The 56,851-nt window shown below is 67.9% G+C and carries 48 protein-coding genes, 8 tRNA genes and 1 pseudogene; 42 read left to right on the top strand and 15 right to left on the bottom strand.

The window, feature by feature from the left end; translation table 11 throughout:
- Positions 1-77: 77 nt before the first annotated feature.
- The 4 genes from GGR71_RS18685 to GGR71_RS18670 all read left to right on the top strand — a co-directional run bounded on the left by GGR71_RS18685 (position 78) and on the right by GGR71_RS18670 (position 4,033).
- Positions 78-989, top strand: a complete 912-nt coding sequence (locus GGR71_RS18685; protein WP_160959301.1) for a LysR family transcriptional regulator — start codon at positions 78-80, stop codon at positions 987-989.
- Between the two features lie 277 nt (positions 990-1,266).
- Positions 1,267-2,364 (top strand): OmpA family protein, encoded by a 1,098-nt coding sequence (locus GGR71_RS18680; protein WP_160959304.1) that lies wholly within the window; start codon positions 1,267-1,269, stop codon positions 2,362-2,364.
- Between the two features lie 288 nt (positions 2,365-2,652).
- Positions 2,653-3,153 carry a hypothetical protein gene (locus GGR71_RS18675; protein ID WP_160959307.1) on the top strand — a complete coding sequence of 167 codons (501 nt, stop codon included), beginning with the start codon at positions 2,653-2,655 and terminating at the stop codon, positions 3,151-3,153.
- Positions 3,154-3,193: 40 nt separating this feature from the next.
- Positions 3,194-4,033: a pseudouridine synthase gene (locus GGR71_RS18670; RefSeq protein ID WP_160959310.1), complete on the top strand. Its 840-nt coding sequence runs from the start codon at positions 3,194-3,196 to the stop codon at positions 4,031-4,033.
- Here the strand turns inward: GGR71_RS18670 and GGR71_RS18665 are convergent.
- Both GGR71_RS18665 and kbl read right to left on the bottom strand, forming a co-directional pair.
- The gene (locus GGR71_RS18665; protein WP_160959312.1) at positions 3,984-4,376 is read right to left on the bottom strand and encodes an HNH endonuclease; all 393 of its coding nucleotides are present in this window, start codon (positions 4,374-4,376) and stop codon (positions 3,984-3,986) included. The two genes, GGR71_RS18670 and GGR71_RS18665, sit on opposite strands and share 50 nt — an antisense overlap.
- A 1-nt stretch (position 4,377) precedes the next feature.
- The gene (gene kbl, locus GGR71_RS18660) at positions 4,378-5,580 is read right to left on the bottom strand and encodes a glycine C-acetyltransferase (protein WP_160959315.1); all 1,203 of its coding nucleotides are present in this window, start codon (positions 5,578-5,580) and stop codon (positions 4,378-4,380) included.
- A 194-nt stretch (positions 5,581-5,774) separates the two neighbouring features.
- Between kbl and GGR71_RS18655 the strand changes: the two genes are divergently transcribed.
- The 5 genes from GGR71_RS18655 (at position 5,775) to GGR71_RS18630 (ending at position 10,908) form a co-directional block, all read left to right on the top strand.
- Positions 5,775-6,797 (top strand): sulfate ABC transporter substrate-binding protein, encoded by a 1,023-nt coding sequence (locus GGR71_RS18655; protein ID WP_160959318.1) that lies wholly within the window; start codon positions 5,775-5,777, stop codon positions 6,795-6,797.
- 4 nt (positions 6,798-6,801) lie between these two features.
- Positions 6,802-7,902, top strand: coding sequence for an ABC transporter permease subunit (locus GGR71_RS21195; protein ID WP_237474325.1), 1,101 nt, complete (start codon positions 6,802-6,804; stop codon positions 7,900-7,902).
- Complete coding sequence (cysW, locus tag GGR71_RS18640; protein WP_160959321.1) at positions 7,902-8,858, top strand: sulfate ABC transporter permease subunit CysW; 957 nt, start codon at positions 7,902-7,904, stop codon at positions 8,856-8,858. Before GGR71_RS21195 ends, cysW begins: the two co-directional genes overlap by 1 nt.
- 7 nt (positions 8,859-8,865) lie before the next feature.
- Positions 8,866-9,906 (top strand): sulfate/molybdate ABC transporter ATP-binding protein, encoded by a 1,041-nt coding sequence (locus tag GGR71_RS18635; RefSeq protein ID WP_160959323.1) that lies wholly within the window; start codon positions 8,866-8,868, stop codon positions 9,904-9,906.
- A gap of 303 nt (positions 9,907-10,209) precedes the next feature.
- A complete protein-coding gene (locus GGR71_RS18630; protein ID WP_160959325.1) occupies positions 10,210-10,908 on the top strand; it encodes a TorF family putative porin in 699 nt (232 codons plus the stop codon).
- 84 nt (positions 10,909-10,992) lie between these two features.
- Here the strand turns inward: GGR71_RS18630 and tdh are convergent, their stop codons facing one another.
- Positions 10,993-12,024, bottom strand: a complete 1,032-nt coding sequence (gene tdh / locus GGR71_RS18625) for an L-threonine 3-dehydrogenase (protein ID WP_026144724.1) — start codon at positions 12,022-12,024, stop codon at positions 10,993-10,995.
- A gap of 151 nt (positions 12,025-12,175) precedes the next feature.
- Between tdh and GGR71_RS18620 the strand changes: the two genes are divergently transcribed.
- The 10 genes from GGR71_RS18620 to GGR71_RS18575 all read left to right on the top strand — a co-directional run bounded on the left by GGR71_RS18620 (position 12,176) and on the right by GGR71_RS18575 (position 23,825).
- A complete protein-coding gene (locus tag GGR71_RS18620; protein WP_160959328.1) occupies positions 12,176-14,338 on the top strand; it encodes a S46 family peptidase in 2,163 nt (720 codons plus the stop codon).
- A gap of 163 nt (positions 14,339-14,501) precedes the next feature.
- On the top strand, positions 14,502-15,146 hold the full coding sequence (locus GGR71_RS18615; protein WP_160959330.1) for a histidine phosphatase family protein: 645 nt from the start codon (positions 14,502-14,504) through the stop codon (positions 15,144-15,146).
- A gap of 403 nt (positions 15,147-15,549) precedes the next feature.
- A complete protein-coding gene (gene folC, locus GGR71_RS18610; RefSeq protein ID WP_160959414.1) occupies positions 15,550-16,818 on the top strand; it encodes a bifunctional tetrahydrofolate synthase/dihydrofolate synthase in 1,269 nt (422 codons plus the stop codon).
- 69 nt (positions 16,819-16,887) lie between these two features.
- A complete protein-coding gene (locus tag GGR71_RS18605; protein ID WP_160959333.1) occupies positions 16,888-17,970 on the top strand; it encodes an SPOR domain-containing protein in 1,083 nt (360 codons plus the stop codon).
- A gap of 95 nt (positions 17,971-18,065) precedes the next feature.
- On the top strand, positions 18,066-18,827 hold the full coding sequence (locus tag GGR71_RS18600) for a CvpA family protein (protein ID WP_160959335.1): 762 nt from the start codon (positions 18,066-18,068) through the stop codon (positions 18,825-18,827).
- 28 nt (positions 18,828-18,855) lie between these two features.
- The gene (purF, locus tag GGR71_RS18595) at positions 18,856-20,322 is read left to right on the top strand and encodes an amidophosphoribosyltransferase (RefSeq protein ID WP_017913998.1); all 1,467 of its coding nucleotides are present in this window, start codon (positions 18,856-18,858) and stop codon (positions 20,320-20,322) included.
- Complete coding sequence (locus GGR71_RS18590) at positions 20,315-20,902, top strand: hypothetical protein (protein ID WP_343160806.1); 588 nt, start codon at positions 20,315-20,317, stop codon at positions 20,900-20,902. The genes purF and GGR71_RS18590 overlap by 8 nt, the downstream gene beginning before the upstream one ends.
- Positions 20,854-21,705, top strand: coding sequence for a ferritin-like domain-containing protein (locus GGR71_RS18585; protein WP_160959417.1), 852 nt, complete (start codon positions 20,854-20,856; stop codon positions 21,703-21,705). The genes GGR71_RS18590 and GGR71_RS18585 overlap by 49 nt, the downstream gene beginning before the upstream one ends.
- Before the next feature lie 233 nt (positions 21,706-21,938).
- Positions 21,939-23,183, top strand: a complete 1,245-nt coding sequence (locus GGR71_RS18580) for a zinc-dependent metalloprotease (protein ID WP_160959337.1) — start codon at positions 21,939-21,941, stop codon at positions 23,181-23,183.
- Positions 23,184-23,324: 141 nt separating this feature from the next.
- Positions 23,325-23,825 (top strand): hypothetical protein, encoded by a 501-nt coding sequence (locus tag GGR71_RS18575; RefSeq protein ID WP_160959340.1) that lies wholly within the window; start codon positions 23,325-23,327, stop codon positions 23,823-23,825.
- A 315-nt stretch (positions 23,826-24,140) separates the two neighbouring features.
- Here the strand turns inward: GGR71_RS18575 and lpxH are convergent, their stop codons facing one another.
- From lpxH to GGR71_RS18535, 8 genes are all read right to left on the bottom strand, one after another.
- Entirely contained in the window at positions 24,141-24,878 is a 738-nt protein-coding gene (gene lpxH / locus GGR71_RS18570) for a UDP-2,3-diacylglucosamine diphosphatase (RefSeq protein ID WP_160959342.1), read from the bottom strand.
- Positions 24,879-25,142: 264 nt separating this feature from the next.
- A complete protein-coding gene (locus tag GGR71_RS18565) occupies positions 25,143-25,667 on the bottom strand; it encodes a phosphatase PAP2 family protein (protein WP_160959345.1) in 525 nt (174 codons plus the stop codon).
- On the bottom strand, positions 25,651-26,784 hold the full coding sequence (locus tag GGR71_RS18560) for a glycosyltransferase family 4 protein (protein ID WP_160959347.1): 1,134 nt from the start codon (positions 26,782-26,784) through the stop codon (positions 25,651-25,653). Before GGR71_RS18560 ends, GGR71_RS18565 begins: the two co-directional genes overlap by 17 nt.
- Positions 26,785-27,198: 414 nt before the next feature.
- The gene (ppx, locus tag GGR71_RS18555) at positions 27,199-28,725 is read right to left on the bottom strand and encodes an exopolyphosphatase (RefSeq protein WP_160959350.1); all 1,527 of its coding nucleotides are present in this window, start codon (positions 28,723-28,725) and stop codon (positions 27,199-27,201) included.
- Between the two features lie 55 nt (positions 28,726-28,780).
- Positions 28,781-30,880, bottom strand: a complete 2,100-nt coding sequence (gene ppk1 / locus GGR71_RS18550; protein WP_160959353.1) for a polyphosphate kinase 1 — start codon at positions 30,878-30,880, stop codon at positions 28,781-28,783.
- Positions 30,881-30,891: 11 nt separating this feature from the next.
- Complete coding sequence (gene phoR / locus GGR71_RS18545; protein WP_160959356.1) at positions 30,892-32,217, bottom strand: phosphate regulon sensor histidine kinase PhoR; 1,326 nt, start codon at positions 32,215-32,217, stop codon at positions 30,892-30,894.
- 64 nt (positions 32,218-32,281) lie between these two features.
- Positions 32,282-32,971, bottom strand: a complete 690-nt coding sequence (phoB, locus tag GGR71_RS18540; RefSeq protein WP_160959358.1) for a phosphate regulon transcriptional regulator PhoB — start codon at positions 32,969-32,971, stop codon at positions 32,282-32,284.
- Positions 32,972-33,054: 83 nt separating this feature from the next.
- Positions 33,055-34,698, bottom strand: coding sequence for a M48 family metalloprotease (locus tag GGR71_RS18535; RefSeq protein WP_160959361.1), 1,644 nt, complete (start codon positions 34,696-34,698; stop codon positions 33,055-33,057).
- Positions 34,699-34,847: 149 nt separating this feature from the next.
- Between GGR71_RS18535 and grxC the strand changes: the two genes are divergently transcribed.
- From grxC to GGR71_RS18520, 3 genes are all read left to right on the top strand, one after another.
- Positions 34,848-35,159, top strand: coding sequence for a glutaredoxin 3 (grxC, locus tag GGR71_RS18530; RefSeq protein WP_160959363.1), 312 nt, complete (start codon positions 34,848-34,850; stop codon positions 35,157-35,159).
- A 74-nt stretch (positions 35,160-35,233) separates the two neighbouring features.
- On the top strand, positions 35,234-35,569 hold the full coding sequence (locus tag GGR71_RS18525) for a carboxymuconolactone decarboxylase family protein (RefSeq protein ID WP_202405028.1): 336 nt from the start codon (positions 35,234-35,236) through the stop codon (positions 35,567-35,569).
- Positions 35,570-35,734: 165 nt separating this feature from the next.
- Positions 35,735-36,742: an isocitrate dehydrogenase gene (locus tag GGR71_RS18520; RefSeq protein WP_048490122.1), complete on the top strand. Its 1,008-nt coding sequence runs from the start codon at positions 35,735-35,737 to the stop codon at positions 36,740-36,742.
- 143 nt (positions 36,743-36,885) lie between these two features.
- Here GGR71_RS18520 and GGR71_RS18515 read toward each other — a convergent pair.
- Positions 36,886-37,685: pseudogene (locus GGR71_RS18515) on the bottom strand (Bax inhibitor-1/YccA family protein).
- A 153-nt stretch (positions 37,686-37,838) separates the two neighbouring features.
- On the opposite strand from GGR71_RS18515, the gene GGR71_RS18510 reads away from it, so the two are divergent.
- The 4 genes from GGR71_RS18510 to GGR71_RS18495 all read left to right on the top strand — a co-directional run bounded on the left by GGR71_RS18510 (position 37,839) and on the right by GGR71_RS18495 (position 38,300).
- Positions 37,839-37,915 (top strand) — tRNA-Pro (locus tag GGR71_RS18510).
- Between the two features lie 44 nt (positions 37,916-37,959).
- Positions 37,960-38,036 (top strand) — tRNA-Arg (locus tag GGR71_RS18505).
- Positions 38,037-38,071: 35 nt separating this feature from the next.
- A tRNA-His gene (locus tag GGR71_RS18500) sits at positions 38,072-38,148 on the top strand.
- Positions 38,149-38,224: 76 nt separating this feature from the next.
- Positions 38,225-38,300: transfer RNA gene (locus GGR71_RS18495), tRNA-Lys, on the top strand.
- A gap of 342 nt (positions 38,301-38,642) precedes the next feature.
- On the opposite strand, the gene GGR71_RS18490 is transcribed toward GGR71_RS18495, so the two are convergent.
- Positions 38,643-39,536, bottom strand: coding sequence for an NAD(P)/FAD-dependent oxidoreductase (locus GGR71_RS18490; protein ID WP_160959369.1), 894 nt, complete (start codon positions 39,534-39,536; stop codon positions 38,643-38,645).
- A 145-nt stretch (positions 39,537-39,681) separates the two neighbouring features.
- Here GGR71_RS18490 and GGR71_RS18485 point away from each other — a divergent pair, with 145 nt between their 5' ends.
- The 13 genes from GGR71_RS18485 (at position 39,682) to GGR71_RS18425 (ending at position 52,235) form a co-directional block, all read left to right on the top strand.
- On the top strand, positions 39,682-40,329 hold the full coding sequence (locus tag GGR71_RS18485) for a TetR/AcrR family transcriptional regulator C-terminal domain-containing protein (RefSeq protein ID WP_160959371.1): 648 nt from the start codon (positions 39,682-39,684) through the stop codon (positions 40,327-40,329).
- A 689-nt stretch (positions 40,330-41,018) separates the two neighbouring features.
- A tRNA-Leu gene (locus GGR71_RS18480) sits at positions 41,019-41,103 on the top strand.
- 213 nt (positions 41,104-41,316) lie between these two features.
- Entirely contained in the window at positions 41,317-42,612 is a 1,296-nt protein-coding gene (gene tig, locus GGR71_RS18475) for a trigger factor (protein WP_160959374.1), read from the top strand.
- A 141-nt stretch (positions 42,613-42,753) separates the two neighbouring features.
- Positions 42,754-43,380 carry an ATP-dependent Clp endopeptidase proteolytic subunit ClpP gene (gene clpP / locus GGR71_RS18470; RefSeq protein WP_010341121.1) on the top strand — a complete coding sequence of 209 codons (627 nt, stop codon included), beginning with the start codon at positions 42,754-42,756 and terminating at the stop codon, positions 43,378-43,380.
- 128 nt (positions 43,381-43,508) lie between these two features.
- A complete protein-coding gene (gene clpX, locus GGR71_RS18465; protein WP_160959376.1) occupies positions 43,509-44,795 on the top strand; it encodes an ATP-dependent Clp protease ATP-binding subunit ClpX in 1,287 nt (428 codons plus the stop codon).
- 178 nt (positions 44,796-44,973) lie between these two features.
- Positions 44,974-47,442 (top strand): endopeptidase La, encoded by a 2,469-nt coding sequence (gene lon / locus GGR71_RS18460; RefSeq protein WP_048490126.1) that lies wholly within the window; start codon positions 44,974-44,976, stop codon positions 47,440-47,442.
- A 183-nt stretch (positions 47,443-47,625) separates the two neighbouring features.
- Positions 47,626-47,943, top strand: a complete 318-nt coding sequence (locus GGR71_RS18455) for an HU family DNA-binding protein (RefSeq protein WP_228135976.1) — start codon at positions 47,626-47,628, stop codon at positions 47,941-47,943.
- Between the two features lie 11 nt (positions 47,944-47,954).
- A tRNA-Val gene (locus GGR71_RS18450) sits at positions 47,955-48,029 on the top strand.
- Between the two features lie 27 nt (positions 48,030-48,056).
- Positions 48,057-48,133 (top strand) — tRNA-Asp (locus GGR71_RS18445).
- 117 nt (positions 48,134-48,250) lie between these two features.
- A tRNA-Asp gene (locus GGR71_RS18440) sits at positions 48,251-48,327 on the top strand.
- Positions 48,328-48,502: 175 nt separating this feature from the next.
- Positions 48,503-50,491, top strand: a complete 1,989-nt coding sequence (locus GGR71_RS18435; RefSeq protein ID WP_160959379.1) for a peptidylprolyl isomerase — start codon at positions 48,503-48,505, stop codon at positions 50,489-50,491.
- Positions 50,492-50,769: 278 nt separating this feature from the next.
- Positions 50,770-51,333: a hypothetical protein gene (locus GGR71_RS18430; RefSeq protein WP_237474326.1), complete on the top strand. Its 564-nt coding sequence runs from the start codon at positions 50,770-50,772 to the stop codon at positions 51,331-51,333.
- The gene (locus GGR71_RS18425; protein WP_160959382.1) at positions 51,333-52,235 is read left to right on the top strand and encodes a hypothetical protein; all 903 of its coding nucleotides are present in this window, start codon (positions 51,333-51,335) and stop codon (positions 52,233-52,235) included. The genes GGR71_RS18430 and GGR71_RS18425 overlap by 1 nt, the downstream gene beginning before the upstream one ends.
- A gap of 556 nt (positions 52,236-52,791) precedes the next feature.
- Here the strand turns inward: GGR71_RS18425 and GGR71_RS18420 are convergent.
- Entirely contained in the window at positions 52,792-54,003 is a 1,212-nt protein-coding gene (locus GGR71_RS18420) for a lytic transglycosylase domain-containing protein (protein ID WP_160959385.1), read from the bottom strand.
- On the bottom strand, positions 54,000-54,767 hold the full coding sequence (gene gloB, locus GGR71_RS18415; protein ID WP_160959388.1) for a hydroxyacylglutathione hydrolase: 768 nt from the start codon (positions 54,765-54,767) through the stop codon (positions 54,000-54,002). Before gloB ends, GGR71_RS18420 begins: the two co-directional genes overlap by 4 nt.
- Positions 54,768-54,779: 12 nt before the next feature.
- Between gloB and GGR71_RS18410 the strand changes: the two genes are divergently transcribed.
- Genes GGR71_RS18410 through dnaQ form a run of 3 tightly spaced genes read left to right on the top strand, consistent with a single transcriptional unit; the run spans position 54,780 to position 56,678 of the window.
- Positions 54,780-55,439: a class I SAM-dependent methyltransferase gene (locus tag GGR71_RS18410; protein WP_184452201.1), complete on the top strand. Its 660-nt coding sequence runs from the start codon at positions 54,780-54,782 to the stop codon at positions 55,437-55,439.
- Positions 55,440-55,452: 13 nt separating this feature from the next.
- Complete coding sequence (gene rnhA, locus GGR71_RS18405) at positions 55,453-55,911, top strand: ribonuclease HI (RefSeq protein WP_160959390.1); 459 nt, start codon at positions 55,453-55,455, stop codon at positions 55,909-55,911.
- Positions 55,912-55,940: 29 nt separating this feature from the next.
- A complete protein-coding gene (gene dnaQ / locus GGR71_RS18400) occupies positions 55,941-56,678 on the top strand; it encodes a DNA polymerase III subunit epsilon (RefSeq protein WP_160959392.1) in 738 nt (245 codons plus the stop codon).
- Positions 56,679-56,851 lie beyond the last annotated feature (173 nt).

The following is a 56,851-nucleotide window of genomic DNA, read 5'->3' as shown; positions in this document are numbered from 1 at the left end:
GAGGACGGCAGCCTAGGCCTGCAGGTTCTCAGCAAAAACAGTAAAAATATTGAACGACTTTCAATGGAATCCACACAATGGACCGGATCGGCGATATCGCCCTGTTCCTGCGCGTGCTCGACCTCGGCTCGATCAGCGCCGCCGCGCGCAGCCTGGATATCTCGGTGGCGGTCGCCAGCCAGCGGCTGCAGCGGCTGGAACGCGCGCTCGGCGTGCGCCTGCTGCACCGGACCACGCGGCGCCTGCACCCGACCCCGGAAGGCCTGCAACTGGCCGAGCAGGGGCGGCCGCTGGTCGAGGACCTGGAGTCGCTGGCCGGTGGCCTGCGCCAAGCCGGCGTCGCTGCCGCCGGCACCTTGCGGGTGACCATGTCGGCGGCGTTCGGGCGCCTCTACGTCTCACCGCTGCTGCCGCGGTTCATGGCGCTGCACCCGCAGGTGCGGTTGAGCGTGCACCTGAGCGACAACGTCGTGGACCTGGTCAGCGAAGGCTTCGACCTGGCGATCCGGATCGGCACGCTGCGCGACTCCAGCCTGGTCGCGCGGCGCCTGGCCGGCAATCGGCGCATGCTCTGCGCCTCGCCCGACTACCTGCGCCGCCACGGTACCCCGGCCACGCCGGCCGACCTGGCCGCGCACGCCTGCCTGCTGCTGACCGGCAGCGACGGTCGGCAGGACACCTGGCGGCTGCAGGGACCCGACGGCGAGATCGCCGTCCGCGTGGCCGGGCCGCTGGAGACCAACTTCGGCGAGGTGCTGCGCGATGCCGCGGTCAACGGCCAGGGTATCGCCCTGCATTCGGAATGGCATGTGGCCGAGGACCTGCGGCAGGGGCGGCTGTGCCAGGTGCTGGCCGACTATCCGCTGACCGAGACCGGCATCTACGCGGTGATGCCGCAGCGCCGGCTGGTGCCGCCGCGGGTACGGGCCTTCGTCGAGTTCATGCAGGACGCGTTGGCCGACCCGCCGCCATGGGCACGGCCGCAGTGAGACCTGGGTCGTCCTGCGGGTCCTTGTCTACGACCGCAAACGGTCACGCGCCTGCCGCATTGCGTGATTTCATCAAGCTGTATAGGGTGTATCCACGGCCTACAAGCGTCTGGCGTTGACTTTCACATGTTACGTGCTCGTTAACGCCATCTTCACTATGCCGCGCATAATGTGCGCGGCGATGGCGTGCGGAAACGGCCGTCTGGATGTGACGAGACATCTGTACTGAACCATGCCTCTACCGGTTTCTATCTCCCCGAAACAAGGAGTTGTATTAATGAACAAGAAAATTCTCACCGCCGCGTTGCTGGGCGGTCTGGCCGTCGCCCAGGCAGCGTCCGCGCAGGAATTCGACGACCGCTGGTACCTGACCGGTTCGGCTGGTTTCAACTTCCAGGACAAGGACCGCACCACCAACGATGCGCCGTTCGTCACCCTGGGCCTGGGCAAGTTCATCAACCCGAACTGGTCGCTGGACGGTGAGCTGAACTATCAGAACCCGAACTTCGACAACAACCAGGATCTGAACTGGAGCCAGTACGGCATCTCGTTCGACCTGCGTCGCCACTTCATCCAGGAAGGCCGCGGCTGGAACCCGTACCTGCTGTTCGGCCTGGGCTACCAGCGCTCGGAAGAAGAGTTCGACACCGGCGGTCCGGTCTCCCCGGGCCAGCGCAAGGACGGCAACTTTGCCGCCAAGGCCGGCGTCGGTCTGCAGACCACCTTCGACAAGCGCGTCGCCGTGCGTGCCGAAGTGGCCTACCGCGCTGACTTCGACGACCAGAGCGTTGCTGCTCCGTCGCAGAACTGGTTCGGCGACGTGCTGGCTTCGGTCGGCGTCGTGATCCCGCTGGGCCCGCCGCCGGCTGCCCCGGTCGCCCCGCCGCCGCCGCCGGCCGCTGCGCCGAGCTGCGCCGACCTGGACGACGATGGTGACGGCGTCAATAACTGCGACGACAAGTGCCCGAACTCCCAGCCTGGCCAGACCATCGGTCCGGACGGCTGCCCGGTGCCGGTGTCGATCGACCTGAAGGGCGTCAACTTCGACTTCAACAAGGCGAACCTGCGTCCGGACGCCGTGGCGATCCTGGGCGAGGCCACCGAGATCCTGAAGCGTTACCCCGACCTGCGCGTCGAGGTTGCCGGTCACACCGACTCGAAGGGTACCGAAGCCTACAACCAGAAGCTGTCCGAGCGCCGCGCCCGCGTCGTGTACGACTACCTGACCAAGAACGGCGTGGACGCTTCGCGTCTGGTCGGTCCGATCGGCTACGGCGAGAGCCGTCCGATTGCCCCGAACACCAACCCGGATGGTTCGGACAATCCGGAAGGCCGTGCGAAGAACCGTCGTACCGAGCTGAACGTCCAGAACTAATCGGACGCTTCCAGTCTCAAGCAAAGCCCGGCCTCGTGCCGGGCTTTGTTTTTGTGGGGGCAGTGAATGGATTCGGTATTGCCGTAGGAGCGGCTTCAGCCGCGACGGGCTTTCCCAGGAACGCCTGTCGCGGCTTAAGCCGCTCTACATGACTGCATTACCAACCGGCCCAAGCTGAATTTTTTCAGCAATCCCAACTATTTAGCGCATGTAGTGCCGGTAACAGTTGAAAGCACGCCGGGGCCTGCCTACACTCGCTCGTCGACTCGCCTGAATGGAAAAAAACCGATGCTGCGTATCGTGACGGCCAGCTTGCTCGCGCTTGCCCTGATTCCTGCGGCCCACGCCGCACCGGATTGCTCCGGCGATCTGCTGCCCAAGCCGCTGGCGCTGCCGGCCACGGTTGCCGCGCCCGTCGCTTCGGAACTGTTCAGCCGCAACGTGCAGCTGGGCATGCCCAGCGGCGTGCTGACCCAGTCCTACAGCAGCGACCAGTCGCTGGACCGCGTGCTGCTGCGGCTGCGCGCCGAAGGCTGCCAGAGCTTGGCCAACGCGACTCCGGGTGCGGTAAAGCCGAACGATCCGGCCGCCTACAAGCCGGCCACCGCCTTCGACAACACGCCGTGGCGGTTCGACATGAGCCAGAACGGCAAGCGCATGACCGCCGAGGAGTTCGACGCCTGGATGAAGGCGCGCGGCGTCCGCGTGGTCAAGGCGCGTCCGGCGCCGGCCCCGGCACCCGCTGCCGCCGCCGAGGCGCCGGCGCCGGCCGACGCCAACAAGCAGTAAGTCCGGCGCGCGGCCGCCTGCGGCCGCGCCGGTTCGCGCCGTGCGAGGGGCCAAGCCGCCGCGTTCCCGCCGTCCGGCGGCGCCCCAGGCGTCGCCCGCGCGTCCGCGCCTACCCGCGCGCGGCGCCACGCCGGCCGCGCCGCGCCACGGCCTGGCACGCACCCTGTCCAAGCTTGGCCTGTGCTCGCGCACTGAGGCCGCGCGCTGGATCGCCGCCGGCCGCGTCGCCGTCGACGGGCGCATCGTCACCGATCCCGAATTCCCGATCCTGCAGGGCCGCCACCGGTTGGCCGTGGATGGCGCGCCGCTGGCCGACACCGCACGCCTATACCTGATGCTCAACAAGCCGCGTGGGCTGGTCACCAGTGCCCAGGACGAACGTGGCCGCGACACCGTGTACCGCTGTTTCGATGGCGCCGGCCTGCCGTGGCTGGCACCCGTGGGGCGCTTGGACAAGGCCAGCGAGGGCCTGTTGCTGTTCAGCAACGATCCGCAGTGGGCGGCGCGGGTCACCGATCCGGGCAGCGGCCCGGACAAGACCTATCACGTGCAGGTGGATACGGTGCCCGACGCGGCGCTGCTGGCACGGATGTGTGCCGGCGTGGTCGACGATGGCGAGCCGCTGCGGGCCAAGCGGGTGCGCCTGCTGCGCCAGGGCGAGCGCCATGCCTGGCTGGAAGTGGTGCTGGACGAAGGCCGCAACCGGCAGATCCGGCGGCTGCTCGCCGCGCTCGGCCTGGACGTGCTGCGGCTGGTGCGGGTGGCGATCGGCGAGCTGGTGCTGGGCGAGTTGGGCAAGGGCGCGTGGCGCGCACTCAGCGCCGCCGAAGTCACGGCGTTGGCGCCGGCGGCGGACGCCAGCGCGCCAGCCGTGCGCTGAGCAAGGCGGCGACGACTTCGCGGGCGCGCGCATCCTGCGGCCCGCGCGCATCGTGGTGGCGCCCCTTGGCGTGATTGCAGCCGGCACAGGCCAGCGCCAGGTTGCGCGCATCGTTGGCATCGTCGCCCACCTGGGCGCACAACGCTGCCGCGGCGCGGCGCCCGAACCAGGCCTGCGGCACCACGTGCTCGAGCGAACAATGGCCCAGCGGCTCGCCGTCGCCGCGCACGTCAAGGCGTCGCCGGCAATGCAGGCAGCGGCTGTGCCAACCGCCGCCTGCAGGCTGCGCCTGCGCGTCGGTCTGCGCCGCCAGCAACAGCCGTTGGCGCAGCGCGGCGCGCATCTCAGGCGGTGATGACGCCCAGTTCGCGGCCGATGCGGGTGAACGCATCGATCGCCCGATCCAGGTGCTCGCGGGTGTGTGCGGCGCTGATCTGGGTGCGGATCCGCGCCTGGCCCTTGGGCACCACCGGGAAGAAGAAGCCGATGGCATAGATGCCTTCCTCCAGCAGCCGTTCGGCGAAGCGTTGCGCCAGCGGCGCGTCGTACAGCATCACCGGGCAGATGGGATGGGTGCCGGGCTTGATGTCGAATCCGGCGGCGGCCATGCGCTCGCGGAAGTAGGCGGTGTTCTCGACCAGGCGCGCGCGCAGGTCGTCGGCGGCGTCGAGCATCGCGAAGGCCTTGATCCCGGCGGCGACCACGTGCGGCGGCAGCGAGTTGGAGAACAGGTAGGGCCGCGAGCGCTGGCGCAGCAGTTCGATCACCTCGCGGCGGCCGGTGGTGAAACCGCCCAGCGCACCGCCCATGGCCTTGCCCAGGGTGCCGGTGACGATGTCGATCTTGTCCAGCACGCCCTTGACCTCGGCCGAGCCGCGGCCGCTGGCGCCGAGGAAGCCGGTGGCATGGCATTCGTCGATGTGCACCAGCGCGTTGTATTTCTTCGCCAGCGCGGTGATCTCGTCCAGCGGGGCGATGAAGCCGTCCATCGAGAACACGCCGTCGCTGGTGATCAGCTTGGTCTTGCAGCCGGCGGCGTCGGCCGCCTGCAGTTGCGCTTCCAGATCGGCCATGTCGCAGTTGGCGTAGCGGAAGCGCTTGGCTTTGCACAGGCGCACGCCGTCGATGATCGAGGCGTGGTTGAGCGCGTCGGAGATGATCGCGTCGTGCTCGCCCAGCAGTGGCTCGAACAGGCCGCCGTTGGCGTCGAAGCAGGCGGCGTAGAGGATGGTGTCCTCGGTGCCGAAGAACGTGGCGATCTGTGCTTCCAGCTGCTTGTGCAGGTCCTGGGTGCCGCAGATGAAGCGCACCGAGGCCATGCCGAAGCCGTGCGTGTCCAGCGCGTCCTTGGCGGCCTGGATCAGCGCCGGATGATCGGCCAGGCCCAGGTAGTTGTTGGCGCAGAAGTTGAGCACGCGGCGGCCGTCGGCGAGGACGATCTCCGCCGCCTGCGGGCCGACGATGATGCGCTCGGACTTGAACAGGCCCTGGGCGCGGATCGCGTCCAGTTCCTCGGCGTAGTGCTGGGTGAGGCGGGAGTCGGTCATGACGGGCACGCGCGGCGGAAAGAAGCGGCGATTTTACCGCGGCGTCCGCGAAGGCCGGGGTCGTCATGCGCAAATGGCATGAGCCGCTGCCGGGAAGTCATTTCACCCGCCGCCTGTCGCTGCGCAGCATGCGTCATGGTCCGCGGCGGGCATCGGCTGCGGCGTCGGTCTGTGTGTCTTTCGGAGAACCGTCCATGTCCAGCCTTCCGCCGCGCCGCTGGCGCCCGCTGCTCGCGCTCGCGCTGTGCGTGTTCGCCGGGGCCGCGGCCGCCGCCGAGACGCAACTGCTCAACGTCTCCTACGATCCCACCCGCGAACTGTATCGGGACTACAACGCCGCCTTCGCCAAACATTGGGCGCAGTTGCATCCCGGCGAGCAGGTTGCGGTGGAGACCTCGCACGGCGGCTCCGGCAAGCAGGCGCGTGCGGTGATCGACGGGGTCGAGGCCGATGTGGTGACGCTGGCGCTGGCCTACGACGTCGATGCGATCGCGGCCAAGAGCAAGCTGATCGATGCGAACTGGGCCACGCGCCTGCCGGACAACAGCGCGCCCTACACCTCGACCATCGTGTTCCTGGTGCGCAAGGGCAATCCGAAGGGGATCAAGGACTGGCCCGACCTGCTGCGCAGCGGCGTGTCGGTGATCACGCCCAATCCCAAGACCTCCGGCGGCGCGCGCTGGAACTACCTGGCCGCCTGGGCCTACGCCGACCACATCTTCAAGGGCGATCGCGAACGCATCCTCGCCTACATGCGCGCGTTGTTCCGTAACGTGCCGGTGCTGGACACCGGCGCGCGCGGCGCCACCACCACCTTCGTCCAGCGCGGCATCGGCGACGTGCTGCTGGCCTGGGAGAACGAGGCCTTCCTGGCGCAGCAGGAACTGGGCCAGGACAAGTTCGAGATCGTGGTGCCGAAGCTGTCGATCCTGGCCGAGCCGTCGGTAGCGCTGGTCGACAAGAACGTGGACAAGCACGGCACCCGCGCGGTGGCCGAGGAATACCTGAAGTACCTGTATTCGCCGGAAGGGCAGAAGATCGCGGCCAGGCACTACTACCGGCCGCGTCATCCCGAATACGCCGACCGCGCCGATCTGGCGCGGCTGCCGAAGGTGCGGCTGGTCACCATCGAGCAGGCGTTCGGGTCCTGGGCCAAGGCGCAGGCCACGCACTTCGACGACGGCGGCCTGTTCGACCAGATCCAGGCGAGCAAGTGACGCGATGGCCGTGACCGCCGCCGCCGTTGCCCGCGCACCGCGCCAGCGCCGGGTGATGCCGGGCCTGGGGCTGAGCCTGGGCATCACCCTGACCTGGCTGGGGCTGGTGGTGCTGATCCCCTTGCTCGCGGTTCTGCTCAAGACCAGCGGACTGGGCTGGGACGGTGTGTGGCGGGTGTGGAGCGAGCCGCGGGTGCTGGCGGCGTTGCGCTTGAGTTTCGGCACCGCGCTGGCCGCGGCCGCGTTCAATGCGGTGATGGGCACCTGGGTGGCCTGGGTGTTCGTGCGCTATCGCTTCCCCGGCAAGCGCCTGTTCGACGCGATGATCGACCTGCCGTTCGCATTGCCGACCGCGGTGGCCGGCATCGCCCTGACCGCGCTGTACGGCAGCAACGGCTGGATCGGACGCTGGCTGGAGCAGCCGGCGCAGGCGCTGGCGGCCAGCCTGCCGGCACTGGCCTGGTGGTGGCCGCGGCTGGCGCTGCTGCTGGCGCTGTCGGCCATCGGCCACGCGCTGTTGCGGCGTAGCCAGGCCGTGTTGCCGGCGCCGCTGCGCGCGCTGCAGCGCCTGCTCGGCACGCTCGCCATGCTCAGCCTGGCCGCGCTGGGCGTCGGCGGCCTGCTGATCGGCTATGCCGGGCTGATGCAGAGCAGCGGCGCGGGCGGGGTCAAGGTCGCCTACACGCCGCTGGGCATCGTGGTGGCGCTGGTGTTCGTGGGGCTGCCGTTCGTGGTGCGGATCGTGCAGCCGGTGCTGGCCGAGGCCGAGCGCGAACTGGAAGAGGCGGCGGCCACGCTCGGCGCCGGGCGCTGGCAGACCGTGCGCCGGGTGCTGCTGCCGACGCTGTGGCCGGCGGTGCTGACCGGATTCGCGCTGGCCTTCGCGCGCGGTGTCGGCGAGTACGGCTCGGTGATCTTCATCGCCGGCAACCTGCCCAACGCCACCGAGATCGCGCCGCTGCTGATCACCATTCGCCTGGAGGAATTCGATTACGGCGGCGCCAGCGCGATCGCCGCGGCGATGCTGCTGTTGTCGCTGCTGTCGTTGCTGCTGGTCAACGCGGCGCAGGCCTGGTTCGCGCGGCGCGGCAGGGCGGTGGCGTGATGGCGTCGGTCGTGTCCGCGTTGGCCGCGCGCGCCCCCGGGCGGGCCGACGATGCGGCCGTGCCTGCGCACGCGCAGGCCTCGGTGGTCGACGAGCCACGTTGGGTGCGGCGGTTGCTGATCGGCGGCGCGCTCGGCTTCCTGCTGGCGTTCCTGCTGCTGCCCTTGCTGCTGGTGTTCACCGAGGCACTGCGCAGCGGTGCCGACGTGTTCTGGCGTGCGATCTCCGATCCGGACGCGTTGGCGGCGATCCGCCTGACCTTGCTGGTCGCGGCGATCGTGGTGCCGTTGAACCTGGTGTTTGGCGTGGCCGCGGCCTGGGCGGTCAGCAAGCACCGTTTCCCTGGCAAGCGCTTGCTGGTAAGCCTGATCGATCTGCCGTTCTCGGTGTCGCCGGTGGTCGCCGGGTTGTTGTTCATCCTGATCTTCGGCCGTAACGGCTGGGCCTGGCCGCTGATCGACGAGGGCGTGCGGTTGCAGTTGCCGCTGCTCGGCGAGGTGTTGCTGCGCCTGCCGCGCATCGTGTTCGCGCTGCCGGGCATCGTGCTGGCGACCACCTTCGTCACCTTCCCGTTCATCGCACGCGAACTGATGCCGCTGATGGAGCAGCAGGGCGACGACGAGGAACTGGCGGCGCTGAGCCTGGGTGCCAGTGGCTGGCAGACCTTCTGCCGGGTCACCCTGCCGAACATCCGCTGGGGCCTGCTGTATGGCGTGCTGCTGTGCAGTGCGCGGGCGATGGGCGAGTTCGGTGCGGTGTCGGTGGTGTCCGGGCACATCCGCGGGCGCACCAATACGCTGCCGCTGCATGTGGAGATCCTCTACAACGAATACGCCTACAGCGCCGCCTTCGCCTGCGCCAGCCTGCTGGCGCTGACCGCGCTGCTGACCCTCGCCGTGAAGTCCTGGCTGCACTGGCGCCATGGCGCGGCGCTGGCCGCCATTCACCGACACTGAGGTTGCCATGAGCATCCGCGTACAGCACCTGGGCAAGCGTTTCGGCGATTTCGCCGCACTCGACGACATCGGCCTGGACATCCGCCAGGGCGAACTGCTGGCGTTGCTGGGGCCGTCCGGCTCCGGCAAGACCACGCTGCTGCGGGTGATCGCGGGACTGGAACATGCCGATCGCGGACGCGTGCTGATCCACGGCGAGGATGCCACCGCGCTATCGGTGCAGGCGCGCCGGGTCGGCTTCGTGTTCCAGCACTACGCGTTGTTCAAGCATATGAGCGTGTACGAGAACATCGCCTTCGGCCTGCGCGTGCGTCGTGAGGCGCGCTGGAGCGAGTCGCGCATTCGCGCGCGGGTGCAGGAATTGCTGGCGCTGGTGCAGTTGCACGACCTGGAGCGGCGCTACCCGGCGCAACTGTCCGGCGGCCAGCGCCAGCGCGTGGCGCTGGCCCGCGCGCTGGCGATCGAGCCGCGCGTGCTGTTGCTCGACGAACCGTTCGGCGCGCTCGACGCGCAGGTCCGCCGCGACCTGCGGCGCTGGCTGCGCGAGCTGCACGAACGTACCGGACTGACCACGGTGTTCGTTACCCACGACCAGGAAGAGGCGCTGGAACTGGCCGACCGCGTGGCGATCCTCAACCGCGGCCGGATCGAACAGATCGGCAGCCCGGCGCAGGTCTACGAGCAGCCGGCCTCGCCCTTCGTCTACGCCTTCGTCGGCGCGGTGAACCGACTGCCGGCGCGTCTGCACGACGGTGCGGTCCAGGTCGGCGGGCTGGCGTTGCCGGCGCCGTCGACGCCGCTGTCCAGTGGTCCGGTCGAGCTGTATGTGCGGCCGGAAGACCTGGCGCCCGGCAGCGACGGCTGGGCCGCGACGGTGCTGTCGATTCAGCGCAGCGGCCCGCGCCTGCGCCTGCGCGCGCAATTGGCGCACGGCCACGATGAAGTGGAAGTGGAACTCCCGGCGGGCGAGGGGGCACCCGACTACGTGCCGGGCCAGCCGCTGCACCTGCACGCACGCCGCTTCGGGATCTTCGCCCGGCCCGACTGAGGTCCATCGTGTCATGCCGCTCGCCCACTGCCGCGCTTGCGCGTCGGTGCCGTCGCCGGCTGTCCGGTCGGTCGCGGTCTGACCGCCAGGGCCGCGCGCCGGAGACCGTTTTTGACGGGCCGGCAGCCGCCGAGGGCGGCCCGCCATGTCCGCCCCTGGCGCGAATCCCCACGTTTTGTGTCTGGACCTGGCATGCGGCAGGTGAAAAGTTGTTGCACTGCACGATCAAAGCAGTTAAAAAACCGTAAAGACATGCGCCTCGTCGCTGTACCCCATCCCTCGTCAACCCTAGGAGAATGACCGGTGAACAAGACCACTCTCGCCCTGGCCGTCGCACTGGCCGCTTCGCCGCTCACCGTCCTGGCTCAGGACGAGCCCGCTTCGCCGGTCACCGGCTCCTACGGCGTGGTCAGCGACTACGTGTTCCGTGGCGTCTCCCAGACCAACAAGGGCCCGGCGTTCCAGGCCGGCCTCACCTACACCTGGCCGTTCGGCCTGTACGTGGGCACCTGGGGCTCCAACGTCGACTTCGGCGCAGGCGATCCGGATTGGGAAGTGGACGGCTTCGTCGGCTACAACGTCGATTTCTCCCCGGACTGGAACTTCGACGTGATGGTCAACCGCTACGGCTATCCGGGCGCCGGCAAGTCGAACTACAACGAACTGATCACCAAGACCAAGTTCCTCAAGACCTACACCCTGACCGTCGCCTACACCGACGACGTGTACAACCTGGACCGGGACAGCTTCTACTACGCGCTGGACGGGAACTGGTCGCTGCCGCAGGGCTTCAGCGTCGGCGCGCACGTCGGCCGCACCACCTACGAAAGCGCGCTGACCGCGTACCAGGACTACACCGACTACAACGTCAGCGTGGGCAAGATGGTCGGTCCGCTGGCGTTGAGCGTGGGCTACTACGACACCGACAACAAGGGCCCGGCGAACTTCACCGAGCGCCTGGCCGGTCACCGTGTGGTGGTCTCGGGCACGATCGCGTTCTGATCGCATCGTCTCGTGAAACGACGAAGGGCGCCGCGAGGCGCCCTTCGTGTTTTCCGGCACCGCCGCGTTGCCGTGGCGCGCGCCTTACCAGCTCAGCACGACCTTGCCGGCCTTGCCTTCTTCCATCAGGTCGAAGCCCTTCTGGAATTCGTCGATGGTCAGCTGATGGGTCAGTACCTTGCCCAGCGGGAAGCCGGACAGCACCAACTGGGTCATCTTGTACCAGGTCTCGTACATCTTGCGGCCGTAGATGCCCTGCACGGTCAGGCCCTTGAAGATGATCTTGTCCCAGTCGGCGCCGGCGCCGCGCGGCATGATGCCGAGCATGGCGATCTTGCCGCCGTGGTACATGCAGTCGAGCATGTCGTTGAAGGCGCGCGGGTTGCCGCTCATCTCCAGGCCCACGTCGAAGCCTTCCATGTGCAGGTCGGCCATCACGTCCTTGAGCGAGGTGTTGGCGACGTTGACCACGCGGGTCGCGCCCATGTCCGCGGCCAGCTTCAGGCGGAAGTCGTTGACGTCGGTGACCACCACGTTGCGCGCGCCGATGTGCTTGCAGATGCCCGCGGCGATGATGCCGATCGGGCCGGCGCCGGTGATCAGCACGTCCTCGCCGATCACGTCGAACTCCAGCGCGCAGTGCGCGGCGTTGCCATAGGGGTCGAAGAACGCGGCCAGCTCGGAGGGGATCTGGTCGGGGATCGGCCACAGGTTCGAGGCCGGCATCACCATGTACTCGGCGAAGGCGCCGTTGACGTTGACGCCGATGCCGACCGTGTTCGGGCACAGGTGCGGACGCCCGCCGCGGCAGTTGCGGCAGTGGCCGCAGACGATGTGGCCTTCGGCCGAGACGCGCTGGCCGACCTCGTAGCCGGTGACCGCCGAGCCGAGCTGGGCGATGCGGCCGACGAATTCGTGGCCGATGGTCAGGCCGGGCTTGATGGTGCGCTGGCTCCACTCGTCCCACAGGTAGATGTGCAGGTCGGTGCCGCAGATCGCGGTCTTTTCCAGCTTGATCAGCACCTCGTTGGGACCGGGCACCGGCACCGGCACCTGTTCCAGCCAGATGCCCTTGGCGGCCTCGCGCTTGACCAGCGCCTTCATTGTTTGCGCCATGTCGGTGCAGATTCGATGGGAAGAGGGCGCGCAGTATAAGCGCCCGGCCCACGCGGCCATGTTGCGGCGCGGTCAGGGTGCCATTGGTCACGGTCCGGTCACTTGATGACAGCCGTTACACTCTAACGTCTGTCATCAAGGAAGCTATTCGATGCGTTCGAATTCGTTGGCTGTCGCCATCGCCGCCGTGGCCGCCCTGTCCGGCGCCTCCTCCGCCGCCCATGCCGGCGAGGGCATGTGGGTCCCGCAGCAGTTGCCGGATATCGCCGGGCCGCTGCAGCAGGCCGGCCTGAAGCTGTCGCCGCAGCAATTGTCCGATCTCACCGGCGACCCGATGGGCGCGGTGGTGTCGCTGGGCGGCTGCACCGCCAGCTTCGTCTCGCCGCAGGGCCTGGTGGTGACCAACCACCACTGCGCCTACGGCGCAATCCAGCTCAACTCGACCCCGCAGAAGAACCTGATCCGCGACGGTTTCAGCGCCGCCAGCCAGGGCGCCGAACTGAGCGCCGGCCCGAACGCACGCATCTATGTGCTCGACCGCATCACCGACGTCACCGCGCAGGCCAAGGCGGCGATGGCCGCCGCCGGCAACGACGCGCTCAAGCGCACGCAGGCGCTGGAGGACTTCGACAAGGCCCAGGTCGCCGCGTGCGAAGCCGACGCCGGCTACCGCTGCGAGCTGTACAGCTTCTCCGGCGGCAACACCTACCGCCTGTTCCGTACCCTGGAAATCCGCGACGTGCGCCTGGCCTACGCGCCGCCGTCGGGCATCGGCAAGTTCGGCGGCGACGTCGACAACTGGATGTGGCCGCGCCACACCGGCGACTTCTCGTTCTACCGCGCCTACGTCGGCAAGGACGGCAAGCCGGCGGCCTATGCCAAGGACAACGTGCCGTACCAGCCCAAGCACTTCCTGAAGTTCGCCGACCAGCCGCTGGGCGCCGGCGATTTCGTCATGGTCGCCGGCTACCCGGGCCGCACCAACCGCTATGCGCTGGCCTCCGAATTCGACGCTACCGCAAGCTGGGGCTATCCCACCGCCGCGCGCCAGTACCGCGACCTGATCGCGCTGGTGGAGCAGGCCGGCAAGCAGAACCCGGACATCCAGGTGAAGTACGCGGCGACCATGGCCAGCTGGAACAACGTCGCCAAGAACTACGAGGGCCAACTGGAAGGCTTCAAGCGCATCGACGCGGCGGCCAAGAAGCACGCCGAGGAAGGCGCGGTGCTGGCCTGGCTCAAGCGCCAGGGCGGCGAGGGCAAGGCGGCGCTGCAGGCGCATGCGCAACTGCTGGCGCTGGGCGAGCAGGCCAAGGCCACCCGCGACCGCGACCTGGTGCTGCGGCAGATGCAGCGCACCGGCGTGCTCGGCAGCGCGGTGACCCTGTATCGCCTGTCGATCGAACGCGCCAAGCCGGACGCCGAACGCGAGCCGGGCTACCAGGACCGCGACCTGCCCGAATTCGAGGGCGCGATGAAGCAGATGGAGCGCCGCTACGTCGCCGCGATGGACAGCCAGCTGCAGCGCTACTGGTTCGACCAGTACCTGAAGCTGCCGAAGGCGCAGCGCCTGCCGGCGCTGGACCAGTGGCTGGCCGGCGCCGACGCGCAGGCCGCCGCCGCGCGCCTGGCCGGTACCCAGTTGGGCAACACCGACGCGCGCCTGAAGTGGCTGCATGCCGACCGCGCCGCGTTCGAGGCCAGCGACGACCCGGCGCTGCGCTATGCGGTGGCGCTGATGCCGACCCTGCTGCAGATCGAGCAGGATCAGAAGCGCCGTGAGGGCGAGGAACTGCTGGCGCGTCCGCGCTACCTGCAGGCCGTGGCCGACTACAAGAAGAGCCAGGGCGAGTTCGTGTATCCGGACGCCAACTCCTCGCTGCGCATCACCTTCGGCAACGTCAAGGGCTACGTGCCCAAGGACGGCGTGGAATACACCCCGTTCACCACGCTGGAAGGCGTGGTCGCCAAGGACACCGGCGTGGAGCCGTTCGACTCGCCCAAGGCGTTGCTCGACGCGGCCAAGGCCAAGCGCTACGGCGGCCTGGAGGACAAGCGGCTGGGCACGGTGCCGGTCAACTTCCTGTCCGACCTGGACATCACCGGCGGCAATTCCGGCTCGCCGGTGATGGACGCGCACGGCAAGGTGGTCGGCCTGGCCTTCGACGGCAACTGGGAGTCGGTGAGTTCGAACTGGGTGTTCGACCCGGCGATGACCCGCATGATCGCCGTCGACTCGCGCTACCTGCACTGGATCATGCAGGAAGTGATGCCGGCGCCGCGGCTGTTGAAGGAGTTGAACCTGGCCAAGTGAGCCGGGCCCGACGGGCGGCGGCCACGGCCGCCGTCCGCGTGTCCGCCCCGGCGCGCCGCGGCGGTACACGGGGATGCAGCGCAGGGTTTCCGGCGACGGAGCGGGTATCATGCCGCTCCGTTTTCGTTTGCGAGACGGGCCCTTCCCCCAAGGAATCCAGCGCATGCGCATTCTGCTCGCCCGCCATGGCGAAACCCCGTGGAACGCCGAAGGCCGTTACCAGGGCCAGATCGACATCCCGCTGTCGCCGGTCGGCGACGTTCAGGCGCAGGCGCTGGGCGCACGCCTGCGCGAGGTGCCGCTGACCCGCGCCGTGGCCTCGCCGCTGGCGCGTGCGCAACGCACCGCACGCTTCGCCCTGGGCACCGAGCGCGAGACGTTGCTGCAGACCGATCCGGACCTGCAGGAAATCGCCCACGGCGAGTGGGAAGGCCTGCTGGCCAGCGAGATCCACGAGAAGGATCCGGCGCGCCTGCGTGCCTGGCGCGAGGAGCCGGACACGGTGCTGATGCCGGGCGGCGAGTCGTTGCGGCAGGTGCTGGAGCGTTCCTGGCGCGGCCTGACCCGCGCCGCCGAGGGCCTGGGCGAGCACGACACGCTGCTGGTGGTCGCCCACGATGCGGTCAACCGGGTGATCCTGTGCCGGGTGCTGGGCCTGCCGATCGCGCGGCTGTGGAGCTTCCGCCAGGCGCCAACCACGCTGAACCTGCTGGAAGGGCCGGACGTGGAGCATCTGGAGGTGGTGCGCTTGAACGATTGCGCGCACCACACGCCGTTCTTCGGCGAGGCGAAGCATCGGGCGCTGTAGGTTTTCCGGTTGTTGCTACGGTCTGCTGAGTCGATGCAAATGCAGGATCAAGTGCTTTCGCGCTTGGCGCGCGAGTCACTTTTCTTTGCTTGTGCAAAGAAAAGTAACCAAAAGAAAGCACACCCGGGCGGCACGCCCTCCGCGCTGCGCGCTCCGGGTGCGCAAGCAGGCCGGACATTTTTCGGCGGCACATCCATGTGCCGTCGAAAAACGGCGCGCATCGTGCGCGCCGCCCCTGCGGGGTTTTCGTCCGGCCTGCTTGCCGTGCCTCACGGGATCCGGAACAGCTAAAGCAACATCAACCGCAAAAGCCAAAGCAAAGCCAAGCAACCGCCAACGCCTAACAACAGCAAAGTGCCGTGCCGCTTCGGTACGCGTGCTGTCGCCGCATCAGTCGAGTTCAATCGCCTCCATGAACACCCTCCCCGAATGGCTCGCCTACATCGAGCGCCAACACCCCCAGGACATCGCCATGGGCCTGGAGCGGGTGCGTGCGGTCGCCGCGCGCATGCGCCTGACCCGGCCGGCCAAGCACGTCATCACCGTCGGCGGCACCAACGGCAAGGGCTCGACCGTCGCCTTCATCGAGGCGATCGCGCGTGCCGCCGGCTGGCGCGTGGGCAGCTACACCTCGCCGCACCTGCTGCGCTACAACGAGCGCGTGCGCATCGACGGCGAAGAGGCCAGCGATGCCGACCTGGTGACCGCCTTCGCGGCAGTGGAGGCCGCGCGCGGCGACACCGCGCTGACCTACTTCGAGTACGGCACGCTGGCGGCGCTGTGGCTGTTCCAGCAGGTCAAGTTGGACCTGGCGGTGCTGGAAGTCGGCCTCGGCGGCCGCCTCGATGCGGTCAACCTGGTCGATGCCGATGTCGCGGTGATCACCACCGTGGACATCGACCACACCGACTGGCTCGGCAACGACCGCGAGGCGATCGGTGCGGAGAAGGCCGGCATCGCGCGGCCGTGGAAGCCGCTGGTGCTGGGCGAGATCGATCCGCCGTCCAGCGTGCTGCGCCGGGCCTACGCGATCGGTGCCAATGCGCTGCGCGCCGGCAGCGACTTCTTCCACGAGCCGATCGACGCCGAGCGCTGGCGCTGGCGCGACGTCGGTACCGAACTGCAGTTGCCGTTGCCGCAGCTGCGCGCGCCGGTGCAGCGCGCCAACGCCGCCACCGCCATCGCCGCGCTGCGCGCGCTGCGCCGGTCGCTGCCGCGCACCGCCTACGCCGAGGGCATCGCCGCCGCGCGCCTGCGCGGGCGCCTGCAGCCGTGCGTGCGCGACGGCGTGGAGGTGCTGGTCGACGTCGGCCACAACCCGCAGGCCGCTCGCGAACTGGCCGCCGCGCTGCAGGCGCAGCCGGTCGCCGGCCGCACCCGCGCGGTGTTCGCGGCGCTGGCCGACAAGGACGTCGTCGGGGTGGTGGAGGCACTGTCCGCGCAGGTCGATGCCTGGCACCTGGCCGGCTTGGGCGGCAACCGCGGCCAGAGCGCTGCGCAACTGCGCGCGCGGCTGGCCGCCACCGCGGCGGCCGAGGCTGCTGTGGCCGAGGGCGTGGTGCAGGCGCTGCAATCGGCATTGGCGCAGGCGCAGCCGGGCGACCGGTTGCTGGTGTTCGGCTCGTTCCATACCGCGGCCGAGGCCTTGCACTGGCTGCATTCAGCCGGCTGATCCCGCCTCCGCGCGGGCCGACCTTATAATCGGCACGGCACTCCGCCACGCCGCCCCCTCAGCCTTTCCGTGGATACCGTCCTGAAACAGCGATTGATTGGCGCCCTCGTCCTGGTAGCGCTCGCCGTGATCTTCCTACCGATGCTGGTGAAGGGGCCTGCGCCCGACAGCGGCGTGGCCAATGTGCCGTTGAAGGCGCCCGACGCGCCGGCCGACGGCCAGTTCGAGACCCGCGAGCTGCCGCTGGTGACCCCGGGCGACGCACCCAGCGGTGGGGCGGTGGGCATGGCCAAAGCGCCGGGTGCCGCATCCGCGCCGGCCGCTGCGCCGGCGCCGGTCCAGAACAACCCCGATGCCGCCGACCTGGCCGACCCGGCCGCCGGCAGCGCCGCGCAGCCGTTGCCGCCGAGCGTGGCCGCCGGCAACTACGCGGTGAACTTCGGCGCCTATGCCACCGCCGCCGATGCCGATGCGGTGATCGCACGGCTCAAGCAGGCGCAGCTGCCGGGCTTCCGCGAGCAGGCTACGATCGGCGGTCGCCAGGCCTGGCGCGTGCGGATCGGGCCGTATGCCGATCGCGCCCAGGCCGAATCCGTGCGTCTGCAGGCGGTCAAGGTCCGCAACGACGTCAACGCCCAGGTGGTGACCCTGGACGCGGCGCCGAGCAACGCGACCCCGACCAGCGCCACGCCGGCCGCCGCCAGCCATGTCGCCGCCGCCGCGCCCGCCGCCCCGGCCAGGACCGAGGCGCTGCCGCCGGAGCCGGCCAAGCCGGTCGCCACCGCCAAGCCGGCGACGCCGCCGGCGCCCAAGCCGGAACCGGCCAAGCCCGAACCCACCAAGCCGGCGGCCACCGCGGCCACCACGGCAGCGGCCAAACCGGCGCCAAGCGTGCCGGCCGCGCCGGCGGCCTCCGGCACAGGCTTTGCCGTGCAACTGGGCGCCTTCGGCAAGGCCGAGGACGCCAATGCCCTGCGCGACAAGGTGCGCGCGGCCGGCTTCAGCGCCTTCGTCGAGCAGGTCCGCACCGACAAGGGCGCGCTGAACCGGGTGCGGGTCGGCCCGGTCGCCAACCGCGCCGATGCCGAGCAGTTGCGTGCCCAAGTGGCGGCCAAGGTCGGCATCAGCGGTATGGTACGTCCACATCCTTGATCGGGCCGCGGCCCATGGAGTAGCACGATGGTCCAGGGAAGGCAGGCGCGACGCGCGATCGGCGCGATGCAGCGGCTCGGCCGCGGGAGGCGCGCATGATCGACATGGTGCTGTTGACGGTGATCCTGGTCTCGGCCCTGCTCGGGGCGCTGCGCGGGTTCGTCGGCATCGTGGTCGGCACGCTGTCCTGGTTCCTGGCCGGCTGGGCCACGTTCCAGTTCGGCGGCAATGCCGGGCGCTGGCTCGCGGACGGGGCGCGGCCGAGCATGAGCTACTACCTGGGCGGCTACGCGCTGACCTTCGTGACGGTGATGGCGGTGGTCGCCATCGTCGGCATGGTGATCCGCACCGCGGTGCGCTCGACCGCGCTGTCGGGCACCGACCGCGCGCTCGGCTTCGGCCTGGGCGCGGCGCGCGGCGGCTTCTTCGCCGCGGTGCTGGCGTTCCTGATGAGCTTCACGCCGCTGACCCGCGAGCCGGACTGGCGCCATTCGATGGTGCTGCCGGTGCTCAGCCCCGGCGTGGGCTGGATGCGCGCGCAGATGCCGGACTGGCGCATGCCGCAGATGCCGCAGTTGAACCTGTCGCAGATGCCGCAACTGAACGTGTCGCAGATGGATTTGGGCAACTTGCCCGCGGCAGGCGATAATGCCGCGCTGGGCAACGCCCTGCAGGCCAGCGGGCTGCAGGAGATGATGTCCAAGGCCCTGGGACGTCCCGGGGTGCGGTCCGCGCAGCCCGGGAGCGATCCGTCGCAACTGATGCCGGCGAACATCGATCCGGCGCAGGCGCGTCCGGCGCAAGCCGACCCGGCACGGGTCGAATCCAACGGCCAGGCACGGCCACCTTCCCAATAGCGGCGTCCCCGCCGCGGAGAGCGTTGACATGTGTGGCATCGTCGGAATCGTCGGCAACCAGAACGTGGCCGGGCAACTCTATGACGGCCTGGCCGTACTGCAGCACCGTGGCCAGGACGCGGCGGGCATCGCCACCGCCGACGGCACCCGCCTGCGCGTGCAGAAGGCCAACGGCCTGGTCCGCGACGTCTTCGACGAGAAGCGCATGGCGGTGCTGGAAGGCCGCGTCGGCATCGCCCATTGCCGCTATCCGACCGCCGGCTCGGAAGGCATGGACGAGGCGCAGCCGTTCTACGTGAATTCGCCGTACGGCATCGCGCTGGCCCACAACGGCAACCTGGTCAATACCGAGGCCTTGCGCCAGCAGGTGTTCGAGGCGGACCGCCGCAACATCAACACCGATTCGGACAGCGAAGTGCTGCTGAACGTGTTCGCCTACGAGCTGGACGCGCAGCGCATGCTGACCCCGGAGGCGGCGATCCGCGCGGTGGCCGGCGTGCACCGCCGCTGCAAGGGCGGCTACGCGGTGGTCAGCGTGGTGCTGGGGCTGGGCCTGGTCGCGTTCCGCGATCCGCACGGCATCCGCCCGCTGGTGCTGGGCAAGCGCGAGAGCGTGGAGGGCGACGAGTACATCGTCGCCTCCGAGTCCTCGGCGCTGGACATCCTCGGCTTCACCCGCGTGCGCGACGTGCGCCCCGGCGAAGCGCTGGTGATCACCGGCCGCGGCGAGCTGTTCTCCGAGGTCTGCGCCTCGCCCACCGACCACACCCCGTGCATCTTCGAGTACGTGTACTTCGCGCGCCCGGACTCGATGATCGACAACGTCTCGGTGCACAAGGCGCGCATGCGCATGGGCATGAAGCTGGGCGAGAAGATCCTGCGCCTGCGCCCGGACCACGACATCGACACCATCATCCCGATCCCGGACACCTCGCGCGATGCCGCGCTGGAGATCTCCAACGTGCTCGGGGTGAAGTACCGCGAGGGCTTCGTCAAGAACCGCTACATCGGCCGCACCTTCATCATGCCGGGGCAGGGCGAGCGGGTGAAGTCGGTGCGCCGCAAGCTCAACCCGATCCACCTGGAATTCCGCAACCGCGTGGTGCTGCTGGTCGACGATTCGATCGTGCGCGGCACCACCAGCCGGCAGATCGTGCAGATGGCGCGCGACGCCGGCGCGCGCAAGGTGTACCTGGCCAGCGCGGCGCCGCCGGTGCGCTATCCCAACATCTACGGCATCGACATGCCGGCCGCCGACGAACTGGTGGCGCATGGCCGCAGCGAGCAGGAGATCCAGGAATTCCTCGGTTGCGACTGGTTGATCTACCAGGACCTGGAAGACCTGGAGACCGCGGTGCGCGAGGGCAACCCGGAACTGAAGGCGTTCGACTCCTCGTGCTTCAACGGCCAGTACACCACCGGCATCGAACCCGGCTATTTCGAGCGGATCATGCAGTTGCGCTCGGACGAGGCCAAGCGCAAGCGCCGTGCCTGAGCCGCGCGGCGGCCGCGCGCGGGCGTGGCGCCTGCGCGCGCTGGCGGGCCTGGCCGCGCTCTGCGGCGGCTGCACTGCTGACGACGCCACGCGGCCGGTGCATTCGCTGGACGATCCGCGCCTGCGCGACGGCAGCGTGCCGGGCGCGCAGCTGACCATGCTGCAGCTGTACATGGATCCGGAGCAGTTGGCGGTGCTGCAGCCGGGCTATCGCGCGCCGCTGGCGATCGCCGGCGCGCAGCGCATCGACAAGGACCTGCTGCTCCTGCGCCTGCGCGCGCAGCGTTCCTCCGCCGACGTGCGCGCCGATGCGCCGCAGTGGGGCTATGCGGTCGATTGCCGCGACGGTGCGGCGCGCCTGCTCGCCGCCGGCATCGGCGTCGACGCCGGCTGGCCGTCGACCGCGCCGCTGGCCAACATTCCCGAACCGCCGGCGGCCGACCGCCGCAGTGCCTTCGCCCTGGCCTGCGCGCATCGCGTGGACTGCGTGTTCAAGGTGCCCGGCAACCGCTGCGAGCAGGCCCAGCGCACCTGGCTGGAACGGCGCCAAGTGGCCGCGCATCCGTCGGCGGCGTCGTGAGCGGCGACCTCTACCATGCCGCGCGCGCCTGCCTGGACGCGGCCGACCCCGACGAGAAGGTCGCGCTGACCCAGCGCCATGCCGCGGCCTGGCGCGATGGCGCGCTGGCGGTGCCGGCCACGGCGCCGGCGCCCGAGCCGATCCGCATGCCGGGACGGCCGCCGCGGCCGTTGCTGGTGCATCCGCGCGAACTGCCGCGGCGCGGCCTCGGCAGTGCCGAAGGCCGTGCGGCTTTCATCCACGCCATCGCCCACATCGAACTCAACGCCATCGACCTGGCCTGGGACGCGGTCTACCGCTTCCGCGGCCTGCCGACGGCGTTCTATGCCGATTGGGTGGCGGTGGCGGACGACGAGTCGCGCCATTTCGTGTTGCTGCGCGACCGTCTGCGCGCGCTGGGCCACGCCTACGGCGATTTCGCCGCGCACAATGGCCTGTGGGAAATGTGCGAGAAGACCGCGCACGACGGCCTGGCGCGAATGGCGTTGGTGCCGCGGGTGCTGGAGGCGCGCGGCCTGGACGTGACCCCGGGCATGATCGCCAAGCTGCGCGCGCTCGGCGACGACGCCACCGCCGGCATCCTGGAGATCATCCTGCGCGAGGAGGTGGCGCACGTGGCCGCCGGCTCACGCTGGTACCGCTGGTACTGCGCGCAGGCCGGGATCGAGCCGCGCGCCCGCTTCGCCGCCCTGCTGCGCGAGTACGCCGGCGGCTACCTGCATGGGCCGTTCAATCTGCAGGCGCGCCTGCTCGCCGGGTTCGACGAGGACGAACTGCTGGCCCTGCAGCAGCAGGCCGGCTGAGGCGCCGTCGCCGACAGGGCGGGGCGTGTGCTGCAACGAAGCGTCTGCGTGGACGGCATGCGCCCGCGTTGCGCAGGTTCTGTGATGCCTATCTCCGAGTGATGCCGCGACGGCATTTGTTGCTTGCGCTGAACGGTGGCTGAGCGGCTAATCGAACTCCCCCGCATGGCCTCCTCCGTTTTCGGCCACGCGCGGGGCGACGTTCGTCCCTACTCACCACCCAGGAGTCCGACATGAAGTCGATGTGCAGCCTGACCGCGATGCTTGCCCTGTGCGTCGCCGGTTCCGCCTCCGCGGCCGGAACGCCCCTGTTCCATAGCAGCCAGTACGTGTCCAAGTCCATTGCCGGCGAGCCCGCGTTGAGCCGCCTGCTGACCAATCCCGCCACCGCCGCGGTGCAGCGGGTCGGCGTGAACGCCGCCGCCGTCACCGCCGGACAGAAGCAACTCGAGCTGGACCTGCTGGGCAAGCGCATCACCGCCACGCAGCTGAAGACCGAGCAGTTGGAAGGCGGCAACAGCATCTGGTACGGCAATCTCGGCAATGCCGCGGTGGCCCGGACCCGTGCGCCCTCCGGCCTGGATCCGCTGAACTCGGCGATCCTGGTGCGCAGCGGTGACACCATCACCGGCAGCATCCGCAGCAACGGCACGCTGTTCCATCTGCGTCCGGTCGCCGGCGGCGGCCATGTCCTGGTGGAGGTCGACGAACGGCGCATGCCGGCCGAGCATCCGTCCGACTACGCCTTGCTGCCGACCGTGCAGATGCCGCAGTCGGTGATCGACGAGCGCATGACCGCGGCCGGCGCCTCGTCCGGTTCGCCTGCGACCATCCGCGTGCTGGTGGTGGCGACCAACAAGGCGGTGACCAGCTACGGCGGCAACATGCAGTCGCTGGTGCAACTGGCGGTGGCCGAGTCCAACCAGGGCTACACCAACAGCAATGTCGGCATCACCATGCAGCTGGCCGGCTACGAGACCACCAACTACACCGAGTCCGGCGACTTCAACACCGACCTGACCCGTTTCCGCGGCACCAGCGACGGCTACATGGACAGCATCCATACCTCGCGCAACAGCACCGCGGCCGACGTCGGCGTGCTGATCATCGACAACTCCGCCTATTGCGGCCTCGCCTCGGGCATCGGGTCCACCGCCGCCACCGCGTTCGCGGCGGTGTACTGGGACTGCGCCACTGGCTACTACAGCTTCGCCCACGAGATCGGCCATCTGCAGAGCGCGCGCCACGACGTGGCCACCGACTCCAGCACCTCGCCGTACGCCTATGGCCACGGCTATCGCTACGGCAACAGCTGGCGCACGATCATGGCCTACAACTGCACCAGCAGTTGCCCGCGGCTGAATTACTGGTCCAACCCCAACGTGTCCTACAACGGCGTGCCGATGGGCAACGCCAGCACCGCCGACAACCAGCGCGTGCTGGTCAACACCAAGGCGACGGTGGCCGGGTTCCGTTGAGCCGGCCCGCGCGTGGCGCAGGTCGCCTGCCTGCGCCACGCGCGGCGAAGACGGCCGGGGCGGGCGCGGCGGCGTCCGCTTCGGCTATGCTGGGAAGCGGTGCCGGCACGTTAGGTGCCGACCGACTTCCTGGGATCGACGATGTTCAAGCGCATGCGACTGCCGGCCGCGCTGCTGCTGGCGATGCTGAGCGCGGGCTGCGGCCCCGCTCCCGATCGGCAGGCCGATAGCCCGTCGCCGACCGCCACGACGGACGCGCCGAGGGCGACCCCGCCGGCCGCAGCGGCCGACAGCTTCGACGAGAACCGCGCGATGGACATGTTGCAGGCGCGCCTGTCCGCCGATCATGCCTATCCCGACCTGCAGTGCCTGGGCTACGCCGTCGAGGACGGCGAGGACGCCGCCGCCTCCGCGACAACGTCTGCAGCGGCCGCACCCAAGGCTGCCGCGCCGGCGGCGATCGAGATCGCCGTACGCGAGAAGCACGGCGACGGCTGCCCGGGCGACCCGCAGACCGAGCCGGTCCGCGACCGCTTCCGCGTCGAGCGCTCCGGCGCGATCCAGTGGTACGACGTGGTCGACGGCGACTTCGTCGAGTACGCGCAGTGGCGGCAGCAGCACGCCGGCGGCGGTCTGCCCTGAGAGGTGGGTCATCGCGCAGTGCCGCATGCGTGGTTGTCACGGTGTGCGGCAAGCACGTGCGGGGGGAGGCGGAAACGGCCCGAACGTGGGCGAGGTCCGCTACGTACTCGGAAGACAGTTGATTGCGACGTTCTGAAGCCGGCAGTGACGGCCCGGTGCGTCTAACCCCGCCGCGATCAGCGGCCCTGCGCAATCCCGGGGCCGGAGCGCAGTTCGGTGCCGTCCTGCAGCCGTGCCGTTACCGCCGGGGAATGCCGTGCCGCGAATGCCAAGTGCGCGTTGCCGGACTGCGTGCGGCCGCGCCGGACATTGGCGCTAGAGCTGTTGCAGCGCGCAGCCCTGCGCGTCCACGCGCAGCACCGAACCCTGTTCGTACCAGTCGCCGAGCACGATGCGGGTGCAGGCGCGGCCTTCCACGTCCAGCGCATGCACCGCCGGCCGATGGGTGTGGCCATGGATCATCCGCGCCACGCCGTAGCGGGCGAAGGTGGCGACGACTTCGCCCGGGGCCACGTCGGTGACGGTCTCGAACTGCGCGCGGTCGCCCTGTTTCAGGTCGGCCTGGCGCGCCTGGCTGGCGGCGCGCGCCTGCTGCGCGTAGGCGATGCGCGCGGCCAGCGGCTGCGCCAGGAACTGCTGCTGGAAAGCCGGGTCGCGGGTCTGCGCGCGGAACGCCTGGTAGGCGGTGTCGTCGGTGCACAGCAGGTCGCCGTGCAGCAGCAGGGTCGGCTCGCCGTACAGATCGATCACGCAAGGATCGGGCAGCAGGCGCAGGCCGGCGCGCTGCGCGTAGTCGGCGCCGAGCAGGAAGTCGCGGTTGCCGTGCATGAAGAACGCCGGCACCCCGGCTTCGTGCAGCGCGTGCAACTCCAGCGCCACCGCATCGGCCGCCTCGGACGGCGTGTCGTCGCCGATCCAGGCCTCGAACAGGTCGCCGAGGATGTACAACGCCTCGGCCCGCCGCGCCTCGCCGCGCAGGAAGTCGAGAAACAGGGCGGTGATCGCCGGCCGTGCCGGGTCCAGATGCAGGTCGGAGATGAACAGCGTGGTCATTGGGCCATTGTAAGGCCGGGAGTGGGGAATCGGGATTGGGGACTGGGGAGTGTTAGCGAGCGCAGGCGTTGCTGTGCTTTCGAAGGGCCGGTATTCGGATTCGGGAACGGGAATTGGGGATTCGGAGTGTGCGCTAACGCGGGAGTTGTTGCGCTCTCGTAGGAGCGGCTTCAGCCGCGACTCTTCCAGAGCCAGGATTGAAGAGAGGGAGCCGGCCGGCGCCGGCCGTTCCCATTCCCTATTCCCGGTTCCCCATTCCCAGCCTCAGATCAACCACAACGACACGCCCGCCAGCAGCGCGCCGATGCCGGTGGCGGCGAGCACGTCGCTGGGGTAGTGCAGGCCCAGCACCACGCGCGACAGCGCCACGCAGGCGATGAAGGGCACCAGCAGCGGGGCCAGCCAGGGGTAGTAGGCGAGGGCGACGATGCCGAAGGACACCGCGTGCAGGGTGTGGCCGGAGGGGAAGCTGAATTCGTCCAGCGGCGCCACCCACGCGCGGATGCGCAGGTCGGCGGCGTACGGGCGCGGGCGTCGGGTCCAGCGCTTCAGGCCCTTGTACAGGCTCAGCGCGACCACGCCGGTGGCGGCCATGTGCGCGGAGGCGAACACGCCGTCCATGCCGTCGCACAGCACCAGCAGGGTCATCAGCGCGTACCAGAACACGCCGTCGCCCAGCCGACTGATCACCGAGAAGAAGCGCCGTACCGAGCGCCGCCGGCACCAGTGGTTGGCGCGCCGGCACCAGCGGGTCTCGTGCCCGCGCAGGATCTCAAGCCGCGTCGACATGCGTCCTCCGGGTCTGCGCCAGTTGGGTGAGCAGGGCATCGAAATCGGCCACCACCCGCTCCGGGCGCAGTTGCTGCATCGACGCGCAGGCGGCCGCACCCAGGCGCCGGCGCAGCGTCTCGTCGCTGCCCAGGCGCAGGGCGGCGGCGATGAAGGCGTCGTCGTCGTCCACCGCTGCGCCGTTGCTGCCGTCGCGCAGGTACTCGCGCGCCGCGCCGTAGTCGAAGGCGACCGTGGCCAGGCCGCTGGCCATCGCCTCCAGGGTCACGTTGCCGAAGGTCTCGCTGCGGCTGGGGAACAGGAACAGGTCGCCGCTGGCGAAATGCCCCGCCAGCGCATCGCCGCGCTGCACGCCGCAGAAAATGAAGTCGGGATTCTCCTGCGCCAGGCGCTCGCGCAGCGGGCCGTCGCCGACCCAGACGAAGCGTGCGCGCGGGCGCAACTGCTGCAACTGGCGGAATGCGCGCACCGCCAGCGGCAGGTTCTTCTCCGAGGCGATGCGGCCCACGTACAGCACCGCGCAATCGTCGTCCTGCAGACCCCACTGCTGGCGCAACTGCGGATCGCGGCGCTGCGGCTCGAACTGCTTGCTGTCCACCGCGCGCGCCAGCAGGCGCACCCGCTCGAAGCCCTGGGTGGCGAGGAAGTCGCGCAGTTCGCGGGTCGGTACCAGGGTCGCCTGGGCCTGGTTGTGGAAGCGCCGCATCCAGCGCAGCGCGGTCGACTGCAGCCAGGCCGCGCCGTACTGCGGCAGGTACTCGTCGAAGCGGGTGTGGAAGCCGGTGGCGATCGGAATGCCCAGGCGCCGCGCGCTGCGCAGCGCCGACCAGCCCAGCGGACCCTCGGTGGCGATGTACACCGCATCCGGCGGCGCGGCCTGCCACAGCCTGGTCAGGCGCCGCGGCGCGGGCAGGCCGAACTTCAGCCCGGGGTAGCGCGGCAGCGCCGCACCGCGCACCAGCCGCAGATCCGCCGGGTCGGCGTCGCCGGCCTGGCGCGGGCGCACCACGTCGACGGTATGGCCGCGCGCGCGCAGCCCCAGTTCCAGCCCCTGCACGGTCAGCGCGACGCCGTTGACCTCAGGGGGATACGTCTCGGTGACGATCGCGTAGCGCATGTGGGGGCTCCGGTTTGACAAAGCCTCGCGCACGGCAGTGAAGCGAACATGTCCAGCGCATGTAGGAACGATGACGCCAAAAGCCGGGATTCGGGATTCGGGATGACCAGCCTGCGGCTGTTGAAAGCCGGGATTCGGGATTTTCCGCGAGTGCACGGCGGTTGCGATTGCACTGTGGGAGGGACTTCAGTCCCGACGGGCTCTACCGATAAAGCCCGTCGGGACTGAAGTCCCTCCCACAAAAAGCGGATGGATCGCGGTTTCAGGAAGGCCTGTTTTCTTTAAAAAATCGCCACTTTCTTATCAAATCGCTTGACGGCGATTCCACTCCGGACAGCATGCTGCCATCCCGAATCCCGGCTTTCAACAGCCGCAGGCTGGTCATCCCGAATCCCGAATCCCGAATCCCGGCCCTCAAGCCACAAACGGCCGGAAATTGATCCCCAATCCGGCCATGCCCTCGACCTCGCCGATCAGGTCGGCGCGCTGCAGCGGTCGCGACTCGATCCACGGCTGCGACAGGATCAGGTGCAGGTTGGCGCCGTCGGCCTTCAGTTCCAGCGCCGGGATCGGGTCGGCCTCGTGCGCGCGGTGCAGCAGCACCGCCAGGCGCAGCAGCGCGGCCTTGCGCTTGGCGCTGAGCAGCAGGCGGTCGGGCAGCGCGTCGAACGCGGTCTTGGAGACGTTGCGGCGGTGCGTGCGCACCAGTGTGGCCAGCACCTGCTGCTCCTGCCGCGAGAAGCCGGCGATGTCCGAGTGCTCCAGCACGTAGGCGCCGTGCACGTGGTACTGGCTGTGCGCGATGGCCTGGCCGAGTTCGTGCAGGCGCGCGGCCCAGCCGAGCATGCGCGCGTCGTCGGCGTCCAGCGCCCAGTCCGCGGCGACCTGTTCGAACAGCGCCATCGCGGTGTGCTCCACGCGCGCGGCCTGCGCCTCGTCGATGCCGTAGCGCTGGGTCAGCGCGGCGATCGCGGTTTCGCGCGGATCGTTCTCGCCGCCGCGGCCGAGCATGTCGTAGAGGATGCCTTCGCGCATGGCCGCCTTGCTCACCATCAGCCGTTGCAGGCCCAGCGCCTGGAACGCCGCCTCCAGCACCAGCACGCCGCCGGCGATGATCGGCCGGCGGTCGGCGGACAGGCCCGGCAGGTCGATGTCCTCGATGCGCTTGGCCAGCAGCAGGCGGTCGCGCAACTGCGGCAGCGCTTCGGCGGTGATCGCGCCCTTGGTCAGCTTCATCGCCGCGCAGATCTCGCCGATGGCCTTGTGCGTGCCGGACGAACCCAACGCCTCGTGCCAGCCCAGCGCACGGTATTGCCCGGCGAACTGCTGGAACTCGGCGCCGATCTCGGTCAGCGCGTCCTTCCACTTCTTCCTGGACAGCTTGCCGCCGGGGAAGAAGCGCCGGGTGCTGGCGATGCAGCCGGCCTGCAGGCTCTCGCGTTCCAGGGTCTGGAAGCCGCTGCCGATGATGAACTCGGTGGAGCCGCCGCCGATGTCGATCACCAGGCGGCGTTCGTTCGGCTTGGGTGGCTGCGCGTGGGCCACGCCCAGGTAGATCAGGCGCGCTTCCTCGCGGCCGCTGACCACTTCGATCGGATGGCCGAGGGCGGTTTCGCCGGGAATCAGGAAGGTCTGCGGCGAGCGCAGCTGGCGCACGGTGTTGGTGGCCAACGCGCGCACCCGCAGCGAAGGCAGGTCGCGGATGCGCTGGCCGAAGCGCGCCAGGCATTCCAGCGCGCGCTGCCGCGCGTCGGCGGACAGCCCGCCCTTGTTGTCCAGGCCGTCGGCCATGCGCACGGTCTCGCGCAGGCGGTCCACTACCCGCAGTTGCCCCAGCTGATAGCGGGCGATGACCATGTGGAAACTGTTGGAACCCAGGTCGATGGCGGCCAGCAGGTCGCCGTCGCGCAGCGGCGGATGAGTGGGGGAGGTGGCAAGCATGGCGGAATGGTAGCCGATGCGCGGCGCGCGCCGTGGAGACGGCGCCGCGGTGTGCTCAGAGCCCGTCGAGCAGGGCCAGCTGCGCCGAATGCGGCGGCTGGTCCTGGCCGGGGGCCAGCTTGCGGTAGTTGCCGTCGGCGTCCAGTTCCCAGGCGTTGAGATTGTCGGCCAGGTAGTTCTGCAGCACCTCGCGGTGGATGCGCTTGACCAGGTCCGGATCCAGGATCGGGAAGCCGGTCTCCACGCGCCGCAGCAGGTTGCGTTCCAGCCAGTCGGCGCTGGCGCAGAACAGTTCCGGCGCACCGTCGTTGCCGAACCAGTAGACCCGGCTGTGCTCGAGGAAACGGCCGACGATCGAGCGCACCCGGATGTTGTCGGACACGCCCGGCACGCCCGGGCGCAGGGTGCAGGCGCCGCGCACGATCAGGTCGATCTTCACGCCGGCCTGCGACGCCGCGTACAGCGCGCGGATCACCTGCGGCTCGTTGAGCGCGTTCATCTTGGCGATGATCCGGCCCGGGCGGCCGGCCGTGGCCAGCTTGGTCTCGCGTTCGATCCGGTGCAGCACGCCCGGGTGCAGGGTGAAGGGCGATTGCAGCAGGCGCTTGAGGCGGATCTTCGGCGCCAGCCCGGACAACTGCTGGAACAGCAGGTGCACGTCGTTGCCGATGTCCACGTCGGCGGTGATCAGGCTCAGGTCGGTATAGGCCCGCGCGGTGCCGCTGTGGTAATTGCCGGTGCCCAGGTGCACGTAGCGGCGCAGCTTGCGGCCTTCGCGGCGCACGATCAGCAGCATCTTGGCGTGGGTCTTGTAGCCGACCACGCCGTACACCACCTGCACGCCGGCTTCCTGCAGGCGGTCGGCCAGGCCCAGGTTGGCCTCTTCGTCGAAGCGCGCGCGCAGTTCCACCACCACGGTGACGTCCTTGCCGTTGCGCGCGGCCAGCACCAGTGCATCGACGATCGCCGAGTCCTTGCCGGTGCGGTACAGGGTCTGCTTGATCGCCAGCACGTTCGGGTCGGTCGCGGCCTGCTTGATCAGGTCCAGCACCGCGGTGAAGGCGTCGAACGGGTGGTGCAGCAGCACGTCGCCGGCGGCGGCGATCTCGAAGATGCCTTCGCTGTCGCGCAGGGTGCGCGGATTCATCGCCGGATACTTCAGGTCCGGGCGCTGCACCAGGTCGTAGACCTGATTGACGCGGCTCAGGTTGACCGGACCGTTGATGCGGTAGACCGCGTTCTCCGGCAGTTCGAAGTTCTGCAGCAGGGTGCGCACGATCGACTTCGGGCAGTCCTCGGCGATCTCCAGCCGCACCGCCGGCCGGTAGCCGCGGTTGACCAGTTCGTCGCGCAGCGCCAGCGCCAGGTTCTCCACTTCCTCCTCGTCCACCACCAGTTCCGAGTTGCGGGTGACGCGGAACTGGTAGGACCCCATCACCTCCATGCCCGGGAACAGCTCGTCGACGAAGGTGGACAGCACCGAGGACAGGAACACGAAGCTCTGGCCGCCCTCGGCCAGGCTTTCCGGCAACTGGATGATGCGCGGCAGCGAGCGCGGCGCGCGCACGATCGCCAGGTGGCCGACACGGCCGAACGCGTCGGTGCCCTTGAGCACCACCACGATGTTCAGCGACTTGTTGAGGATCTTCGGGAACGGATGCGCCGGGTCCAGGCCCAGCGGCGACAGCACCGGCATGATCTCGTTGCGGAAGTAGGCGCGCAGCCAGCGCTTCTGCCGCGCGTTCCAGGAATGCCGGCCGAGCACGCCGATGCCGGCGTCCTTCAGCGCCGGGCGCAGCACCTCGTTCCAGCAGCGATACTGCTGGTCCACCAGTTGCGCGGCGCGGTCGTGGATGGAGGTGAGGATGGCGCTGGGGCTCATCCCGTCCGGCGCCGGCGGCAGCCCGAATTCCTGCGCGTGGCGCACGGTGGCCGCGCGGATCTCGAAGAACTCGTCGAGGTTGGTGCAGGAGATGCACAGGAAGCGCAAACGCTCCAGCAACGGCACCTGCGGGTCCTGCGCCTGCGCCAGGACCCGGAAATTGAAGTCCAGTTGCGACAGTTCGCGGTTGATGTACAGCGCGGGGTCGCGCAGCGGATCGCTGGGAATGTCCGGGGGCGGCGTGGGCGGCAGGGCGGGGACGCGGCGGGGCATGGCGTTACTCGTTAGACGGAAGTCAGGGTGGCATGGTCGTGCCGCGGATGCACGCGCCCGGCGCCGAAGTGACAGGAGAAGGTGCTGCCCTTGCCGACTTCGCTCTCGATCTCCAGCCGCGCCTGGTGCAGGCCGAGCACGTGCTTGACGATCGACAGGCCCAGGCCGGTGCCGCCGCTTTCGCGCGAGCGGCTGCTGGAGACGCGGTAGAAGCGCTCGGTGATCCGCGGCAGGTGATGCGCGGGAATGCCGTAGCCGCTGTCGCGCACCGCCAGCACCGCGCCATCGCCCTCGCGGGCAAAGGTGATGCGGATGGTGCCGCCGGCCGCGGTGTAGCGCACCGCGTTGGTGACCAAGTTGGAGAAGGCGCTGTGCAGTTCCTTGTTGGAGCCGACCAGGTCGCAATCGGCTTCGTCGTGCACCTCGATGCGGTGCCGGCCCTGGCTGTGCGCCTCGGCCTCGCGACGCAGCGTGGCCAGCATCGGCGCCATCGCGATCGACTCCTCGTTGGCGTGCTCCTGCGATTCCAGTCGCGACAGGGTCAGCAGGTCCTCGACCAGTTGGGTCATGCGCTGCGACTGCTTGCGCATCTCGGCGATCATCGGCCCCGAATCCGGGAAGTCCTCCGGATCGAGCATGTCCAGGTAGCCGTGGACCACGGTCAATGGCGTGCGCAACTCGTGCGAGACGTTGGCGACGAAATCGCGACGCACCTGCTCCAGCTGCAGCAGCTTGCTGACGTCACGCGCGACCAGCAGCCAGTGGTCGTCGGAATAGGGAATCAGGCGCAGGTTCAGGCGCAGGCGGTCGTCGACCGGCGAGGGCATGTCCAGCATCGGCTCGGCGTTGCGGCCGCCGCTGAGCCAGTGCGCCAGCGGCATCGGCTGCAGCCGCTCCACCACCGGCGCGCCGAGGTCGCCGGGGTGGCGCAGGCCGAGCAGGGTGCCGGCCGCCTCGTTGAACCACTGGATGCGCTGGCTGTTGCGGTCCACCACCACCACCGCGTCCGGCAGCGCCGCGGCGGCGGCGCGGTAGGCACGCAGCATGTCCAGCAGGCGCCGCTTGCGCACGCGCATTTCCGCCTGGCTGCGGTACAGCAGCCGGTCCAGCTCGTTCCATACCCCGGTGCCGGCCGGCGGCTCCCAGCGCTGGCGCGCGGTCAGCCGCCGCAGTACGCGCCGCAGCCGCCAGTAGTGCCAGCCCATCACCCCCAGCGACATCAGGGTCAGCGCCATCCACACGTGGCCGCCGATCCAGCCGACCAGCAACGCCAGCAACAGCAGGCCGGCGAGCGTGCCGAGGGTCTTCAACCAGGCGGAGCGGATGTGGCGGGGCATCGGGAACGCACTCTGTCGCAAAGGATCGTGATCCGTCCGCCGTTATAGCAGGCGTAGCCGGCGGTCAGATGGACGCAGAGAAGCGATAGCCGGAACCGCGGACGGTCTGCACCATGTTCTCCACCGCGAACGGCTCCAGCGTCTTGCGCAGGCGGCGGATGTGCACGTCGATGGTGCGCTCTTCCACGTAGACGCTGCCGCCCCAGACGTGGTCGAGCAGTTGCGCGCGGCTGTACACGCGCTCGGGATGGGTCATGAAGAAGTGCAGCAGGCGGTACTCGGTCGGACCGATCGGCACCGGCGCCTCGCCGGCGAACACGCGGTGCGCGGCGCCGTCGATGCGCAGGCTGCCGACCGAGACGCTGCCGTCCTCGTCGTCCTCGCGGGTGCGGCGCATCACTGCACGGATCCGCGCCAGCAGCTCGCGCGCGGAGAACGGCTTGACCACGTAGTCGTCGACGCCGGCCTCCAGGCCGCCGACGCGGTCGTTCTCTTCGCCGCGGGCGGTGAGCATGATGATCGGCACTTCGCGGGTCATCGCATCCTTGCGCCAGCGCCGGGCCAGTTCCAGGCCGCTGGTCCCGGGCAGCATCCAGTCCAGCAGGATCAGGTCCGGGACCCGGTCGGCGATCGAGGTCTGCGCTTCGCGGGCATCGCCGGCATGCACCGGCTCGAAGTCGCCCTTGCGCAGGGCGAACGCGACCATGTCGCGGATGGCCGGTTCGTCGTCGACGATCAGGATGCGTTTCTGCACAACGGCACCGTGGAACTGGGGAGGAAGGTCGCCAGTAGACTACGGTTTTATTACGGTTGAGTGACGCCTGACACGGGCGCGTTTCAGCGCCGTTGCATGTCCGGGTCCTGCACGCCCTGGCGGCGCAGTTCCAGCACGGTCGGGGTGATCGCGGCGATGCGCGCGTCGATGCGCGCGCGCGCCACGTAGTCCAGGTCGCTGCGCTTCTTCAGGTTGCTGAGCTGGATCAGGGCCTGCTCCGGGTGCCCGTTCAGGTAGGCCGCCTCGGCGTAGGCCTCGCCGGCGCGGGTGTCGTCGCCGGCCAGTTCGCAGGCGCGGGCGAAGGTGCGCTGGAACACCGGATCTTCCGACGCCGCCCCGAGCAGCGGTCGCAGCACCGCCTGGGCGCGCTGGCCGGCCTGGCGGCCGCCCTGCTCGTTGAGGGCGGTCGCGTAACTCAGCGCCACCGCCCGATTGCTGGGCATGCGCTTGACCAGCGCCTCGAAGCGCTGGTCGGCGGCCTGGTTGCGGCCGGCCTTGGCCTCGGCCTCGGCCACCGCCACGGTCAACCACCAGTTGTCCGGATGCGCCTGCAGCAGGCTTTCCAGCGTTTGCACCACGTCCTGCGCGCTGCCGCCGCTGCGCAGCCGGGCCAGCGCCAGACCATAGCGCTGGGCATCGCTCAGGCCCTGCTTGCTGCCCTGGCGCAGCCCTTCGTACTCGCGGATCGCATCGGCCGGGGTGTTGGCGCTGAACACCCGCAGCCGCTCGCGCGCCCATTCGAACTGGCCGCTGGGGCCGCGCGCGTAGTTGGCGAACGGCAGCTGCAGGCCGCCGGGCAGCAGCGGGTTGCTGGGCGCGCCCAGCGGCTGGCTCAGCGACACGTCGTTCGGATCGACCCGCTCCTGCAGGGTGCCGCCGGGCACGCTGGTGGTCAGGGTCAGGGTGTTCTTCTTCATCTGCTCGGCGCGCTCGCGGGCCTCGCTGATGCGGGTGGTGGTGACCGGGTGGGTCATCAGGAAGTCGGGGGTGCTGTAGCCGCCCTGGTTGCCGCGCATCGCCAGCGACATGCGCTCGAAGAAACCGGCCATCGCATCGACGTCGTAGCCGCTGCGGGCCAGGGTGCGGATGCCCAGGCGGTCGGCCTCCGATTCGTTGGAGCGGGTGTAGTCGATCTGCCGCTGCTGCATCAGTCCCAGGCCGCTGGCGATCGCCGCCTGGGTGGCGTCGCCGCTGGAGCGCCCGCCGGCCTGCTGCGCCGCGACCACCGCGGCGAGCATGCCGAGCAGGATCGGGATCTGGTCGCGCTGCGCCCGCTCCACCCCGCGCAACACGTGCTGCTGGGTGACGTGGGCGATTTCGTGCGACAGCACCGCGGCCACCTCGTCCTCGCGCTCGGCGGTCAGCACCAGACCGGCATTGACCGCGACGTAGCCGCCGAGGGTGGCGAAGGCGTTGATCTGGCGGTCGCGCAGCATGAAGAAGGTGAACTTCTGCTGCGGCTGGTCGCTGTTGGCGCCGAGCCGGGTGCCCATGGTCTGCAGCCAGTCGTCGATCAGCGGGTCCTCGAGTACGTAGCCGTAGCTGCGCAGTTCGGCCAGCATCATCTTGCCGTACTCGGCCTGGCGCGCCGGGGTCAGCAACTCTCCGGCCGAGGAGCCGATGTCCGGCAGCTTGTTCTCCTGGGCCGGCGCCACGGCGCAGGCGGTGGCCAGGGTGATCGCGAAGGCGAGCGGCAGCAGGCGCAAGACGGGCTCCAAGAGGGCTGGCGGACGCTGGGGAGCGTCCGGGACGACGGTGAATCCGGGATGATTCGCAGTGTTGCGGCAGCGGCCTCGAAAATCCACCCGGCCGCTACCATAGTGACTTGGACCTTCTACACCGCCCGGAGTTTCCCGTGGACAACCCAACTGCCGACACCGGCCACGCCGGCGGCCCGCCGATCACCCTCTATTCCACCGCGATCTGCCCGTACTGCGTGGCGGCCAAGAACTTCCTCAAGAGCAAGGGCCGCACCTGGAACGAGGTACGGATCGACCTGGACCCGGCCGAGCGCGAGAAGATGGTCGCGCTGGCGCGGCGCACCAGCGTGCCGCAGATCTTCGTCGGCGACGTCCACGTCGGCGGCTACGACGACATGATGGCGCTGCACCGCGCCGGCAAGCTGGAGCCGCTGCTCGACGGCAGCGCGCCCGAGGCGCAAGCGTGAGCGGCGCTGCGACGGGCGGGGGCGGCGCAGACGGGCAGGACCGGGTGCGCGAGTTCACCGAGTTCCGCCAGCGCATGAACCAGCGCATCCTGGCCGAGCCGAACCAGGTGGTGCGGCGCTTCTTCGCGCTGGACACCCAGACCTACCAGGCCGGCGCGCTGGACGTGAAGACCAAGGAACTGCTCGGCCTGGTCGCCTCGCTGGTGCTGCGCTGCGACGACTGCATCAGCTACCACGTGGCCCAGTGCAAGGAGGCCGGGGTCAGCCGCGAGGAGTTCTTCGAGACCTTTTCGGTCGGCCTGGTGGTCGGCGGTTCCATCGTGATCCCGCACCTGCGCCGCGCCGTGGACTTCCTCGACACGCTGGAGGCCGGCGACGCCGCCGCCCCGGCGCAGCACGCTCACGACTGAGCCCGTCTCGAGCTGTGCCCCGATGGCTGCCGGCGCCCTGCGCCGGAAGCCCCGGTTTTGGGCGCCTTCACCGGCTTCGGGCATAATTACGGCTGAAACCTCCTTGCGCCTGCAGCCCCGGTTCCCGGGCGGCGCTCCCCCCTCTTGTACGGAAACCGCAACCCTATGACGCAGACAATCACGGTCATCCGTGGCGATGGCATCGGCCCGGAGATCATGGACGCCACGCTGTTCGTGCTCGACGCGCTAAACGCCGGCCTCACCTACGAATACGCCGACGCGGGCCTGGTGGCGCTGGAGAAGCACGGCGACCTGCTGCCGGCCGCCACGCTGGAGTCGATCCGCAAGAACAAGGTGGCGCTGAAGAGCCCGCTGACCACGCCGGTGGGCGAGGGCTTCAGCTCGATCAACGTGGCCATGCGCCGCCAGTTCGACCTGTATGCCAACGTGCGTCCGGCCAAGTCGTTCCCGAACACCAAGTCGCGCTTCGGCGCCGGCGTGGACCTGATCACCGTGCGCGAGAACACCGAAGGCGCTTACCTGAGCGAAGGCCAGGAAGTGTCCGCCGACGGCGAGACCGCGCTGTCGATGGCCAAGGTGACCCGCAAGGGCTCCGAGCGCATCGTGCGCTACGCCTTCGACCTGGCCCGTGCGACCGGCCGCAAGAAGGTCACCGCGGTGCACAAGGCCAACATCATCAAGTCCACCTCCGGCCTGTTCCTGAAGGTGGCGCGCGACGTGGCGGCGCAGTACCCGGAGATCGAGTTCCAGGAAATGATCGTCGACAACGCGTGCATGCAGCTGGTGATGCGCCCGGAGCAGTTCGACATCATCGTCACCACCAACCTGTTCGGCGACATCCTGTCGGACCTGTGCGCCGGCCTGGTCGGTGGCCTGGGTCTGGCCCCGGGCGCCAACATCGGCGTGGACGCGGCGATCTTCGAGGCCGTGCACGGCTCGGCCCCGGACATCGCCGGGCAGGGCAAGGCCAACCCGTGCGCGCTGCTGCTGGGCGCGGCGCAGCTGCTGGACCACATCGGCCAGCCGCAGAACGCCGAGCGCCTTCGCAACGCCATCGTCGCCACCCTGGAAGCCAAGGACGGGCTGACCCCGGACCTGGGCGGCAGCGGCAACACCATGGGCTTCGCCAAGGCCATCGCCAGCCGCCTCTGAGCGGCGGGAAGATCGCAGAAAAAAAGAAAGGGCGCCCCAGGGCGCCCTTTCTTTTGCTTGGAAGTTTGTCTGAAGCCACGCCCGCTCATCGATCAAGGCGGGCCGCTCTTGCGATTCCCCAGTCCCGATTCCCGATTCCCGGCTTAGTTCCGCGACTGCAGCTTCGACAGCAGGCGCAGAAACTCCAGGTACAGCCAAACCAGCGTCACCATCAGGCCGAACGCGCCGTACCACTCCATGTACTTGGGCGCGCCCTGTTCCACGCCGCTCTCGATGAAGTCGAAATCCAGCGCCAGATTCAGGGCCGCGACCACCACCACGAAAAGACTGAACAGGATGCCGATGGGGCTGGAGTCGTGGATGTAGGGAATCTGGATGTTGAAGAAACCCAGCACCATGGTCGCCAGGTACACCAGCGCAATGCGCCGGTCGCCGCGACCACGCCCAGCTTGAAGTTCTCGGTGGCCTTGATCATGCCGCTGCGGTAGGCGAACAGCATCGCGAACAGGGTGCCGAAGGTCAGCAGCACCGCCTGCAGCACGATGCCGTTGAAGCGCTGCTCGTAGATCGCAGAGATCGAGCCCAGGAAGAAGCCTTCCACCAGTGCGTACAGCGGTGCGGTGATCGGCGCCCAGTTCTTCTTGAAGATGGTGATCATGGCGAGGATGAAGCCGCCGATGAGGCCGCCCGCCGCGTAGCCGACCACGCCCGGGGCGATGGTGGCATTGCCCGCGGCGTCGAGCGAGATCGACTGGCTCCAGGCGAACACGGCGGTGAGCACGGTCAGCATCAACAGCACGCCGGTCTTGTTGGCGGTACCGTTGAGGGTCATCGCGCCGCTGTCGCGCGCGACGACCGTGCTGTTGCCGGGCGAGACCACGTTGCCGCTGTGCAGGTCGAGGAAGGTGGATTCCTTCAGGGCGGGATTGCCGCTGCGAAGCATGCTGTTTTCTCCTTCAAAATGGCGCTCGGCCGATGCCGATGGCAAGGTTCGAGCATAGCGCAGGCGATGTTGCGTGCATGCGACGTTGACAGCGGGCCGCAAGCTTCCCACAATAGCCGACCTTTCCGGCCTTGGCCGCGAGGGATGTTCCGCCGGGGTATAGCGCAGTCTGGTAGCGCGCCTGCTTTGGGAGCAGGATGTCGGGGGTTCGAATCCCTCTACCCCGACCAATCCGATGTCCAACGGCGGAAAGGAATGCGACAATCCAGCCAGGGCGCCCGTAGCTCAACTGGATAGAGCACCGGCCTTCTAAGCCGGCGGTTACAGGTTCGATTCCTGTCGGGCGCGCCACACCGGCGCCGGACAGGAGATGCAAGGTTTCAATGGTGGCTGTAGCTCAGTTGGTTAGAGTACTGGATTGTGATTCCAGATGTCGGGGGTTCGAGTCCCCTCAGCCACCCCATTGATCGCGTGACCCGATGCTTCGCGGGGTGTTGCAACGAAGCAAAAAAGCACATAGAATGTGCGACTCAGTTTCAGGGCCGTTAGCTCAGTTGGTAGAGCAGTTGACTCTTAATCAATAGGTCCAAGGTTCGAATCCTTGACGGCCCACCAAATAAAACAGCCACTTAGCGCAAGCCAAGTGGCTGTTTTTCTATAGCGCCGGGGAAACTCCCGAAAAGTAACGCCAGGGGGCGCACTGCCTGCGTGTAGGCGGCGGCACCAGCGGCACGTCGGGTTCTCGTCTTCGGGTTCGCATGACCCGCGACGTCCTGCTTGTCGGTCCGATTGCCAGGCCCGGGTCGTGCGCAGCTCGTCGTTCCAACGCGTGACGTTGTCGCGCGCCCCTTCCGTCGCTCGCTGCGCATCCCGTCCCCTTGGGCATGGGCGTCCGTCAGTCCATGACCGCAATCCGCAATCCGCGCAGTCGCAGGTTGTCGGGGACTGCCCAAGTTTTCAAATCAGCATCGACTGTTGAGCGAAGATCCCTGCCATTGCACCCTGCCATGATGCCGTCGTGACCGAGGACATGCCGGGATTGGCGAGGTCACCTGCGGCGTAAATGCCGGGCATGCTTGTTTCGCGGCGCTCGTCGACCTTTAGTGCGATGCCGGTCGGCGTGTTGACGGTTGCCAAGCCCAGCGATTCATGCAGGCTTGCGGACGGGGTAGTGCGCGGATGCGCAAACAGGATATCCACCGCAACTTCGGAAGCGGCATCGAGCGTAAGGGTGGCTCCATGGTCCCCGCGGTGAGCAATTCCGGTAATCCGGCCGCTGGCTACCGACACGTGGCGGCTTGCAAGATCAGCCAGGATATCGGGTGCAATATCGTGACCATCGGCAAAAACTGTCAGCCTGTCTGTCCAATCGTGGAATAGCCTGACCTGGTTCATCGACTGCGGGCCGGACCAGACGAGGCCCCAATGCCGGGTGGCGACTTCGAAGCCATCGCAATAGGGGCAGGGCACGATGGAAGTACCCCAGCTTTCGGCAAACCCCGGAACGGCAGGCATCTGGTCAACAAGTCCATAACTGAGGATGAGGCGGCGTGCCCTCAGGCTTTCGTGATCGTCCGTGGCGACGCAGAAATCGTCGATAAGGCCAGACACGCTCTCGGCCCGCGCATCGATCAGCCTGATCGTTGGATAGCGCGTCAGCTGCTGCCGCGCCTCGGCCAGGATGTCCAGCGGTGGCTTGTGGTCATGGCCGAGCATGCCATGCGAATGGGCGGCAAAGCGGTTGCGCGGCCGGTGGGTGTCGAGGACCGTGACCTTGCGGCGGGCACGGCCAAGCTGCAGAGCGGCGGCGAGACCGGCAAAGCTGCCGCCAATGATGATGACGTCATCCATAAAGCACCCGCCAACTAAAAGGAGGAACCCACCGTACCCGGCGAGGCGACTGACCTGGAGCGCCTTGAGCTAGTGGGTTGTGATTTAAAGTACTATCCGGTATCATAAATCATGAATTAAGATACTGTCAAGGACTGAAAATTAAGTGGCTCAGAACAGTCGAAGCCGGCGTGGCCGGCCAACCAATGAAGCGCTTGGTCAAACGATTGTCGATGCTGCCTATGAACTCTTCGTAGAACTGGGCTTCCAGGCGACCACCCTGGACAAGGTTGCCCAGCTGGCGAAGGTATCCAAGCTCAGCATCTACCGGCACTTCGAGAGCAAAGAGGCGCTATTCAGCGCGGCTATCGCGGAACGGTGCCATCAATTTGCGCCACAGGTTTTTTCTGAAAGCGTCGACGGCACGGCGGAAGATCAACTCATGGCCGTTGGATCATCACTCCTTCGCATCCTGTTGAGTCCGGACGTCCGCAGTGTTGAAGCCATGATCATGGCCGACAAGACGAACCAGGAGTCGTTGAGCAAGCTGCATTACGAAGGCGGCCCCGCGTATGTCATTACTCAACTCGAGGCTTTGTTACGCCAGTTCCACGCGAGGGCGGTTCTGGACGTGCCCGATCCCCTCGGGTCGGCGCGCTTGTTTGCCGCGCTTTTCAAGGGATCCGACCTGCTGATCATCGCGCGCTTCGATGAGCCGAGAGCACAGGACAATCGTGAGATCGAGTCCTACTGCCGTTCAGCAGTCAGAATGTTCATCGCCGCGCATGGTGGCAAGAGCTACGCGACTGCATAGCGTCTTCCTCTGTGGCGCGCTCAGCGATTCGAGAGGCGCGTGGCTCCCCGCCGCCGCAAGGGAAATTGGTTGCAAGACTCGGTAGCGCGTAGGGTCTGCAGGGCGAGGAGTGGGGAACATAAGGATGTCGAATAATTGATTTATATGGTAAAGGGCTGGCTCTTAATCAATGGACCCAAGGTTCGAATCCTTGAGCGCCCACCGAATCGAACAGCCACCTAGCGCAAGCCGAGTGGCTGTTTTTTTTGTGCGCCAAGCGTTCTGGCGCAGTTGGCGATGCCGACGTGCGCCTCCAACGCACTGCTCAGTCTTTTGTCGCCGCGATCGCCAGTGCTGCCGCCACCATCGCGTTGGGCCGCAACGGTTGGCGTAGCGTGATGCCCATCGGTAGGGGCGGTCGGCCAGGTAGGGCAGCAGCCCTTGCAGTCAAATCGCATCGCCGCCGCCGCCGCCGCCGTTGTGCTGCAGCCGGCTCGGGCCACGAAGGCGGTTGCGGCACTGCCCGCCTATGCCAAGGGCCTGCCCGGATTGATTGCAAGGCTCTGCGACACTGCATTTCCGACCCGCGCGAGCCTCGGCCTCGCCTTCCCAGCCGCCGATCGGGCCGGGCGCCGTCCACTGCGTCGGGCGTCTTCTTCTTTGCCGGCAGGCCTGCAACAATGTACGGGCGCGCGTTCAAGCGCCGCAGCGCGAAAGTGGCGGAATTGGTAGACGCCCTGGTTTTAGGTACCAGTGCCGCAAGGCGTAGGGGTTCGAGTCCCCTCTTTCGCACCATCCCGGCGCCGCCTGCGCGGTCCGCCGCACCAAGGGCACCCTGCCCGCATCCCCGCCGCGCCAGGCCTGCGGCAGGGCCTGCCGGCCCTGCGCTGGCAGGCGCCGCGGGAATAGGCGAAACTATCCGGCTGCGGCGGCTGTCCCGTGCCCGCGCCAACCCGTACTTTTCTACATCGTGCCGAGAGCCGTGGGCTCCCGGTGGCAGGAGTCCACATGCAAGCTTCGATCGAAACCACCGGTACCCTGGAACGGCGTCTGACCTTCACCCTGCCGGAGGATCGCCTGGAAAGCCATGTCGGCGGCCGCCTGCGCGAAGTCGCGCGGACCGCGCGGATCAAGGGCTTCCGTCCGGGCAAGATTCCGGCCAAGGTGATCGAGCAGCGCTTCGGGCCGCAGATTCGCGCCGAGGCGCTGGATGGCCTGCTGCGCGAGACCTTCGACTCGGCCGTGCGCGAGCACGAGCTGCGCCTGGCCGGCAACCCGCGCATCGATCGCGCCGGCGACAACGAACTGCAGTTCGTGGCCACCTTCGAAGTGGTGCCGGACTTCGGCGACATCGACGTCTCGACGCTGCAGGTGATCCGCCACACCGCCGAGGTCACCGACGCCGACATCGAGCAGATGATCGAGAACCTGCGCCTGCAGCGCCGCACCTGGCAGCCGGCCGCGCGTCCGGCGCAGGACGGCGACCTGGTGACCCTGGAGACCTGGTCGCAGGTCGGCGACGAGCGTCTGCCGGCCGAGGGCGTGGAGAAGGGCAGCAGCGTGATCGGCTCGGGCGTCATGTTCCCGGCGATCGAGCAGGGCCTGGTCGGCCTGTCCAAGGACGAAGAGAAGACGCTGACGGTCGACTTCCCGGCCGACTGGCGCGTGCCGCAGTTCGCCGGCAAGCAGGTCCAGGTGCATGTGAAGGCGGTCGACGTGGCCGCGCCGGTGCTGCCGGAGGTGGACAAGGAGTTCATCAAGAGCTTCGGCGTGAAGAGCGGCGATGCCGAGCAGTTCCGCAAGGACATCCGCATCAATCTGGAGCGCGAGCTGAAGGGCGCGCTGATGAACCGTCTGCGCCGTGAAGTTGGCGAGCAGCTGATCGCCGCCTACGCCTCGGTCGAAATGCCGCCGCGCCTGGTCGAGAACGAGGCGCGCGCCATGTTGGCGCAGCAGGTCGAGCAACTGCGCCGTTCCGGCCGCGACCCGGGCCAGGTGCCGGAGGATGCCCACCAGGGCTTCATGGACGCCGCGCGCAAGCGCGTGCTGGTCGGCCTGCTGGTTGGCGAGGTGGCCCGCCGCAACGAACTGCGCCTGGATCCGAAGCGGGTCTCGGAGACGCTGCGCCTGATCGCCTCGACCTACGAAGAGCCGGAACAGGTCATTGAGATGTACCGCAACGATCCCCAATTGATGGGGGGACTGCAGAGCCGCGTGATGGAAGAGCAGGTGATCGACTGGATCGCCGAGCGCGCCCAGCACACCGAGCAGGCGATGTCGTTCCAGGACGCGATCCGTCAATAAGACGACGCGTCGCCGCTTCGCGCATCCCGGCATGCGCGAGGCGGATCCCGTTTCACTCCCCGCGGCGGCGGGGCGCAACACGATGCGAAGCCCTGTACACCCCCGTGCAGGGACGGACCCCGAGCAGCAGGAGATCACCGCGTGGACAATGTGACCAAGGCCTTGAATCTGGTTCCGATGGTGGTCGAGCAGACCAGCCGCGGCGAGCGCGCCTACGACATCTATTCGCGCCTGTTGAAGGAGCGCCTGATCTTCCTGGTCGGCCCGATCGACGACCACATGGCCAATGTGATCGTGGCCCAGCTGCTGTTCCTGGAAGCGGACAATCCGGAGAAGGACATCAGCATCTACATCAACTCGCCGGGTGGCGTGGTCACCGCCGGCATGGCGATCTACGACACCATGCAGTACATCAAGCCGGACGTGAGCACCATCTGCGTCGGCCAGGCCGCCTCGATGGGCGCGCTGCTGCTGGCGTCGGGTGCGGCCGGCAAGCGCTATGCGCTGCCGAACTCGCGGGTGATGATCCACCAGCCGCTGGGCGGCTTCCAAGGCCAGGCCACCGACATCGACATCCATGCGCGCGAGATCCTGACCCTGCGTGCGCGGCTGAACGAAATCCTGGCCAAGCACACCGGCCAGTCGCTGGAAACCATCGCCCGCGACACCGAGCGCGACAACTTCAAGAGCGCCATCGACGCGCAGGCCTACGGCCTCGTCGACCAGGTGCTGGAGCGTCGTCCGGATGAGTCCATCCAGCCGGCATAAGGCTTGCATGTACTGCAAAACGCAGCGTATTCCGCAGGGCCGGGGTCGGGCTAGCGTCCTCCCGGCCCTGTGCTATTCTCGAAATCGAACCCCCGTTCATCGGGTGGGGTAACTGGGTAAGCGAAGCAATGAGCGAAGACCGGCAAGGCCGTTCCGGCGACAGCAACAAGATCCTGTACTGCTCGTTCTGCGGCAAAAGTCAACACGAGGTCCGTAAGCTGATCGCCGGGCCCAGCGTGTTCATCTGCGACGAATGCGTCGAGTTGTGCAACGACATCATCCGCGAGGAGCTCGAGGAGAAGGCGCAGTCGGCACGCAGCAGCTTGCCGAAGCCGCGCGAGATCCTGGAAGTGCTCGACCAGTACGTGATCGGCCAGCAGCGCGCCAAGCGCACGCTCGCCGTGGCCGTGTACAACCACTACAAGCGCATCGAGAGCCGGCAGAAGAACGACGAGGTCGAACTGGCCAAGTCCAACATCCTGCTGGTCGGTCCGACCGGTTCGGGCAAGACGCTGCTGGCCGAGACACTGGCGCGCCTGCTCAACGTGCCGTTCACCATCGCCGATGCGACCACGCTGACCGAAGCCGGCTACGTCGGCGAGGACGTGGAGAACATCATCCAGAAGCTGCTGCAGAAGTGCGACTACGACGTCGACAAGGCGCAGCAGGGCATCGTCTACATCGATGAAATCGACAAGATCTCGCGCAAGAGCGAGAACCCGTCGATCACCCGCGACGTGTCCGGCGAAGGCGTGCAGCAGGCGTTGCTGAAGCTGATCGAAGGCACGGTCGCTTCGGTGCCGCCGCAGGGCGGTCGCAAGCATCCGCAGCAGGAATTCCTGCAGGTGGACACCAAGAACATCCTGTTCATCTGCGGCGGCGCGTTCGCTGGCCTGGACAAGGTGATCCAGCAGCGCTCCAACGACGCCGGCGGCATCGGCTTCGGCGCCAAGGTCAAGAGCGCCGAGCGCAAGCGCGAGGTCGGCAAGATCCTGGCCGACGTCGAGCCGGAAGACCTGATCAAGTTCGGCCTGATCCCCGAGTTCGTCGGCCGCCTGCCGGTGGTCGCCACGCTCGAGGAACTGGACGAGCCGGCGCTGATCAAGATCCTCACCGAGCCGAAGAACGCCATCACCAAGCAGTTCAAGAAGCTGTTCGAGATGGAAGGCGTGGAGCTGGAGTTCCGCCAGGACGCGCTGCTGGCCATCGCCAAGAAGGCGCTCAAGCGCAAGACCGGCGCACGCGGCCTGCGCACCATCGTCGAGTCGGTGCTGCTGGACACGATGTACGAGCTGCCGTCGCAGGAAAACGTCAGCAAGGTGGTGGTGGACGAGTCGGTGATCGAGCACCAGTCCGAGCCGTACCTGATCTACCAGACCCCGCCGGCGCCGCCCAAGGTCGCCTCCGCGGAGTGACCCCGGGCAGGGGGTGCGCGGCGACCCCGTCGCGTGCCCCGCGCATGCCGGTAAGTTGCTGAAACATAAAGGGGTTCTGCGCTCCCCTTGCATCGTCCAGCCGATGGCCCCATAACGGGGCCATCGGCGTTTTTATGGCCGCCCGCATCGCGTTCCCGTCTCCCAAATCGGAATCCTCATGGCCCAGTCCCAATCCGAAGTCCTCGACCTGCCGGTCCTGCCGTTGCGCGACGTCGTGGTCTTCCCGCACATGGTCATCCCGCTGTTCGTCGGTCGCGACAAATCCATGCGCGCGCTCGAGCACGCGATGGAGGCCGACAAGCGCATCCTGCTGGTCGCGCAGAAATCCGCCGAGACCGACGATCCGGCGGCGGCCGACCTGTACAACGTCGGCACGCTGGCGCAGGTGCTGCAACTGCTGAAGCTGCCCGACGGCACCATCAAGGTCCTGGTCGAAGGCCTGTCGCGTGTCAGCGTCGACAAGGTCGCCGAGCGCGACGGCGCGCTGCAGGGCGAAGGCCGCGAGATCGACGCCGCCGAATCGCGCGAGGAGCGCGAGGTGGAGGCGATCGCGCGCTCGCTGATGTCGCTGTTCGAGCAGTACGTCAAGACCAACCGCAAGCTGCCGCCGGAACTGCTGCAGACCCTGTCCGGCATCGACGAGCCCGGCCGCCTGGCCGACACCATCGCCGCGCACATCGGCGTGCGCCTGGCCGACAAGCAGCGCCTGCTGGAAACGCTGGAAGTGGGCGAGCGCCTGGAGATGCTGGTCGGCCTGGTCGATGGCGAGATCGACGTGCAGCAGTTGGAGAAGCGCATCCGCGGCCGGGTCAAGTCGCAGATGGAGAAGAGCCAGCGCGAGTACTACCTCAACGAGCAGATGAAGGCGATCCAGAAGGAGCTGGGCGACCTCGACGACGCGCCGGGCGAACTGGAGGAGCTGGCGCGCAAGATCGCCGAGGCCGGCATGCCCAAGCCGGTGGAGACCAAGGCCAAGGCCGAACTCAACAAGCTCAAGCAGATGTCGCCGATGTCGGCCGAAGCCGCGGTGGTGCGCAACTACCTCGACTGGCTGTTGGGCGTGCCGTGGAAGAAGCGCAGCAAGGTGCGCAAGGACCTGAAGGTCGCGCAGGAAACCCTCGATGCTGATCACTACGGCCTGGAGAAGGTCAAGGACCGCATCCTCGAGTACCTCGCGGTGCAGTCGCGGGTGAAGCAGATGAAGGGGCCGATCCTGTGCCTGGTCGGGCCGCCGGGCGTGGGCAAGACCTCGCTGGGCCAGTCCATCGCCAAGGCCACCAACCGCAAGTTCGTGCGCATGTCGCTGGGCGGCGTGCGCGACGAGGCGGAGATCCGCGGCCATCGCCGGACCTACGTCGGTTCGATGCCGGGCCGCATCGTGCAGAACCTCAACAAGGTCGGCAGCAAGAACCCGCTGTTCGTGCTCGACGAGATCGACAAGATGTCGATGGATTTCCGCGGCGATCCGTCCTCGGCGCTGCTGGAAGTGCTCGACCCCGAGCAGAACAACGCGTTCAACGATCACTACCTAGAAGTGGACCTGGACTTGTCCGAAGTGATGTTCGTGGCGACCTCCAATTCGTTGAACATCCCCGGCCCGCTGCTGGACCGCATGGAAGTGATCCGCATCCCCGGCTACACCGAGGACGAGAAGCTCAACATCGCCGCGCGCTACCTGGTGCCCAAGCAGCTCAAGGCCAATGGCCTGAAGCAGGATGAACTGGAGATCGGCGCCGACGCGATCCGCGATATCGTGCGCTACTACACGCGCGAATCCGGCGTGCGCAACCTCGAGCGCGAAGTCGCCAAGATCTGCCGCAAGGTGGTCAAGGAGATCGCCCTGGCCGGTCCGCAGCCGGCAGCCCCGGCGAAGAAGGCCGCAGCGAAGAAGGGCGCAGCGCGCAAGGACAAGGCACGCGTCAGCGTCGGCTCGAAGAACCTGGACAAGTACCTGGGCGTGCGCCGCTACGACTTCGGTCGTGCCGAGGAGCAGAACGAGATCGGCCTGGTGACCGGCCTGGCCTGGACCGAGGTCGGTGGCGATCTGCTGCAGATCGAATCGACCCTGGTCCCGGGCAAGGGCGCGGTGATCCTGACCGGCCAGCTCGGCGACGTGATGAAGGAATCGGCGTCGGCCGCGTTGTCGGTGGTGCGCTCGCGCGCCGAGCGGCTCGGCATCGAGGCGGACTTCCTGCAGAAGCACGACGTGCACCTGCACGTGCCCGATGGCGCGACGCCCAAGGACGGCCCCAGCGCCGGCATCGCGATGGTGACCTCGCTGGTGTCGATGCTGACCAAGGTGCCGGTCAGGTCGGAGGTGGCGATGACCGGCGAGATCACTCTGCGCGGCCGTGTCTCGGCGATCGGCGGACTCAAGGAGAAGCTGCTGGCTGCGCTGCGCGGCGGCATCCGCACCGTGCTGATCCCCGAGGAGAACCGCAAGGATCTGGCCGACATCCCGGAGAACGTCACCCGCGATCTGAAGATCGTGCCGGTGAAGTGGATCGACGAAGTGCTGGATCTGGCCCTGGAGCGCCCGCTCACGCCCAAGCCCGCCGCCGAGGCCGAACAGGCACCGTCGCGGCGCAAGCAGAAAGCATCCTCGAACCCGCGCGTCAAGCACTGACGCGCGCTGAACCGTCCCCGCGCAAACGGCTCAAACCCGCGCCGTTGTTGGCTTTTCGGCTTGCGCGGGTATGGGCCCGCTGGTATAAATGCAGCGCTTGCGAGCACCGCGAACGGGCGTGCTTGGTAGTGCAAATCATCCATCGGGGTCTCGCCAACGCGGGACAGGCCACGCCGACACCCGATCCTCAATTCCGCGGTCTTCTGCCGCACATGGAGTCATCAAGAAATGAATAAAGCCGAACTGAACGACGCGATCGCCGCTGCCGCCGATATCTCCAAGGCCGAAGCCGGTCGTGCCATCGACGCCTTCGTGTCGGAAGTGACCAAGGCCCTGAAGAAGGGTGACAGCGTCACGCTCGTGGGCTTCGGCACCTTCCAGGTGCGCGACCGTGCCGAGCGCACCGGCCGCAACCCGAAGACCGGCGATTCCATCAAGATCGCGGCGTCGAAGAATCCGACGTTCAAGGCTGGTAAAGCGCTGAAGGATGCCGTAAACTAATCGACTCGCTAGGGTGCTTAGCTCAGCGGTAGAGCGTCTCCTTTACACGGAGAGGGTCGGGGGTTCGAAACCCTCAGCACCCACCAGAGCACCAAGCGACAAGTTTCAAAAGCGGAGTGGTAGTTCAGTCGGTTAGAATGCTGGCCTGTCACGCCGGAGGTCGCGGGTTCGAGTCCCGTCCACTCCGCCAGTTGTACCGAAGCCCCCGAGCGATCGGGGGTTTCGTTTCTCGCAGTCGCCGCCACGCGCCAGCGTCGGCCCGGCAGCTCCGGGAAAGCGGGCTTCGCGCCCGCCTCCGTTCAAACGCGGAGTGGTAGTTCAGTCGGTTAGAATGCTGGCCTGTCACGCCGGAGGTCGCGGGTTCGAGTCCCGTCCACTCCGCCATTTGTACGCGAAACCCCCGAGCGATCGGGGGTTTCTTTTTTTCCGCAGTGCGCTGGTTTCGCCCCCGATTCGCCCCCGCGGCGCATGAGCGGCGCGGGCTGCCGGGCCGCCGGTTCTGCCGCAAGGCGTGAAGCGGGTTAAACTGCGCGGCTCGCCAATAGGCCGTCGGTTCCCAATGCTGCAGAAACTTCGCGAAAAGACCTCGGGCTGGATCGCCACCGCGATCATCGGTCTGTTGATGATTCCGTTCCTGTTCGTCATCGACAACAGCTACCTCGGTGGCGTCGGTGCCAACAATGTCGCCAAGGTGCAGGCGCCGCCGTCGTGGTGGTCGTCGGCGCCGTCGTGGTGGCCGGTGTCGCTGCTGTGGCAGCACCACGAAGTGAGCACGGAACAGTTCCGTACCCGCTTCGAGCAGGCGCGCATCCAGGCGCGCGAGCAGCAGGGCGAGGCTTTCGATCCGCGTGCGTTCGAAAGCATCGACAACAAGCGCAAGCTGCTCGATCAGCTGATCGACGAGCAGGTGGCGAAGCTGTCGGCCGAGCGCGCCGGCGTGGTCATCGGCGATGCCGCGGTGCGCGATTACATCAGCTCCATGCCCGCGTTCCAGAACGACGGCAAGTTCGACCCGGAGCGCTACCGCCTGGCCCTGGCCTCGGGCACGCCGCCGCGTACGCCGACCATGTTCCAGCAACTGGTGCGCGACGCGCTGCAGCAGTCGGTGATTCCGTCCGGCATCGCAGAATCGGCGTTCGCCACCAAGCAGGAGACCGAGCGCCTGCTGAAGATGCTGGGCGAGACCCGCGACGTGGAGATGGCCCTGTTGCCGGAGACGCCGGCCGACACGGCGCCGGTCAGCGACGCACAGGTGCAGCAGTGGTACGACTCGCACAAGTCCGACTTCAAGCAGCCGGAAACCGTGACCATCGAGTATGTCGACCTCAATGCGGCCAACCTGCCGCCGGTCAAGCCGGCCGACGAGGCGACGCTGCGCAAGCGCTACGACGACGAGAAGGCGCGCTTCGTCGAGCCTGACCAGCGGCTGGCTTCGCACATCCTGATCAGCGCCGGCAAGGATGCGGCCTCGCAGAAGGCGGCCGAGGCCAAGGCGGCCAAGCTGGCGGCCGAAGCCAAGCAGCCAGGCGCCGACTTCGCCGCGCTGGCCCGCGCCAACTCCGACGACCCCGGCTCCAAGAACGCCGGCGGCGACCTGGGCTGGGTGGAGAAGGGCGTGATGGTGAAGCCGTTCGAGGACGCACTGTTCGCGATGAAGCCCGGCGAGATCGTTGGCCCGATCAAGAGCGAATTCGGCTATCACGTGATCCAGCTGCGCCAGGTCAAGGGCGGCGAAGGCAAGTCGTTCGAGCAGGTGCGCGACCAGCTCGCCAGCGAGCAACTGAAGGCCGACAGCGAGAAGGCCTTCAGCGAGCTGAGCGGCAAGCTGGTAGACCTGGTCTACAAGAACCCGACCGCGCTGGCTTCGGCGGCGAAGGAAGTGGGCCTGCCGGTGCAGACGCTGGGGCCGTTCTCGCGCGCCACCGCCAGCGGCATCGCCGCACAGCCGGCGGTGCTGCGTGCCGCGTTCTCCGACACCCTGGTGCAGGACGGCACGGTCAGCGACCCGATCAACCTGGGACCGAACCACAGCGTGCTGATCCGTGTGACCCAGCACCAGCCGGAGCAGATCCAGCCGCTGGCCAAGGTGCACGAGCAGGTCGTGGCCGCGGTGCATGCCGATCGCACCGCCAAGGCCGCCGCCGCCAAGGCCGATGCACTGCTGGCGCGCTTGCGCAAGGGCGAGACCCTGCAGGCCCTGGCCGGTCCGGAAAAGCTGCAGATCAACCCGATGCCGGGTCTGCCGCGCAACGTGCCGATGCCGAGCGCGCAGGCCAGCCAGGCGATCTTCAGCGCGCCGCAGCCGGCCGACGGCAAGCCGTCGGTGGGCAAGGTCGAACTGCCTGCGGCGCCGGGCACCGTGGGCAAGCGCTATGCGCTGTTCGCGGTCACCAAGGTGACGCCGGGCGACCTGAGCAAGGTGCCGGCCGAGCAGCAGACGATGTTCCAGCAGCAGCTGGCGCGGATCGAGGGCGAGGCCGATGCCAAGGCCTACGTCGATGCGATGCGCAAGCACTTCAAGATCAGCGTGCAGGAGTCGCAGCTGTAACGGCTGCGTCGTCGACGCAGTGTCGTACGCGCAGGCCCGGCCATGGCCGGGCCTGTTGCGTTCAGGGTGTGGTATGCGGATGCACTAAGGATGGTTGGCAAGCCTCAATATGTAGACATGCTCTGAAATCGTGAAACACATCTATTTCCACTTCTGGGTATCCGCTGGTAGAAAAGCACTCGCTGATGGATCTTTCCAGCCTGTTCAGACGATTTGATTGGATCGCTATTCAACAGGAATCAGCTTCCCGATCACCTATGTAAGACAGGAGGTTTTATATGAAGTGGCAAATGGCCATCGCCTGCGCCGTACTTGGTTTGGGCATGCTGTTGAACAGTTCCACTCCCGTGCAAGCGGCTCAGACCGGCGATACAGCGGCCGAGCTGGTGGCTACGGAACTCAGCAGCAATTATTCCGAGCAACAGAAAGTCATCAGAAAGAACGCCCAGATCCACTCAGCTTCTGGACTTTCCACTTATCTGGCGAAGAATGAATCCAGCGATTCGCCGCTTAATCATCTCTCTCCGGCGGCTCGCAAGCGCTTTGTTGAGTCTCTTAAGTTCAACGAAAACGGCGTCACCTCATTTTACTATGCCGACATCGAGTCGCAGTTGACCAGCAGCCAAGCGTATGCGCTGCTGTCTCTGTTTGGGCTGCAATCCACCTTGCAGTTCATGCCAAAACTGCGGACCACAACCGATGGCGACAAGGAAATCATGCGCGCCTTCGGCAGTGGCAGTACTCCCGGAATCCCCACTCCGGAAGACCACAATGACTACTGGTGCAGCGGTCGTGCCACCTGTTCGCGCAACATTGGTTCAATTTGCACGGGCAATTGCTGATGCAAGCTGCACCGCACCTTGGCGCCGTCATCCTTTGGATGGCGGCGTTTTTTGCGCCTCTCGCCTACTCTGCACCCGAAAAGGCATCTGCAGATTCGCTTTATGAGCAGCTAGCGGATCTGAACGCGCATCTACGTGAAGAAAGCGGTCAGTCACGAGGCGACGCCGTGGTACGGCGCTATCGCCAACTGACCGCCGGGGTTCGGCCCTGCGAGGAAGGGACCGCTCATGGCTTCAATACTGATGATCTCTTCAAGGCAACTGCATACGCGGAACTCTATTCACTGGAAGCCGCCGACGTTGATGCACTTGGCTGTCTATATCGCCAGTTGGTGTCAGCCGGCGCTGTAACCAACTGGCATACGCAGACTTATGCCGGTGCGCTCGTCACTGTCTCACGCTATTCCGAGGCCAACGAGCTGCGCAAGGGTAGTGGTTCTCCGAATTCCCCAGCATTGCCAGATTTAAGAATTCCTCCAGCGGCGACAAGTGCTGGCTTCCGGTTTATTACGCTTCAAGACCGTATGCATGCACAAGTGGAAGCATGGAATCCGGAAAGCCATCGCGGACACATCGTTGCAGTGGTGCATCCAACTTGCGCCTTCTCGGTACGCGCCTTATCGGAGATCGAGAAAAATCCTGAGTTACAGTGGCTGCGCGACAATTTGTTGCTGGTCGTACCTCCAGACGCATCACTAGCGGTCAACGGCATACTTGCGTGGAACACGGCACATCCTGGGTTGCCGATGCATCCGATGTACCTCCGCAAAGACTGGAAAGTGTTGAAGAGCTTGGACACACCAACGTTTTACTTGGTGCAAGACGGAACGGTACTCACCTCTTTTGAAGGGTGGCCTAACGCAAAAGGACTAGCGGCAATACAGGCCCCCCTACCGCGCTGACCATATGCTTCCCGAGTCGAAAAGCGGAATAGTGGCCGTGCATGAGGAGCGACGCGAAGAATGCCGTTGCTGCGCCAGAACCGGGCCTGTGGGAGCGGCTTCAGGGGGCACTCGCTTGGGTCGGATATGTGTCACCGGGTAGCAATTCCGATATCGCTGGTCGCGGCTGAAGCCGCTCGTACAGCGCGAAAAGGGCGCTCCATTTAGTTGCGACGCGCATTCTCGTAACGCCACCTGTTGTGGCTGATGTCCGAAAAGCGCACAAGAGCTACGCCTGCACCCGTGAGGGTGCGACGGCGCTGAGCGAGAGTCCCGACTTCGTGATGGCCATTTCGGTCCACATACCCGTGAGGGTGCGACGCGCCGGGCCTGCTCGATCGGCAGCATGTGGGTCTTGTTTCAATCCACGCAGCGGCGGATCGGCGATGCACGGGTTCGACGACGGCGACCGCACGAGTGCGCCAGCGCACTATCCATGGTGTGCGAGTGGCTTGCTTGCGCCACCGGCTTTTAGAGGTGCGGTGCCTGTGTACTCCGGCCGTGGGCGGGAGCGCGATCAGTCCTCGTAGCTCAGCACCATGCCGGGACGCAGCACGCTGCGCGCGGACAGGCCGTTCTTCATCAGCAGCGCCTGCACGGTGATGCCGTAGCGCTTGGCGATGTTCCAGGCGGTGTCGCCGTCGCGCACGGTGTGGGTGTGGCGAGAGCGTACGCCGGCACGCTTGGCGCGGTTCGGTGCGGGAGTGTCGTCGGCGCTGGCCACGGTCGCGACGACCGGGGTGTCGTCCTGCGCCGACAACGCCGTGTCTTGGGCCAGCATGGGGCCGCCGAGGCTGCGCGGCGCCAGCACCGGCAGCGCACGCTTGGTGCTGCGGCCGCTGCCCAGGGCCGGATTCAGCCGTGCGAGCTGGTTGCCCTGCAGCGCCTGGCGCCGGGCCCATTCGTCCAGCGCCATGCCGGCCGGCAGGGTCTGCGCCTGCAGGATCGGCACGTCGCGGTCCAGCGAGGCCATCCATTCGTCGCGGGTCTGCGCCTGCTCCAGCACGCAGGCCAACGCGTGCAGTTTCTCGACATAGGCGTAGGTGACCGAGGACAGTCCGGGCAGCTTGTCCGGCTGCGCGTTCTGCGCGTTCATGCCGGCGCGGCGCATCGACTGCAGCACGCGGTACTCGCCGGCGTTGTAAGCCATGATCGCCAGGCGCCAGTCGCCGCCGAACATGCCGTGCAAGGTCTTCAGGTAGCGCACCGCGGCGCGGGTGGAGTCCACCGCGGACAGGCGGCCGTCGTAGCCGTTCTCCAGCGGGACATCGTGGTTGCGTGCGGTGCCTGGGATGAACTGCCACAGGCCGGCAGGGCCGCTGCTGTTGCGCGCGGCCGGGCGGTAGCCGCTTTCAACGAACGGGATCAGCGCGAACTCGGTCGGCAGGTTGGCCGCGCGCAGTTCGTCGACCACGTAACCGAACAGCGGCAGCACGTCCTCGTCCTCGTCGGCCAGGCGCGAGGGGGCGCGCGAGAACTGCTGCTGCCAGCGCGCATCGGTGGCGCCGGCGTCGCAACGCGCGTCGGCGAGGCCGTCGCGGAAGCGGGCGAGGATGTCGTGCCCGTTACGGGTGGTGGGCGGCGGCAGCGCCGCCGCGTCCGTCGGCAGGCCGTTCAGGCCGGCCACGGTCTGTTCCAGTGCCGCCGCAAGCGGGGTCGCGGCCGCCGCGGGCGCCGCCGACGACGCCATCGCCAGCGTCAGCGCCGCCGTCAACGCCAGCGCCCTCATGCGCGGAAATCGTCTTTCCAGCGCCTCAATCCGGCGAAGACTTCCACTTCGTCGGACACCCCCCGGCCGAGCCGGGCGCCGATCGCCTGCTGGATCGCCGCCGAGGCGGTGCGCAGGAACGGATTGGTCGCCAGTTCGCTGGCGAGGGTGACGGGAACGGTGGGGCGGGCAGCGTGACGCATGGCCTGGGCTTCCTGATGGCGCTGCCGCAGGGCAGCGTTGGTGGGATCGACCGTGACGGCGAATGCCGCATTGGCCAAGGTGTATTCGTGTCCGCAGCAGACCAGCGTCTGCCCCGGGAGGGCGGACAGGCGCTGCAGCGAACCCAACATCTGGGAGGGCGTACCTTCGAACATGCGCCCACAGCCCAGGCTGAACAGCGTATCGCCGCTGAACAGGTGGCCGTGGCCGACGTAGGCCAGGTGAGAGCGCGTATGGCCGGGGACGGCCAGGGTATCGAACTGCCAGTCCAGCATCTTCACGACATCGCCGTCGCCGACCCGCTGGCACGGAAAACCAGCGATCCGCGGGTCGTCCGGCGCGTACACCGGGATGTCCGGCCAGCGCTCGCATAATGCGGCGACACCGCCGATATGGTCGTCGTGGTGATGGGTCAGCAGGATGGCGGCGGGCTGCAGGCCCTGCGCGGCGGCCTCCAGCACTGGGTCGGCCTGACCCGGGTCGACCAGCAACGCACGCCCGTCGTCCGTGGCGATCGCCCAGATGTAGTTATCCTGGAATGCGGGCAGGGCGATCAGTCGCATAGAATTGGCACCATGCCTGCCGTGTCGCTCCCTCGTCAAGCCAACGTCTCATCCTGGTTTGATACGGCCGGGGCGCAGGCGCTGCTGCAGGCCGAGCAGCCGCTGATCCTCGATGCCCTGCTCAAGCGCCCCGCGCAGCCCTGGCTGTGGCTGGCGCCGGTACCGCTGCCGCCTCCGGGACGCGAGGTGCCGGGGCGGGGCGTGCGCCTGCACCGCAGCGCCTGCGGCTATGCCGGCGACCTGGTGTGCACGCTGCCGCTGCCACTGCCGTCGGAGAGCGTCAACGCCATCGTCCTGCAGCACGTGCTCGGCACCGACGCGGCGGCGCTGCTGGAGGAATGCCAGCGCATCCTGATGCCGGGTGGGCGGCTGTGGCTGTTCGCGCTCAATGCCATGAGCCCGTACCGGCTGCGCTGGCGCCGCCAGGGCCTGGTGGCGCGCCCGCCGGGCAGCTGGCGCGGCCTGCTGGAGCAGGTCGGCCTGCCGTGCGTGGAGCAACTGCGCTATCTCGGGCCGGTATGGCCGACCCGCGGCGGCGTCGGCCCGGCCACGTCCACCGCGCCGCTGCGCGCGGTCTGCCTGCTGCAGGCGGAGAAACGCACCGCCGCCGGCATCGGCCCCATTCCATTGCGCGCGCCGGTCCGCTGGCGCGGCTCGGTCGCTTCCATTTGATTCGCGGAGTTTCATGAAAACTGTCGACATCCATACCGATGGCGCCTGCCTCGGCAATCCCGGCCCCGGCGGCTGGGCCGCGCTGCTGCGCTACAAGGGACTGGAGCGCGAGGTGGCCGGCGCCGAGGCGCACACCACCAACAACCGCATGGAGCTGATGGCCGCGATCATGGCCCTGGAGACGCTCAACGAGCCGTGCCAGATCGTGCTGCACACCGACTCGCAGTACGTGCGCCAGGGCATTACCGAATGGATGCCGGGCTGGGTGCGGCGGCAGTGGAAGACCGCCGGCGGCGATCCGGTCAAGAACCGCGACCTGTGGGAACGGCTGCACGCCGCCGCGCAGCGGCATACGATCGACTGGCGCTGGGTCAAGGGCCACAACGGCGATCCGGACAACGAGCGGGTCGACCAGTTGGCGCGCAACCAGGCCTTGCACGTGCGCGCCGGCGGCACCGCGGTCGCGACCTGATCTTGTCTTCCTTTTCCGCTGCGAGTCCCATGCGTCAGATCATCCTCGATACCGAAACCACCGGCCTGGAATGGAAGAAGGGCAACCGCGTCGTCGAAATCGGCGCGGTGGAACTGCTCGAGCGCCGCCCCAGCGGGCGCAACTTCCACCGCTACCTGCGCCCGGACTGCGATTTCGAACCCGGCGCGCAGGAAGTCACCGGACTGACCCTGGACTTCCTCGCCGACAAGCCGGAGTTCCACGAGGTGGTCGACGAATTCCTGGAGTTCATCGACGGCGCCGAGCTGATCATCCACAACGCCTCGTTCGACCTGGGCTTCCTCGACTACGAGCTGTCGCGGCTGGGCGCGTCCTACGGCCGCATTCTCGACCGCGCCACGGTGATCGACACCCTGCTGCTGGCGCGCGAGCGCTTCCCCGGTCAGCGCAATTCGCTGGACGCGCTGTGCAAGCGGCTGGGCGTGGACAACTCGCACCGGCAACTGCACGGCGCGCTGCTCGATGCCCAGATCCTCAGCGACGTGTACATCGCGCTGACCTCCGGCCAGGAGGAGATCGGCTTCGCCCTGGCCGATGACGGCGCCGCACGTGCGGCGGCGCAGGGGCCCGCGTTCGACATGTCGATGCTCCTGCCACGGCCGCGGGTGTTGCCGACGGCGTCGGAGCTGGAGGCGCACCAGGCGCGGCTGGAGAAGCTGCGCAAGAAGGCCGGCCGCGCGCTGTGGGATGACGCCGAACCGGTCGCGGCGGAGGCGGTGGTCGGCTGAAGGGCGCCTCGAGTAACGACGGGGCGTCTGTTGTAGGAGCGGCTTCAGCCGCGATGGGGCGTTCCCGGTAAAACCCTTTCGCGGCTGAAGCCGCTTGTGTCAAATGAGGGTTTATCGTTTTAGGTGAGAGCGGAGTGCGGCAGGCCGTTTAGCCGCAGTGCCAAGCGAGCACG

This window comes from Xanthomonas sp. F1 (assembly GCF_014199855.1).
The sequence above is the reverse complement of the archived record's forward strand: the minus strand, read 5'-3'. Positions and strand labels throughout refer to the sequence as shown.

Coding starts and splice junctions, on each gene's coding strand:
- GGR71_RS18490 (WP_160959369.1), bottom strand. CDS start 39,536: ATGGATGACGTCATCATCATTGGCGGCAGCTTTGCCGGTCTCGCCGCC.
- lon (WP_048490126.1), top strand. CDS start 44,974: ATGGCCCAGTCCCAATCCGAAGTCCTCGACCTGCCGGTCCTGCCGTTG.
- GGR71_RS18435 (WP_160959379.1), top strand. CDS start 48,503: ATGCTGCAGAAACTTCGCGAAAAGACCTCGGGCTGGATCGCCACCGCG.
- GGR71_RS18420 (WP_160959385.1), bottom strand. CDS start 54,003: ATGAGGGCGCTGGCGTTGACGGCGGCGCTGACGCTGGCGATGGCGTCG.
- lpxH (WP_160959342.1), bottom strand. CDS start 24,878: ATGACCACGCTGTTCATCTCCGACCTGCATCTGGACCCGGCACGGCCG.
- GGR71_RS18665 (WP_160959312.1), bottom strand. CDS start 4,376: ATGCGCGCCGCGCTGCGCCAACGGCTGTTGCTGGCGGCGCAGACCGAC.
- GGR71_RS18655 (WP_160959318.1), top strand. CDS start 5,775: ATGTCCAGCCTTCCGCCGCGCCGCTGGCGCCCGCTGCTCGCGCTCGCG.
- GGR71_RS18615 (WP_160959330.1), top strand. CDS start 14,502: ATGCGCATTCTGCTCGCCCGCCATGGCGAAACCCCGTGGAACGCCGAA.
- GGR71_RS18685 (WP_160959301.1), top strand. CDS start 78: ATGGACCGGATCGGCGATATCGCCCTGTTCCTGCGCGTGCTCGACCTC.
- ppk1 (WP_160959353.1), bottom strand. CDS start 30,880: ATGCCCCGCCGCGTCCCCGCCCTGCCGCCCACGCCGCCCCCGGACATT.
- GGR71_RS18430 (WP_237474326.1), top strand. CDS start 50,770: ATGAAGTGGCAAATGGCCATCGCCTGCGCCGTACTTGGTTTGGGCATG.
- ppx (WP_160959350.1), bottom strand. CDS start 28,725: ATGCTTGCCACCTCCCCCACTCATCCGCCGCTGCGCGACGGCGACCTG.
- phoR (WP_160959356.1), bottom strand. CDS start 32,217: ATGCCCCGCCACATCCGCTCCGCCTGGTTGAAGACCCTCGGCACGCTC.
- GGR71_RS18580 (WP_160959337.1), top strand. CDS start 21,939: ATGAAGTCGATGTGCAGCCTGACCGCGATGCTTGCCCTGTGCGTCGCC.
- dnaQ (WP_160959392.1), top strand. CDS start 55,941: ATGCGTCAGATCATCCTCGATACCGAAACCACCGGCCTGGAATGGAAG.
- kbl (WP_160959315.1), bottom strand. CDS start 5,580: ATGACCGACTCCCGCCTCACCCAGCACTACGCCGAGGAACTGGACGCG.
- cysW (WP_160959321.1), top strand. CDS start 7,902: ATGGCGTCGGTCGTGTCCGCGTTGGCCGCGCGCGCCCCCGGGCGGGCC.
- gloB (WP_160959388.1), bottom strand. CDS start 54,767: ATGCGACTGATCGCCCTGCCCGCATTCCAGGATAACTACATCTGGGCG.
- GGR71_RS21195 (WP_237474325.1), top strand. CDS start 6,802: ATGGCCGTGACCGCCGCCGCCGTTGCCCGCGCACCGCGCCAGCGCCGG.
- GGR71_RS18680 (WP_160959304.1), top strand. CDS start 1,267: ATGAACAAGAAAATTCTCACCGCCGCGTTGCTGGGCGGTCTGGCCGTC.
- GGR71_RS18525 (WP_202405028.1), top strand. CDS start 35,234: ATGAACCAGCGCATCCTGGCCGAGCCGAACCAGGTGGTGCGGCGCTTC.
- GGR71_RS18560 (WP_160959347.1), bottom strand. CDS start 26,784: ATGCGCTACGCGATCGTCACCGAGACGTATCCCCCTGAGGTCAACGGC.
- GGR71_RS18620 (WP_160959328.1), top strand. CDS start 12,176: ATGCGTTCGAATTCGTTGGCTGTCGCCATCGCCGCCGTGGCCGCCCTG.
- GGR71_RS18675 (WP_160959307.1), top strand. CDS start 2,653: ATGCTGCGTATCGTGACGGCCAGCTTGCTCGCGCTTGCCCTGATTCCT.
- GGR71_RS18565 (WP_160959345.1), bottom strand. CDS start 25,667: ATGTCGACGCGGCTTGAGATCCTGCGCGGGCACGAGACCCGCTGGTGC.
- rnhA (WP_160959390.1), top strand. CDS start 55,453: ATGAAAACTGTCGACATCCATACCGATGGCGCCTGCCTCGGCAATCCC.
- GGR71_RS18635 (WP_160959323.1), top strand. CDS start 8,866: ATGAGCATCCGCGTACAGCACCTGGGCAAGCGTTTCGGCGATTTCGCC.
- tdh (WP_026144724.1), bottom strand. CDS start 12,024: ATGGCGCAAACAATGAAGGCGCTGGTCAAGCGCGAGGCCGCCAAGGGC.
- GGR71_RS18520 (WP_048490122.1), top strand. CDS start 35,735: ATGACGCAGACAATCACGGTCATCCGTGGCGATGGCATCGGCCCGGAG.
- GGR71_RS18425 (WP_160959382.1), top strand. CDS start 51,333: ATGCAAGCTGCACCGCACCTTGGCGCCGTCATCCTTTGGATGGCGGCG.
- clpX (WP_160959376.1), top strand. CDS start 43,509: ATGAGCGAAGACCGGCAAGGCCGTTCCGGCGACAGCAACAAGATCCTG.
- GGR71_RS18575 (WP_160959340.1), top strand. CDS start 23,325: ATGTTCAAGCGCATGCGACTGCCGGCCGCGCTGCTGCTGGCGATGCTG.
- GGR71_RS18600 (WP_160959335.1), top strand. CDS start 18,066: ATGATCGACATGGTGCTGTTGACGGTGATCCTGGTCTCGGCCCTGCTC.
- GGR71_RS18410 (WP_184452201.1), top strand. CDS start 54,780: ATGCCTGCCGTGTCGCTCCCTCGTCAAGCCAACGTCTCATCCTGGTTT.
- tig (WP_160959374.1), top strand. CDS start 41,317: ATGCAAGCTTCGATCGAAACCACCGGTACCCTGGAACGGCGTCTGACC.
- purF (WP_017913998.1), top strand. CDS start 18,856: ATGTGTGGCATCGTCGGAATCGTCGGCAACCAGAACGTGGCCGGGCAA.